Consider the following 57,671-nt stretch of genomic DNA (forward strand, 5'->3'; position numbering starts at 1 on the left):
TACTACCTTTAAAAAAGTTCAAACGGGCATTAAAAATGCGTTGAATTTGCCTTATTCCAACGGACCATTAGAATGCTTGAATAACCATATAAAAGTATTAAAGAGAAACGCCTATGGCTTCCGTAACTTCTATAATTTTAAATTGAGAATTACTTTATGCTTTGGCACTGTTCTTTTTCAATCAAATAGAAAAACCTAGAGGAATTTCCCTCTAGGCTTCATTAGTGATTTAATTCTTTGGATTTCTTCACCAACATTAGTTGACAAAGAGCCCTTTTAACAATCAATCACTATTACATTACACCAAGATTTTTGAAGTAGAAATCTTCGATTCTTCTAAATGCACCTGGCTCCACTCGTTCAAGTGCAGTACCAATCTCATCTAGCGCATCTTGATATCTGTATTCTTTTGAGAATAGTTCTAAACTATTTTCCATTGCTACACGAATTGCTTCATGTGTATGACGATAACGATTCGCATATTGCATCATTTGTTCCGTCAATGCAGCGGAGTTGATTAAATCATTAGTTTTCTTATCCAGTAATTCTAAATCTTCATTACACAAATCAGAAAGTTTTTTGATTTCTTCCATATTGATACGGATTCGATTCAAGGCTTTGCTCAATTCTTCGATGCGATCTGTAGCTACAAAGAAAAACTCTAAGTAATCAGCCGGTAATCCCGGTAAACGTTGTTTCTCAACATGGCGTTTGATATTGCGTAGTCGGAAATCATACTGATCAACTTTTTCTTGGGCAACTTTTTCGCCTTTGCGTAATTCTTTTAAGGAATCATCGATTTCAACTTGTTGATTTTCAATGTCATCTAATATCTTGTAGCAATCTTTAAAGAATGCTTGAACTTCAGAATAAGGAATCGTGTGTTCGTTCATTTTTGGTTCGAAATCTTCATAACGACGAATCAATTCTTCGATCTCTGTTTGGAAACCTCTTGAACGTCCTAACTCATTATGATTCAATGTGTAACTTTGAGAGGTGTGATCTAATTCAATCATCAACTGACGGTTATTTTTCAGTGCATGGGCAATATAGTCACCCACTACTTTATGGTTCGTCATCACATATTTCTTAGCATTGATCTCACGTTCCATGATTTCATATAATGCATCGATTGCATTCGCTGTATCACGATTGGCTACTTCTACTGCATCAACTTCCGTCTTCTCTAAATCAACGGTTGAATTTTTAACGCGTTTTTGAACACGTCTTAATTCGTCTTCGAAATTCTTTTCAGGGAATACATAGTGATCTGCAAGCAGACGTTTGTATCCTTCTTCGATCTCTTTTAGTTGATCTGGGAAGGTCCGATTCAATTCATCATAAAGTGGCGGAATGCGTTTCATTACGTCATCTAATTCATAAGTATGACGTTCAGCGTTTTCCAATACTTCACGCGCTTCAATTGGGTCACCAGAAGTATTTAATGTGACAAACTGAGTAAATTCGATTTCGATATTTTTGATTTGTTTTTGTAATTCAGGATAAGCAGAACCAAATTCTGCTTTTTCGTCATGAAGTAATTTGCTGATTTCTTCGTAGACGTCTAAAGCTTTTTGCACTTCAAGTGAATTACGTTCTTCACTCTCGCGTAGTTCTTTCAAACCATTACGGATGATCTCAACTTCTGATTCCATCTCTGTCATCGTCTGCTCTGCTTCAGCGACTGCTTTTTTCGCTTTCATAAAACGGAAGGTTTCATTTAAATTTTCGACTTCAAAAATCTGACTTTCTAGCTCTGCAAAAGAACGAGTAGAAATCTCAGTCCAACGTTGATTCCATTCTCTAAACGTGTTCTGACTTTGACCGACCATGTGCATCTTTTTGACATCATCGACCTCTTCAATCACTGGCAAGTCGAACAGCTCTTCTTTCCTCTTTTCCAGATCATCGAGTTTCATTTGATTTTTCTTTCTCATAAAATAACCAACTAAATACAAAACTGCTGCGATGATTATTATAGCTAAAACTACGATAATGATCAGATTATTCTTCATTCATGGTTCCTCCGTTTATTTATCCATATATGATTATACAACTGCTAATAAATAACAAAATCACTTCTATCTGCAATTGTATCAGTCTCTTATCTACATAAAATTCTTAAAAACACCTACAGAAAATTATACCACAATCCACTCTATCAAGCACTAGTTAATTGTAATTTCTTAATAATTGTTTTGAGTTTGTACTATTGTACCCTTTCTATCCTCATTATTAATAAGTTTAACCGATATCTTCCACATCTTGCAACTTTTTACACAACTCACTTAAGGTATCTAATTGTGCGTCAGCTAACTGCTGATTCATGCCAAAACGGTTATCTTGAATGGCCCAGACTGTCATTCCTGCATCGTGTGCCGACCGTATTCCTTTTTCAGAATCTTCAAGAGCAAGACAACTTTCAGGATCAATCCCTAATTCGGTAGCAGTATATAGATAAATTTCAGGGTCGGGCTTACTTTTTTTAAATTGGGTTCCACTGACGATCACGTCAAAGTAACTAGCCAATTGTCCAGCTTTCAAAACATCTTGAATCGCATCCATCATTGAGGACGAAGCCAAACCGATTTTGTAGCCTTTTCTTTTAAGAAATTGTAATACTCGTTTTGCATCTGGGTCGATCATATACCCGTAATCAATGGGGTGTTCGATTTTATAGTGTAAATATTTTTCATTCAGGAAATTTTTGTCATACGTTGTATCATTTACTTTTAGAATCGTATCCCATAGACTTCGCATATCTGCTCCAACAAATTCAGGAATTGGTATTTGCTCAATGGATAGATCGTATTCTTTGAGAAAGGCTTTTCTACGTTGGTAGTAGAATTCTTCACTATCGACCAATACGCCGTCCATATCGAAAATAATTCCTTCATATCTTTGTATCATTATTGGTGCTCCTTTTTTGCTATTCTTATTCAGCTCTATCAGTCTAACAAAAGTTTGAAAAAAAATGAAGAAATTTGTTGAAAAACAACGGAAAAGATTAATTAATTGTCTATTTTACGGTTGCTTTTCGAAGGATATTTCGGTATTCTTTTACTATTATAATGAAAAATCTATTAAAATTAGGAGTGAAAAAAGTGAAAGTCACAAAATTTGGGGGAAGCTCGCTTGCTTCTGCAACACAATTAGAGAAAGTTTTACACATCGTAAAAGAAGACGTTTCACGAAAGTTCATCGTTGTTTCAGCTCCTGGTAAGCGTTCTTCTGAAGACATCAAAGTAACAGATATGCTTATTTCTTATTATCAAGCGTACGTCAATAATGAAAATACTACTGAAATCGTCGCTAAAATCGTTGCCCGTTATGAGGCAATTTTAGATGAACTAACCCTTACTAAAGATGTTTTAACTGATATTCAACATGCAATCCAACATTTAGCGACTTTGGAAAAAGAACATAACCCTCATCTTTTAGATGCTTTTTTAGCCAGTGGAGAGGACAATAATGCTAAATTAGTGGCTGCATTTTTCCAACAACGAGGCTTGAATGCTCGTTACACAAATCCTTTAGATCTTGGAATCATCGTTTCAGATGAACCTGGAAATGCTCGGATTTTGCCATCTTCTCTAAACAAGATCTACCAGTTCGCTACGACTGAAGAAATTTTAGTGATTCCTGGCTTTTTTGGTTTTACAGAAACTGGTGACATTTGTACATTTTCTAGGGGAGGATCAGATATATCAGGATCGATTGTTGCAGCAGGTGTAAAAGCTGATATTTACGAAAACTTTACGGATGTCGACGGTATTTTTGTTGCACATCCGGGGATTATTCACGAGCCAAAAACAATCAAAGAACTGACTTATAGAGAAATGCGCGAATTAGCGTATGCTGGATTTGCCGTCTTACATGATGAAGCGTTGATGCCGGCTTATCGGGCCAATATTCCGGTAGTCATCAAAAATACGAATAATCCTGAACACCCTGGCACATTGATCACGACTTCTAGAACGGTCAAACACGATCCAGTTGTGGGAATTGCCAGCGACCAAGGTTTTGCTAGTATCTACATCAGCAAGTATTTAATGAATAGAGAATTAGGTTTCGGTCGCCGCTTGCTTCAGATTCTTGAAGAATTAGGGCTGAGCTATGAACATATGCCTTCTGGAATCGATGATATTTCCATCATTTTAAGAGAAGGTCAATTGACAATTGAAATAGAAAAAGAATTAATGACACGCTTAGAACAAGAACTTGAGCCTGATGAGTTGCGGATCACGCATGGTTTGTCGATGTTGATGGTTGTTGGAGAAGGAATGCGCCAACGAATCGGGGTCATGGCTGACAGCACAGCCGCTTTAGCTTTTAATAAAATCAACTTAGAAATGATCAACCAAGGTTCCTCCGAGGTCAGCATTATGTTTGGTATTCGTGAGGATCAAGAGCAAAAAGCGATTCAGGCTTTATATCAAACATTTTTTAAATCATAACTAATAATGAGATTGGGACAGAAGAATTTCATTCCGAGAACCAAGTAGGTACTGTGTACATCAACTCGTCCTCGTTGTGTTTTACCGCAACAAGAAGGAATTTACGAAAATTGCCTCTTTTTACAGTAATCCTGTAAAAAGAGGACAATTGGGAACTACTTGATGCGCTTTAAATTTTTGTGAATTGCCGCTTTGCTTTTGCTCCCACCATTCATCTGGCTTCCTTATAGGGTGGGGTGTGACTCGTAGAGTCATGCCCCACCTCTGTTTCATTTAGTCCTCCGAAGCTTTACATTGACGTTCCAATTCTGCTTTAATTTTAGGTTCTGGCGCAAAATCAGCTTCCCAATTGTCAGGCTTCAATACCTTATGGGTCACTGGATGATAACGCGGAGTGCCATCTGGAAACAGCTTCCCCATATTTGCTTCATGAACAATAGAAAATAGTTCAGTAGGATCTACCCCTAGCAAAGAGAATGATCCATAAGTAAAATACAACAAATCAATCAATGCATCTACTTGCTCAACTAAAGGATCGGTCACTTCTTTTTCCTTATTGAGTACCTTTTTTTCTGCCTGATCGACAGCTACTTTCAGCTGACTTACTAATTCTTTAAAGACTGCTGGATCATTATTCGCTGCCCCGTATAGAAATTCAACTAATTCTTCGGCTTTAAAGCCAGCTCTATCTGATGCTTGTTTGGCAGAAAAGTGTGTTGGAATTTTAGGTTTTCTATTATCAAATCTTTCGTGAAACAGTTCAGTTTTTTCAAATGGGTTATCGATTTTCATTGGGTTCCTCCTAAACTTAAAAGCGGAATGGATTCTTGTAGATCCGCCTGAAAAATAGAAAGCACTGACTGAAATGCTTTTTGCCTCGCTCAATTTTTTCCTTTTTTTCAGCCGGAGCTAGCGGATCCATTTCGGCTCAAATAGAAAACAAGAAAACTTACCTGTGTCGTTTCTTGTCTCTTTAAATTTTAGCTCATTCACGTAGCTAAACAATCACCCCATAATGTAATAAGGCTTGATAAATTCCGTCCTCTTCATTTGTACCGGTCACGTATTGTGCCACTCTTTTAACTTCCACTTCGGCATTGCCCATTGCAATACCAAGTCCCACACCTTCCAACATCTCTAAATCATTCCAACTATCACCAAATGCCATTACTTCCTCTAATTCAATATCAAACTGTTTAACACATTGTTGAATCCCAGCTAACTTTGAACCACCTGCTGGAATAATGTCTACCGTAAATGAGTTAGAGCGTGTGATATGACTATCCAACAGCTGTTCTTTTAACATTGTCTCCTCTGATTTCGGGCTTAAAAGCACACACTGATAAATTGGTTCTTTCAATAAATCAAGATCATGATAACGCTTTGTCTTCTTATGAATTGAAAAACGGCTGGTCAGATTTTTGAAAAGTGCCACTGGAAAACGCTTTGGCAAAAAGCGTACAACTTTTTTTGCCCATTTATTTTGACCAAAACGCATCAACGAACTTCCTTCTATACTACGTCTTGAAGCAAATATAATCTGCCGATGATGATAGTCAGAAAAAGAAATAATTCGACTCAAGGCTTCATCTGAAAAAGGATCAGCCCAAATGGTGGTCTCATTTGTATAAACCAATTGACCATTGTATGTTACAAAAACATCAAAATTTAGCCCAACTATTTGCTGGCTTAAATGAACAGGGCCGCGTCCCGTTGCTATACCGCAAAGGATTCCTTGCGACTGTGCTAATGCGATCCCTCGTTTAGTTGATTCTAAGATCTTATCATTCTTATTTACTAATGTACCGTCGATATCAAAGAAAATAGCTTTTATCATAAATTCCCTTTCTTTGTTTGACTCATCCGTTTTACAATCGACTAAAACAAGCCCATTTGTTTTGGATTTAAATCTGTATATTCCAACCCAAGTGCAGCCTTCATTTCTAATAGATTCCCGGCCGCATCTCCGCCGGAATTATTATTGAAAATCACACCCACTTCTTGCGTCTCACGCGCCACTTTTTCCACAGCTTCACTCAAGTCTGCAATTTCTTCTGCATTGTATCGATACAACGTTCGTTTTTTACGCCAATCTTTGTCATTTGCCATCCAACCTGCAGCATTACGCCCATGAAAACGGAATAACGTAAATTGATCATTGGTAACATAAGGGAAAAATGGAACGGGATTTGTCGGAATCTGCGGCTCATCAACAACTACTAATGAAAATGCATTGGTTTTCATAAACGATAGTGTTTGTTTAATATATTTAGCTGTATACCATGAACCATTTCGCAACTCTATCGCAATCGGAAATCCAGCAAACCATTGTCGAATCTTTTCTAAATATTGAACATTTTCCTTCGTACAGCTAAACGTTCCCGAAAATTGAATCAAAAAAGCAAACAACTTCCCTGTTTCGATTATGGGTGCCATACTTGTTAAAAAAGCTTCAATCATTTCTTCTTCACTTTGATAGTACTGTTGCCATTCACCTTGGCAACTGATGCCACTATAGACTTTCATTACAAAGCGGAAATTCTCTGGCACTGATTTAGCCCACTCTCTAACAGAGTCTTGTTTGGGAATACCATAGTATGCCGTATCCATCTCAACTAGCGGCAGATAACCTGCATACTCATATAAAGTAGAACGTTTTTTTCCGGTTAATCTGTCATGTTCATTAAAAGAAGTCAAACCTAAGCGAATCATCGTCATTTTATCCTTTCTCTTCACAAAACTACTATTATAGACATATCGTTAAAATGATTATTCTTCACTTATTTTATACTAAAAAAGACTAAGACAAAACAAAAAGTTGTCTCAGTCAAAAAAATTAATTGCGCGAATCTTTTTCTTCGCTTTTTTTCCATTTCATGTTGGCTTCACAATAAACTTGACCCTCGATGCGGATTTCATGACGCGTCGTTTGTCCTTCATCTGTATTGAGCATGTCATAATGACTTTCTACTACCTGACCATATTCAACTTCCTTATCAAATTTGACATTGATAAAGGTCGGCTCATGTGTACTTAAGAAATCATAGCCTAATACGTCTAGCAACCAATTAAAATAAATGGCATTATTAACATGCTGATTGCCATCAATATCGAAATATCGGACACGGTAGGGTAAAAATTCACCAGCTTCCACTTTTTCGATTTTTTCACCGCGGTAAATTTTCTTGATTTTTTCACTTTCATACGGCTCGATGATTTCAGGTAATACACTACTCATTTTACGATTTTCTTTATCCATCAATACAAACGTTGACTTGATTAAAACGCATTCGTTTCCTTGTTCATCATGAATCCAAAAGTTTCGATAACAAAAGTATTTATTATACGCTATAGCTTGTGTCGTTACAGCAAGTTTTTCTCCAACTTTGGGTAATCGTGTGATATGGATTTCGTAATTGGTAATGACCCAGCCAAGACCAAACGAAGCCACAAAGTCGCTTCCTCTATCTAAGGCATCACTTTGTTCTTCAGATGTTTTGATTACAACAGCCAGCATTGACGGGATCGTCATTTTCCTTGTAATATCGCCATCATAATAAGCTACTTCATACGGGGTCGTAAATTTTTTTGCCACTGGATCTCCTCCTTTTCTATACTGATATGACTCGTTAAATTATACCATAATCTACCCAACCAGTGATAAAATAAAAATCTGCAAACGATTACTCTTGCTTAATATATAGCTCAAACCCGCACAAAAAAGCTATCACATGCACTATTTAAATACATAAAAAAAACTTTTCAACACAGAAGTAAAATTCCTCCTATTTTAAAAAGTTTTTCAGTCCTACCTATTTGTAAAAGAACAACCTTTAATAACTAATTTTTCCACTCTATACGTGACCTGTATTACCATAGCCAAATACTTCTCCTAAGACTTCAGAAAGCACTTCCATCTTTATCCCTCCAAAAAAAATTAGTTGATTCCAAAAGAATAATACCATACTATTATATAAACTAGTATTATAATGCATAAACATAGAGGGGAAAAATATGAGAATCAAAGGAGATATCATTCGCACAGTCAGAAAACAGAAGAAATTATCGCAAGTAACTTTGGCCGCTGGAATTTGTACACAAGGAACGGTTAGTAACATTGAAAATAAAAATGTTTGCGATAGCTTGGAAATCCTTGATGCAATCTGCAAAAGATTAAACCTCAGTCTCGAAAGCGTATTAGATGATAATGATGAAAAAAAGCTCACTTCCTTATTGAATCGCGTAGAAGACTTGTGTAATACTTTTAAACATAAAGAAGCTCATTTACTTTTAAAATCTACCTCAATCGATGTTTCTGATTTTCAAAATAGAGAATTAGAAGTTCGTTGGTTTTACTTTATGGGTATCACAAACTTGTTGGGCTATAACAATACAACGGATAGCTTGTTTTATTTTTACAGAGCTGATGAACTTGGTGACTCAAATTCGATATATGCAATCCTATCTGTCAATAGTTTAGGAATTGTATATGAGATGGTCAATGAATTGGATAAAGCACAAGTTTATTATGAGAAATCAATCGATATGCTGAACAAAATGACGGTTAAAATGCCCATTGAAGCAACTAAAATTTTCTTCAATACAGCTAAATTCTATTCATTAATCAAGAATTATGAGACAGCTTTTACGTTGGCTACTGAAGGAATGGCCTTGAACAGATCCTATCAATCATTATATATGTTAGATCTTTTAACGTACGAAGCTGCTTTTAATGATTTCATGAAATCCCCTGATTTAAAAGAACCCGATTTTAGCCACGCTAAAGTTTTTGCTACTTTTAATGATAATCAAAATTTACTCGATGTGATAGAGAATGATGAAAAAATATTAACTCGTTAAATTGATCACAATTACAACCCGCAAGTTTAGAGTACAGGTTCTATCTGTACTCTAAACTTGCGGGTTTCAATTTTTTGTTTAAAAAAAGATAATTACGTTCTACTCATGCTATTTTTTGCAAAACATCATTATTTTATAACCGAAAAAATATAATCTTATTATTTGAATAATATAAAACGTCATGTTACATTATCTATTGTAAGCGCTATAAAAAATACTTTTAGGAGGAATCACAATGAAAAAAACAATGCTCAAAGCTGTTTTAACACTTGGATTATTGGCAGGAGGTTTATCTCTTTCAACCACTGTCACACATGCTCATGGATATGTTTCATCCCCAGGGAGTCGTGCATACTTCGGTAGTACTCAAGGTGGAAAAATCAATAAAAATGTTGGTCGTGCTGAATGGGAACCTCAAAGCATTGAAGCAACTAAAAATACGTTCACTCCTGGAAAATTGGCTAGTGCAGGCGTTAGCGGGTTTGAACCACTAGATGTTCAGACAATGGACCGCTGGTATAAATCTGATATTTCAACTGGTCCTCTTGCAATCAATTGGACTTTAACTGCTCGTCACAGAACGTCTACATGGGATTATTACATGACGAAACAAGGTTGGAACCCAAATCAACCATTAGATATCAAAAACTTTGATTTAATTGGCCAAGTCGATGACAAAGGGACTATTCCTGAAGCATCTGTGAAACATACGGTTACCGTGCCAAGTGACCGCAAAGGGTATCACGTCATTTATGCGGTTTGGAATGTTTTTGATACTACAAATGCTTTTTATCAAGCCATTGATGTTAACGTTAAATAATCAATCAAGGAAACCAAAGGAGCCATGCACATGAAAATCAAACAACTTATTCCAGCCTTTCTAATAGTTTCAGGTATTGGTATTGCTAGTTTGTCTACTGCAACACCTACTATGGCTGCAGATTCTGCTAGTGAAATGGTCAGTATAACAAATAAAAAAGTCCTTGTCGGCTATTGGCATAACTGGGCTTCTAAAGGTAGTGATGGCTACAAACAAGGAACCTCCGCAACGATTTCGTTAGCCGAAGTGAATAAAGCCTATAATGTAGTACCCGTCTCATTTATGAAGAGTGATGGCGTCAGCCGCATTCCAACCTTCGCTCCATACAATAAAACAGATGCTGCATTTAGACAAGAAATTGGAACACTCAACAGTCAAGGTCGTGCCGTTTTACTTGCCCTTGGCGGTGCAGATGCTCATATTCAATTAAAAACAGGAGATGAACAGGCCTTTGCTAATGAGATTATTCGTCAAGTTGAAACATATGGTTTTGATGGCCTAGATATCGATTTAGAACAATCAGCAATTACAGCTGGGGACAATCAAACTGTTATCCCGACAGCGCTAAAAAAAGTCAAAGATCACTATAGAGCGCAAGGAAAAAATTTCATCATCACAATGGCACCAGAATTTCCTTACCTAAAACCAGGTGCTGCTTATGAAAAATACATTACTTCTTTAGATGGTTATTATGACTATATTGCACCTCAGTTATACAATCAAGGCGGAGACGGTGTTTGGGTAGATGAAATCAATAAATGGATTCCACAAAGCAATGATGCTTTGAAATATGAGTTCCTTTATTATATGTCTGACTCTATGATCCATGGCACGCGAACCTTCTTGAAAATTCCAAATGACAAACTTGTTTTAGGACTTCCTGCAAATGTTGACGGTGCCGGCAGTGGCTATGTGATCGATCCAACAGCTGTCTATAAAGCACTCGATCAATTAGCGAAAGATGGCAATCCGATCAAGGGGTTAATGACCTGGTCTGCCAATTGGGATGTTGGCACAAACGTAAATGGTGGATCTTATAATAATGAATTTGCGACACGATATGCTCGAATTTTACAATAAGTAATAATAGAAGAGACTGGCTAAAACTCAACGAGTTATTTTCAGTCTCTTCTTTCTACTATTTATTTTTCTCCACTACTAACTAATACTTTATCACTTACTGATAGATCCGTTATCTTCTTCGTTCGATAAATCCCTTCTTTTCTTAGATGGTGGTAAATCGTCGAAGTAGAAATACCACAGCGTTTCGCTATTTCTTCTGTTGACAGGTCTGTATTATGATATAACTTGAGTGCTTCTTTAACTTGATTAACAAGTGGTGGTCGGCCTAAAATTACGCCATTTTTCTTAGCGGCACTTAAGCCCGCTAAGACACGTTCACGAATCAATTCAGCTTCCATTTCAGCGAATGCCCCCATGATCGTAAAAAAGAACCGTCCCATTGGGGTTGAGGTATCGATGTTATTTTCAATACTGACAAAATGAATGTTTCTTCGATCGAATTCTTCTAATAACCCTAAAAGTTGCTTGGTTCCTCTAGCTAAACGATCGAGTTTAAAAATCACAAACGTATCGCCTGGCTTCAAAATCGTCAATGCTTTATTCAACTCATTACGAAAACTTTTCCGTCCACTTTCATATTCTTTGAAAATTCTATCGACACCATACTCTTTCAGTGCCTGTTGTTGCGAATCAAATTTTTGATAATGTGTACTTACACGCATATAGCCAATAACTGCCATTTATTCTCCCCCTTATTCACTTTATCTTCCAACCGTTACTTTTTTAGATAGTACTTGTTGGTTCAAAATAGATCGAGTGATAATGACCTCCCAAAGCCAATAACTCTTGATGCGTTCCTTCTTCTACGATTCTCCCTTGATCCATTACCAAAATCCTGTCGAAATGTTTGATTGTATTCAAACGATGGGCCACGACAATACACGTAAAATCATAGGTCTTCAAACGGTTCATAATAAAGTTTTCTGAAATATTGTCTAATGAACTAGTTGGTTCATCCATCAGTAATAAACTAGTTTCTTTTACTAATGCACGCGCAATAGAAATGCGCTGCATTTGACCACCGGATAAATTCATCCCGCCTTCTGAAATTTGTGTTTCCAGTCCCAACGGTAAATTCATGATAATTTCATCAACTCTTGAATCAAAAATGGCTTGTTCTACTCGTTCTCTCTTTGCTTCTTCCTGATTCAACACAATATTCTCATATAGAGAAGCATTAAAAATCGTCGGTTTTTGATTCACAATACTAATACAATTTTTTAAGGACACATCGTCAACCTGTTTTAGATCGATATCATTGAATTTGATTTGTCCTGAAGAGGTATCATATAATCCAGCCAATAGTTTTAATAATGTGCTTTTCCCTGAACCACTTTTACCAACGATGGCAACTTTATCTCCTTGTTTAATTTGGAAGGAAACAGAATGTAGGATGTCTTCTTCAAAATAACTATATTTAAACGAAACATCTTCAACGACCACTGAATCGATGGCTGTTATTTTTTCTCCTTCAATCGCTATGCGAGGGTCGTCTTTTGCTTCTAAGATTTCATTTAACTTACCAAAGTAAGAACGCAAAAGTAAAAACTCTGTGTAAGAATCAAAAACTGTAACAATTGGTGCAATAAAAGCTCCTGATAATGCATTAAAACTAATCAGTTCTCCCAATGTCAATTGGCCTTTTGTCACTTGGAATAATCCAACGTAAATCAATACGATCGGTAAAATAAATTGAATTGAGGTTTGAATCGTTCTGACCCACGTAGAAAAGCGATTTTTCTCCGCCCGCAACATGATTTGGTTTTTGAATTCACTCCGCCATTTTGTATAAAATTGATTTTCGGAACCAGATGATTTAACAGTTTCCATACCTTCAAATAATTCTACTAAAATCCGCTGTACTTTAGATTGAGCAATCAATTCTTTATTGGTAATGCTTTGGACTCGTTTAGAGTTAACAACTGAAATTGCGCCCATCATAAAAGCACCAAAAATAGCGATCAACGTTAAATTTAAAGATAAATTAATCATTAAAATCAGATAGACGAAAACAAATAGAAAATCAACTGAAATCGTCAGCATCCGTTGACTCATGATTTGCTGAATAATTACACTAAGATTAGCACGAAAAATCAAATCTCCAGTTGATCGATTAACAAAAAATCTCAGTGGTAAATGAATGATTTTTTTCATAAAGGCTTTCATCAGAGTTAAATCAAACAGATTTTCTAGCACGATCAGAACTAGACCTCTAGCTACCTGCAGTAGATAATACGCAATAAAGAGAATTGCGATTGTTGTACCGATTTGAAAGATATTAGAGACTGCAATAGTAGAATTGTCGATGATTGTTTGTGTTAATCTTGGAATTGCAATTGTCACCATTTGTATCAGAAGTGTTAACGTGATAAACAGTGCGACTTTCGCTTTTTGATCATTTAAAATATCTTTTAAGATTGTCCAAGTTGCATTATTTTGCGTCTTCCGTTGTGTGCTTGTGACATCAACATCAGTTAGAATCAAGGCAATATTAGAGAAACTAGCTTGAAATTCAGAGCGCTTAATTTTTTTTCGTCCGCTTGCCGGATCCAAGATTGTTGCATCTTGCGCTGTCAATTTTTCTAATACAACATAATGGCGTTCTTCCCAGAAACAAATAGTCGGCGTTGTTTGCTCCTCTAAAATTTCTAAATCCAGTACTCGAATCGCTTTTGTTTCGATTCCGCGATCCAATAAAATCTGATTTAGATTCGTCAGCGTATTCCCACCTTTCGGCACACCGTAAAGATCACGGAGATGGCTCAGTGTGACGTTGTCATCATAGTAATTTAAAACCATCGCCGTACATGCTAGTCCGCATTCACTATGTTCACTTTGTTCAGTAAATGGTACTTTTTTTGTCACTATAATCTCTCCTTATTTCTTTGGCAATTCCAACGTTAATAGATCAGCCACCTGATTTGCATCATGAATTCGTAAAAGTTGATGCCCGATACCTGCTAATCCTGTGAATAAACCATATTTAGGGATTGTTGGTAGCCCTTCAAAAGTATACTGCTCTTCGATAATTTTATGATGCGCTTTTTTGATTTTTTCTTGTATCTGTTCTTTTTGCTTTTTTGTTGCCAGTTTTGTTTTACTGTATTCGATTAAAAATTCTATATCCCCAAAATTTCCGTGACATAAACAGTCATTTCTTTTATCCCGTTTGATTAATCGTTTCGCAGCAATTTGAATTTCTTCGGCTAAGCGAGAATCCTCGAACCCACTATTAAATAAGTCTAAGTAAGCTAAGCCTATTCCTGTAGAGCCATAACACCATAAATCATTGACCATTGGTGGGATTGATCGAATATCTAACCACCCTTTTTGAATAGGGTCAAATGTCGTTCTTTCTTTGACTAAACATTTTTTGATCAAGTATCTGATTTCAGGATCATTCTCGATTTTCAGCAAACTATTGGCCGCATGAATCACACCTGAGTAGCCATGAGCAAAACCACCTTGCGTGATTTTGTCAAGATCCAAGTCTAATAGTAACTGCTTCGCAAAGATAAAATAATTTTCATTGTCTGTTAATTGATACAGGTGAATAAACACTTTTATGATCGAAGCTGTGCCACCGTTCCAATCATACCCCTCTATTGCTTCTTTTTGGTATCTTTCTATATATTTTTTAGCAATTGCTTCGGCTGTTTTTAATAATGTCAAATTATCATTATAACAATACGAATAAAGCAACGGATAAACAGATGCAAAGGAACCGTAGAATGCTGATATACTATCCACATAATCGTCTTCAAGTTTTAAAACTAGTGCTTCAGCTAATTCATATGGCTGTCGGAATCTTGTATCTCGAGTAACATGGTATAGCTCGCTAAAATATAAGTACATTCCAGTAATACCATCATAAAAGTTTTCATTCATCACATTCACTACATAATTATCTGAAGACGTTTCTTCAATATCTTTCCATGCAATTGATTCTTTACCAAGAAAAGCTGCATCAAGTACAGCTTCTCCTACTGCAACTGCACCATCCAAAAAGTTTGCTTGCTGAATCTGTTGTTTTAACGGTACAGCTTTTTCTTGTAGATCTGTCGAATGATATCTTCCAAATGAAGTGTTTAAATAATCCAATTGCTTCTCTTCTTCTTCTTTTGAAAAGTTCTTCAAACACTGTACCTCAAGATCGATTGCTCGTTTTTGGTACATATCCTTGATGATCTCCCCTTGGCTTGCCATTAAATCTTTTGTACTTGTGGAATTGAAAAAAATTGGAACGTCATGCTGCAACATATCTCTTACTTCGTAAGGAACTGGGTTAGAATTAGAATAGCCGTGCATCCATAAGTTTTCAAATAATTTTTCACGCTCAATATAGTCGACCATACAACTAGGATGTGTCGAATAATCTAATAAGTCTCCGTAACTTTGTGTTGTTTTTATCACATTCCGAACAAGACAATCTGAAAAAATTTTATTTGCCATAAAAGCCAACGTCTCTCTATTGTTCATCGCAAATGTAGAAAATTCTTTAAATCCTTCGATGATTGTTTCGATATAGGGAACAAAATCGACTTTTTCTCCCTGAAATAAAGGAATATTTTCAGCAGCATCTGTTGTATGTTCCTGGTACTTAAATTGCATATTAACTGAATCGAAATTAATTAACTTCAATACTTTGTATGGTAATTTCTGTTCACCGCCACTAAGAGCACTTAGTTGGATTCCTTTAGTTGCACCTTCAACATCTGCTTCAGCTCGTTCCTCAAATAAATAGATTGGAACAAGACCGCTCATCACAACAGATTCGCCATTCTCTTGCATCACTTTAACAATTGCATTTTCACTATCTGGCATGGGAAAATGATTTTGAATAATTGTTTCAAGATCAATCAAAACAGGATGTTTTCCATACGCAAGAACATTTTCTAAGTGAAAATCATTTCCATTCAATAAGTAAACTAAAGCAACCGTCTGACCAAATTGACGGTAGTAGTGCCTCACTTCCTCTTCGGATAGACATTCAGAATAAACCAGACATTCTTCAAATGTGTACTCTTCTTTGACTATTTTTGTTGTTAAATAAAAATCAAAAGCGGGTTCCATCTTTTTAATTTCTTGAACAAAAGAATCGAAACGTTCGCCAATCATTAGATTTTTTGGTTTAAATACAACGTTAATATGATTACTAAAGGTCAAGATAGCTACTGATTTACCGCGATCATGCGAATCTCCTGCACCCATCTTTAATCCAGTCAAACAAATCGGGCTTTCTACTTGAAATACATCAGTCAGGTCTGTTTCACTATCAGTTAGTGCCTGTAATAATTCTCGGAAATTAACTAACTGAAACTCTATTGTCTCTGCATAAAGTCTAGTCAATACTGGATAATAATCAAAAAAAGCCACTAATTTTTTTTGATTATCAAACCGCTCTCTTAAATATTGTCTAAATCCTTCTTTTTCGTTTATCATCTCAGTAAAAGTCAATTTATCTTTTTCCACATGCAAATCGTATACAAAAGTTCGCAAGCCTATGTCCATAAATCGATTGATCACTTCACCTATATAATCATCTAATGCAGTTTTTTCAACTTGAATCGTAGGGAATTCTGCTATGATTTTATCTAATTTCGTTTCTAAATAATCAATATGCAGTCGTAATGCATACGTAAAGTTTGCCTTTTCATCATCAAAAATATCAGTTACTAATCGATCTTCTTGTGCTAAGATTTGCTTCGTTGTCTTTACCCATGAATCCTCTGATATACTCATCGTTATATATTCTTTTTCAACGGATGTTAATTCTTTTATTGCTAAATCAAACTCCTCTTCAGTCAAACGCATCGAGGCTAATATTTCTTTAAATCGTTCGTCAGTTACAGTTGTCGGACGACTACGCCACTTTTTATAATTTTCAAGTTCATTGTTAGAATAAGTCAGATGATTGTTTAAATAATAATTTTTTAAACTATCATATCGTTGTCGTATTGACGTCGCTTTTGCTAAATTTTTAAGACTCATGCCAAACTCCTTCTATCTGTTTATTTATGTATAATTACTTTAGTTAAAAACAAGTGCTAGATAAAACATCTACAAGATGTTTCACCTAGCAACTCGTCTATTTTAAATTACCATCCGCAGCATCTTGAAGAGCAGCAGCTATAGCTACATCTTGTAGAGTAACAGCTACTTGATGAAGATGATGAAGATGATGAAGACCAACTCCATCCAAAAAAGCTTCCTTGTACTTTATTCATTTCTTCTGGTGTTAACTCTTCGAAAGATTTTCCTACTTTTTTTTCTGCTTGTTTGTTCATAACATTTTCCTCCTGTGTCTTTTTTTAGATAATAAAACCTGCACTTTTTATTATCATATATTTAAAATAGATAATTAAATCTATCTTAAAACATTTTTTTGACTGATCCAACTTAAATCAGCAATTTGATCATTGTGAACTTATTTGCTTCGATTTTGAATCTTGTTGTTTCTGGTTTAGTTGAAAAGTTTTTGATAACGGGCATAATCTCATACTCACCAGGCGGTAAGTATATACTCATTTGACCAAATGCATTAGAAATAACAGATGTTTCAAATGCTGCTCCTTTTATACAAGTAATGCTATATTCCAATCCTTTTAGAGATTGTTTGGCATCATTACTTGAAAGATAGACCAAAGCTCGCCCTTGTTGTTGTTTCGGTTTATTATAAAAAGTTGCTTCTGCAATTTCTTGCACAACGATTTCTTTATTTTGAACGGCACCATCAATTTCGTAGCCGTCTGGTGCTTTTGTTTCAGTTATAGTAACCTTCCCGACCGGTAAATCTGGGAAAAACAGTTCGCCTTGTGTATCAGTTACACCTCTGTGAACGTTCCCAGCAGAATCAGTTACTTCAAATTCAGCATTTGGCAAAACTGTATCTGTTTCAAATCCATCTTCATCTTTGGCAAATTTAGTGATTTTCAGTCCGCCTAAGTTCTCTTTTTTACTATTGGCATGTCTAATTTCGACTACTGTTCCTGACTCCACTGTCACTTCGTAAAAAGTTGAATCTTCTTCATAGCCTGGCGGTGCTTCGACCTCGACAACATAATATTTGCCTGGTTCTAAATCATTTAAAAGAATCTCACCGTTGGTATCTGTCGTGTAAGTGCCGATCAATTGAGTATCATTGTCGTAGACTTCAAAAACAGCTCCTGATAAATAAATTGTTGGATTTGAATCTTTCACATACTTTGTGATCTTTAAAGCACCCAGTTTAGGCAATTCTATTTTTTTGTTGATTACGTCGATTGACGCTTTACCATTTGGATCTGTTTTCGCTAATGTAATGAATTTCTCTGTGGTATCTAGCTCGTATCCTTCTGGGGCTTTAGTTTCGATTAATTTGTAGGTCCCATATGGTAAATCAGTTAATTGACCAATCCCATTTGCATCAGTTGAGATTTTACCAACTAGCTCATTCGCTGAATTATAAACCTCAAATTCTGCTCCTTCTAATACAGTTCCAGCCTCATCTTTTTTAACAATCTCAAGTGAGCCTGTTGTTTTTTCTTGTTTATTTTTAACTGTAATACCAATAACTCCGTTTGGATCGTCTTTTGAGACTACAATCGTTTTTGGTGTCATATCTAATTCGTAGCCAGAAGGGGCTTTAGTTTCAACTAATTGATACGTACCGAATGGTAAATCACTTAAGATAGCTGTCCCGTTTGCATCAGTCGTAATCTTACCAACTACTTTATTTGTGGCATCACGCACTTCAAACTCTGCTCCTGCTAATCTCTTACCATTTTCATCTGTTTTGATAACTTCAAGAGCACCTGTTGTGATTTTTTTCTTATTCACAACAGTAATACTTGCTTTACCATTTGGACTTTTTTCAGATAAAATGACCGGTCTTAACGTTTGATCTAACTCATAGCCTGCTGGGGCTTCAAATTCAATTAACGTATAAGTGCCATAAGGTAGGTTTGTACTTGTTGCAATACCATTCGCATTTGTTGTGATCATCTCAACTACCTTATTATTGCTATTTACCACAAAGAATTTTGCACCGGCTAAGACTTTACCAGCTTCATTTTTTTTAATTACTTCTATCGTACCCGTTGTGATTTTTTTCTTATTCACAACAGTAATACTTGCTTTACCATTTGGACTTTTTTCAGATAAAGTGACCTGTCTTAACGTTTGATCTAACTCATAGCCTGCTGGAGCTTCATATTCACTCAACATATAAGTGCCATAAGGTAGGTTTGTAATTGTTGCAACACCATTAGCATTCGTTGTGATTTGTCCAACTACTTTGTTACTGCTATTTATTACAAAGAATTTTGCGCCTGCTAAGACTTTACCGGCTTCATCTTTTTTGATTACTTCTATCGCACCTGTTTTCACAACTTTTTTGTTTAAAATGCTAATGCTAGCAACTCCACCTGGCGATAAAGCCGATAGAGTAACGTATTTTGGTGTTGTATCTAATTCATAACCGACTGGTGCTTGGAGTTCAATCAATTTATAAGTACCATATGGAAGATTACCTAATGATGCAACGCCATTAGCATTTGTGGTTATTCTTCCTACAATTTGGTTGCTTGCATTGTAAACATTAAATATAGCGCCTGCTAAAACTTGATTGTTTTCATTAGTTTTAATAACTTTTATACTACCTTTTTGAATAGGTAATTGTTTATTGCTTTTCTTTAAGCAAATAATTTGACCTGCTCGTATTAGACTAAAGCGCATGCTACTTGTTTCTAATTGATAGCCTGCTGGTGCTTTAGACTCCCGAATAGAATAATTTCCTAATGGAAGTGAACGTGTTTCAGCGATACCATTGTAATTCGTTTGAATAACTTGAATAGCCCGATTCCAACGATCATAAATTGTAAATTGAGCTCCAGCTAATCTTGCATTTGTTCTTGCATCATACTTGATTACTTGAATACCACCACATGAAACTGGAGAAAAAAAACGCGGTGTTACACTTGTAGGAGCTAAAAGATTTCTTTGTATCTCAGAGATATTGTTATTTGATAAATTGTTTTCTGACTGTTCGTTTATAAAACTGGCTGTTGACCAAGTTGAGTTATTTTGAACGGCTTCAGCTTGCTTTGCTCCTAATACAACGATTGTTAACAAAATTAAAACGAATGAAAAAAATAAATAGCTAAATTTCTGTCTCATTTAATTAAAACTCCCCCGATAATTTTGGTTTTTGAATTCTTTAATAATAGATTTAATACGTGATAAACCAAATAAATAAATTGACCATCTTCTTCAACCCCTCTCATAATGAAATTATTTTTAAAAAAAGGATAATTAATTTAAAAATTATTTCATTACCTACTAGTTATTTAATGTTTTTGCTATAATAACATAATCAACACAAATTTTTCCGCTTGGTAAAGTATTTTATACCGCTGGAAAGGAGAATTATTTTGAAGAATTATGGAACAATGCTAAAAAAAATAAGACAAGAAAAAGGACTCAGCCAAAAAGACATTTATGATGGAATCATGACAAGGCAAACTTATTACTTGATTGAAACTAATGTCAGTATGCCTTCTTTTGATAAGTTTCTACTAATTTTAGAAAAACTTTTTGTTTCTGTTGATGAATTTCTCTATTTACTCAATCATGAAACATTCCCAACCGATCATCATTTGTATCATCAATTAAGCCAAGCTGTTTTTAAACACGACCAACAGATGTTTGATTCACTTATCGAAAACTCTCGACAAGTTTTTGAAACAACAAAGAATCAAAAATTTTTCCACCTAAACTTAGTCACTCAAGCAATGAGTCGTTTAACTAAAGCGCCCAACGATCCTGATACTATGAAATTTTTGAAGCAAATGATGTCTCCTATCAAAGATTATTTGACTGGTATTGACAAATGGTATCTTTATGAACTAAAGTTGCTGAATAATTCTCTCTATTGCTTTGAATTATCTGAGGCAATCGCATTAGGTACTTTGGTTGGAAGAAAAATCGACTCTCTCAGTCATTTAGAACAGTATCAAGACATAAAGTTAAGAATCTACTTAAACCTTTCTAGCTTATGTTTAACTTGCCGAGACTATGAAAATACTTTATTTTTTTCAGCTTTGGCCAAAGAAAATGCCAATACCGATTACCGATTATTTGAAATGATCATTGCAAATTTGAATTATGAAATTGCCCAAACAGTGATTAAAAAACATAAGGAAAATTCTAAAATCACTAATTATCTTGTCCTATTGGAAACGTTAGATTATCAAGTAACGGTAAAAGAATATAAGAATATATTGGCAACGCACCTCACCAGCATTTAGTACTCGCTTATTTTCTTAATAATATCGCTTTAATAACCAAATTGATTTACTTTATAATCCCAACTATAGGGCCTAGGTGAAATTGAATGCTCACCAGAACTATCGCTACCAAGTTCTGGTGTAATAAACATGGTTACCCAATACTCACTATTTGTTTGAACATCCAGATCAGCTTCATTATTTTTTATAAGAGTTGATGTATTACTTGATAAATGGGTCGTATTTAAGTTCAAATTCGTTGTCGTTGCAATGTAGCCAAAAAAATTATAATATTCAGGAACTAAATCTATTATCTTAAGTTGCTTTTGTTCTCTAGCTAGTACGATGTTATATTTAGTAAATAGTGCTTCAGACACTTCGGTCTTAGTATCTTTCGTACTACTTCCAGAAATTAAATTCATTTGTTGCTGGGTTTCGCCAATAATTAAAGAACGGTAAAACGCTTTTGAAGGAATCACTAATTCTGAATTTGGTTTGAGTACACTTTGACGTATATTCAAAATAATTGTTTTAGTCTCAGATATTTTTTTGTTCGTGACAACTATTTGTTGATGGGCATACGAACTGACGTCGGCAGCAAATTTAAAATTAGCTTTAGTATTTTCTGTTTTCAAGCCATTAATATCGACCGTAGTTTCATACTCTTGCTCATTTTTTAAAATTTCTTCAACAAAATAATCTTGATCGGCTTTCCAAGGATGAACTATTTTTTTCACATCATTTGGATAGAGTGAAAAGTAATCATTAGTCGTATATTGATCATCTCCATAATGAAAATCAAATGCCTTCGTGGGATCTTCTATTTCCTCGTTTTTTTCATTGCTTAATTTTTTTTGTAAACTGACAATGATTGGTCTAACTTCTGGTCTCGGAAATTCTTTTTGCTGTACTTTATCGTTATAATCTTTATAAACAATCGTTGCTTTTCCATTTGTTTTTGCTAATCCATTTGCATCAATAATCAAGGGCTCTAATACCCTATTATTTGCATTCACACGATAGGTGATTTCAGCGAACATCACATTTTCATCAGGCTCACTTGAAACTGGTGTCTTAAGTGGTCCTACAGTCCAATTGATTGTTTGTCGTCCGTTCACTTCTTTAATTTCAGTTGTTCCTTGGGTAGCATCGACATTCCCCTGTATTTCAAATCCTTGACCCATTGGATCGACAACAAATCCAGATTTGATAGCACCAACAATTTCCCCAGCGATACCACTTAAAATATCATCTAAATTATCTGCCGTTGCTGCAAAACTCTTATCGTCAGAAGAGGCAATCTCTTTCATTGTTTGATTTCCTGTGACAACTTCATCATCTTGAGAGGTGGAATCCATATCTACCCCAATCGTATAAAAATCAGTGAGTAAATCGTCGCCAACCGCTCTTTTTTCATTTTTTGCGATTGTAGCTTCTGCTATAGCACTATGTGCATGGTTTACCATCAAGCGATTTTTAGAACCGGACGGCATTGCCTCAAACTCAGGAGCAAAACCACCGATTCGATATTTCGCACCATTTCCAAAATAGTTATTCCCCTCTTTATTGCGATAATCATAATTAAAGTTATCTTTTGGAATAGTTTTAACTGTTTCATAATAATCATAACCATTTTGCAGATAATCAAATTTTTCCATACCTGCTAATTGATTGTAAGGAGCTGTGGGTGGATAGCTATAGGTTGGTACACCATCGGACACAAGTACCACATTCCTTTTTTCCCCAGTGGCTTGTCTCATTACTTCTGTTGCAGTTTTAATCGCAGATTGTGTAAAAGTTCCTCCATTTTCAACGGGTTTTAATTCTTTTATCTTATCGATTAACAATCCTTTATGTTCAGCATCTACAAAACGACCACTCCAACCACTCTCATTAAAAGTATAATTGGTTATATCTGTATTGTACGTAATCAAAGCAATACGATTAATATAGTCTTCCCGCAATACCATATTGACAAACTTTTCAGCTGCTAATTTTGCTTTGTTCATTCGATCGTTTTCATTCATACTCCATGAGGTATCAATGATCAACACAATATCTGTAGGTGCCGGTGGAAACTGATTACGTCCCTCAACACGCAAAGTGATATCCCATTGATTGACCATTCCAGCCACCGGTTCTGCTTTTTTACTTAAATTAATTTCTCCAGGTAGTAATTCAGTTTTTTTAGCAGCTTTAACTGGTCCATTCGTATCAAGCATAGCTGATTGAGTAGCGTAGATAGATCCGATCAAACAAAAAACAATCATGAGCCACCTTAAAAATTTAAATCGTCTCTTTTCTCTCACCAGGGTATTCACCTCATTTTATTTATGGATTTTTTTTAATCATTAATAGTTTGATTTTTTAATAGATTGTCTAATTCTATGAGAGGTTCAGTTGCTGGGATTTGTCCATTCCACCAAGCGTCTCTATAAGCAAATTTTGTTGTACTGATTCCTTCTGATTTTATTTCAAATGATAGCAAGACTTCTTCATATTCTTCCGTGATATTTGCTTTATTCATTCTTACTTTAGTAAATAAATTTGTTGTACGCTCGTCTTTTAGCAACTTCTTTTTATAATAAAAGTAACCATCTTTACCATCGATCCAATCAATCAAGTTATAATCAATGCTCAAAACGGGTGCTGATCCGTCAATTGTTACAGGTAATAATGTAAGTACATCATTCGATTGTTTTTTGATAAGCATAGGTAATGCCAAAACTCTTAGGAAGATTGATTGCTCTCCAGTATTCCTTATAGCTACTTTTTTTAGATAGTCTTTCTCTGGTTCGAATACCTCTGGTGGATAAAATTCTTCTTCTATTGATGATTCAAGGTTGCCTATTCTAAACTCATTACGCTTTTGGTCACTATCGGTCAAGGCTGCGTAAGTTTGATATAAACCGAAGGAAAGACAGAGAATCATTATCAAAAAGCCTGTAAATAAGTAAAATTGTTTTACACTTATATACTTTTTAGTATTCCGCTTTTTTTTCATTTTCCATACCCTCCTTTTACTCACTTATTATCCCTAATTCCTCATCCTTCACGAATGTCCGAGTCATATCGACACTTCAATTTAGAAACATTAAATCCAGATAGTAAAATGGCTTTGTAAAAGTTACTTATTACTTAATAGATTCTTCTGAGCGTTTCAAACGATAGCCTTTGAGCGAGTCTTTTTGACAATATTTACATTCTGGGATATCTGTTATTCCTTTTTTTAGACTTGGTTTTGTTTAACTATTTTAGCCTTTAATCTCTCAGATGACCGTAATACATGTCATATAAATCTCCTACATTGCCAATATTCCATGAACTTAAAAGCTCTTTTGTTCCGTCATGTGCATCCATCATCGGATTTAACTGATATAGTGCTCCTTTTAATTTGTTAGGTGCATCTGGAGCTAATTGAACACTTTTCAGTACTGGTGTACTTAGTTCGTTCGGTTGGAGTAACTCTGAATAATAAAAATAGCCTTCTTTATATAACCAGTATTCTTTTGTTTCTTTTGTAGGAGCAACAGTGTATATATTATCCGGGAACGCTAAACGAAACCACCTTAAATCTGTTTTTTCTCTGTTAGTATCATTAAATTTGTACATCTCTGAACCTGTCAATACATTTGGTACAATCGCTTTTTTAGCAATTAATTGTTGCCCTCCATAGAAATAAGTTCCTCCAGCATTTGCTGCGGCTTCCCAAGTTTCTGTTTTCTTTTCGTCCACTTTCGGTTGTATTTCTTGTGTTGCCTTTGCTAAATTTCCGTTACCACTTTGGTCTAAGATATCTATTTCGAATAACAACAGGTATTCATATAAACTCATCCGAACAAAAGCTGGAATTGTACCAGTATTTTTGACTTGAATCACTTTTTTCGTTGTTAAACCTGGTTGCCATTCAAGTTCGGGTTCAAATTCTTCTATAATTTTTGCAGATAATCTTGCACCAACGAAGTGGTTCACCTCGCTGTCTTCCGAGACAAACCAGGCATATGTACTTCCTAGAACCATCAAACCAGAAAAGAGAAATGTGCAAATAGCGATGAGTAGTTTTGTGTTTATTTTAGCTCGTTTTTTTTTTCTATTTTGATTTATTTGTCCTGAGTTTCGCTTTTGCTTTTTCACACCATACTTCCTCCTAATTATTTAATCGTTCTAAAAAATTCAAATTAAAAAATCTTATTTATCTATGTCTCTTTATCTTTTTAGGTTGAATTTCCTCTTGTTTTTTATGTTTAAGTATCAATAAGAAAACTAGAATTAGGAATAATCCAATGCACGAGAAAATCATTGCGTTGCGCCATTCTTCACCTGTTCTTGGAAATTTTATTTTACTCATCAACTTTTCTGCTAAAGGTTTGTCTTGTTCATCTGGATCTTTAGTATCTGGCAATTTATTTTTTACAGCTTTAAAATACCAAATATTCTCCACGATGTTCTTTTTAAAAAAATCACGATTTGTGTACATTTTTCCATCTAATTCAAAGTGAGCTTCTAACATTTTTGTATCTCCACCTTTGAACGTTCCTAAATTTAACGGAGTTGATTTATCTTGCAAATTTACTGTTTTAGTAACACCTGACAATGGTCCTTTATATCGTTCTTGGCCATCGTAAATCAAAGTCATTTTAATAGCTTGAGACAAATCTAATGAGCCTTCAATAAGTGTTGGCTTACTTATGCTCATTGTTAAATGGTAAGGTATATCTTCTTCTATGTTGATGATTGTGATTTTTGTGACCCATTTTTTTCCTGGCTCAACATCTCGAAAATCAATTAAATATTGACCATCATTTTTAATTTTTATTCCTTGATCGTCGCCAGCCACTATCCCAGAGGGAAGATTGGACTCTGAATTCGCTTCAACAGGTTTTAATATAAAGAGCAGACCGATTAATACAAACAGGACTGTCATTACCCAATTTTTATTCCTGTATCTTCGTTTCATCCTTTTTCCCCCTTAAAATAGATAGCTTCTTTTCTTTATTTAGCAGGTACTAAATTTTTCAATGCTGTTGCCAGTGAATCATTGACACCTGCTGGTAACCATTGATCTACTGCATCTTTGTATGCTGCAAGCCCTTGTCCTTTTACAGTTAAGTCGTAAATCAATTTACTATACTCATTACCGGCTGTCCCTAATAATTTAACAGCGTCCATCAATTGTGCTGTATTCGCACCTGGTGCTAAAACACTTGTATAATAGAAATAGCCATCTGCTGCATTAAAATACCATTTATCAGCAGTCTTAGGATCTTTTGTAATATTATTGAATGAAATTTGGATATTTCCTGAACCTGTTGCTGCTGGTGCATTCCAAATCAACGTGCCATCTTGTGTAAATGTTGGCGCATAAACTGGTGCTATCGTCCATTCTTTTTCGTCAGCCGCTTTGTATTCTAATGATACATAGCTTAGTGATGGTGTCCCTGATTTTACTTTGATTTGATTTGATGTATTACGAGTAAATCCATCAATCCCACTCGCGTAATATAGAACCCCATTTTTTTCAAATGTGTAGCGGTATGTGTAAGTCGTTTTAGTTCCAACCGTTTCTGCTTTTTCCTTAACTTTCAATGTATACGTTCCGGCAAATTCTCCAGCATCTACTTTTAAAGTCGGTGCACTGCCTTCAAAAGTAGAATCTGTAAATCCAGCTGAAGATTCTGTTCCTGGTAATACATAAACTTCCTTGCTTGTTTTACCTTCAAGTTCAGCACCCGTTGTTAATTTAACTTGATAATCTTTTAGCAGTTGCAATGATTCCTTTAACGAAACACGAACTAACGTTTTGTACTCACCGATATTCTGGATTGCTACATCTTTATTTACTTCTGATCCTGGATCCCAGTCGGTCGGCGGATCAAAGGTTTCCACTACTTCAATATCTTTTCCAGTTGCAATTTGTCCTTCAAAATGGTTGTTTTTTTGGTCTTCACTCGTAAACCAAGCGAATGTTCCCGCTGCAATTGCAGCAAGCGCAAAGACGCTTGCTAAAGCAAAGACTTTTTTCTTTCTGTTTTTATTCATTCTTAAGTTCCTCCCAATTTTTTTTATTATCAACCTTTTAACAATAATGCTTAAACTATTTTTCGCACTATATTAAAAAGTAAATACCTTCTTTTATTTGTTTAAAATGTAATAACGGATGATCGTGATAAAACCGAAAACTGAAAGTAAAAAAACAATCGAAATAAGTGTATTTTCACGAACAAATTTTAAAAATGCTCCCACTTTTGGCATCACTGCGATTTTTTTTCCGACTACTTGTTTTTCATTGACCGGAACATCTTCTGCTAAGTTGGCATCTCCTTGCGTAATATAATAAGTTCCTTTAGTTTCGCCTAAGTGATCTAACTTTTCTTTCACTCTGTGGGTCAAAAAAGTTTGGCTTTTGATACTAGGTCTAAATGTGATTATATCTCCTACCTCAGCTTCATTACCTGCGATGTTTTTCACTAAAATTATGTCTCCAGAATAAAAACCACCCTTTTGTGTTTTAGGATCTCTTGGCACCATAGAATCAGTTAATACACCAAAGAATCGATAACCTAAAATACTTTTATCCGAATTTTTAGTCGTTGCAAAAATAACGGAACCAAAAATCATAAATAAAATGAAACCATAAAAAATAATGTTAAATACTAACCTATAAATAGAATTTTTGGATTTAGATGTTTTAATTTTTTTCTTTGAACCTGAATGCTTTTCTTTTTTTCTATTTTTCGTCATTGCTTTTTTAGCAGTTTTTTTTGAACCAGATGATATCTTTTTCTTTTTCAAAGTTTGTTTTGTCGTTGCTCTTTTCGCTCTTTTTTTTTTATTCGACTGTGGTTTCTTGCTCCGTTCTTCCATCACATTCTTAAACCCTCACTTTGCCTTAGACTTACAAAAAAACAGTCATTCACTAAGTTGAAAATTAAGAAAAGCAACTAATTCGGTATGATTTCAGCTCATTTTATTTATCAGTTCTTATTAATAAAAGACTTATACTTTGAGCGTTGCAATCATTTTGATAGTCCAAAAAACTATTGATATTAAGAAAATCAACTAAAACGCAAAAAAAGAAATACGCATGAATGGATAAATCCCTTCACTACGTATTTCTAGACCGTTTCCTCTAAAAAAAAAAGTATGTGTTTTAGCTGTATAAAAAACAATAGTTTATTATAGAAGAAACTAAAAGTCAATAGTTTTTAAAAATATTTTTTACTCTTTGTAGAATCAAGATAAAGGCGGTGATTAAGGTGGATTGACAGACTTTATTCAATTGTTTAAGAATTGAATGATCAAATAAATTCTCATTATTTTTACTAACAACTATCAATAATTTAGAGGTGTATATCTATGGCAGTGATCGGTTACATGCGCGTTAGTACGCATCAGCAAAAATTTGATTCTCAACAAAAAGCACTTGAACGATATGGTGTAGATTTAATCTACAAAGAACGCGAAAGTGGCAGAAAAACATCTAGAAGTGAACTTAACAAAGTCTTAGCTTGTTTAAAATCTGGTGATACTCTTGTTATTTTTAAACTTGATAGATTATCCAGAGGAACAAAGCAATTGCTGAGTTTATTAGAAGAGTTTGAACAAAGGAATATTCATTTTGTCAGTATTCAAAATAATATAGACACTACAACTGCAATGGGACGATTTTTTTTCACAGTAATGGGTGCCTTCGCAGAAATGGAAGCTGAATTGATTCGAGAAAGGGTGATGGCAGGCCTTGATGCCGCTAGGGAAAGTGGTCAGCAGTTGGGACGGCCACCACGAACAAAAGAAGTGAATGAAGCATTAAAATTGTACGCAAATTCTGATTTAACTGTTCCAGAAATCGCTAAAAGATGTAATCTATCTGTCCCTACAGTCTATAATCACATTCGAAAACAAAAATTATTAAAAAGAAACAATTAATACACACACATGCTCTATCATAAAACACAAAGGGAAAACTAAGAACACTTTAATAATATAATAATTTTATATACGAAAGCTCTTATAATAATACATATTGGATATAAGGATCGTGGCATAGAGGGATATTAATTATTCTTGCCTCGATCCTATTTTAATCAGCCGATCAATTTCAAGCCAATAACAGATGCTAAAATGATCCCAATGAAGACAATTCTACGCCAATCTTTTGATTCCCCGTAAAAAAGCATTCCTAAAATAGCGCCTCCCGCTGCACCGATCCCCGTCCAAATAGCATATGAAACCCCCATTGGCAAACGCTTCATAGCTAAGTAAAGAAAGATAAAACTACAGCCAAAGGTAAAGAATAAAAGGAATAAAGATGTTTTATTTTTGTTTAGATTATAGCGGTTGATCGACCCAACGCCAAGCATTTCAAAAATTCCTGCCATCATTAAAAACACCCAACTCATTTTTGATCCACTCCTTTCTCTCCTGTTACAACTTTCAAGCCCATTACACCAATGAGCAGTACTACAATCAGCAAAATTTTAGATAGCTTAAATTCTTCACCAAAAAAGAGGATTCCTGTGAGTACTGTACCTGCTGTGCCTAACCCCACAAATACCGCATATGCCGTTCCAACAGGCAACGTTTCTCCTGCTTTTATCAACGCGTAAAAACTAATAAAAATAAAGACCACCGTCAATACTATTTCCCACCATGTATGACTATGTTTCATTCCAATGACCCATAATACTTCAAAAAAAGCACCAATCATTAATTTTAACCAATCTTTGTTCATATAAAAACCTCCTTATTTTATCTGGAACAACGTCCCGCTTTAGTTCACCTTGTGTCATGCAATACTGGCTATTTCTTAAATAGTTCAAAAGAGAAAATAAAAAAGGTGTCAATCAACAATTCCATCTACGGCCTAAGAATTGTTGATCCACACTTTGACTGATAATCAGCCGGCGCTAATTATCAAAAGTTAGTTGATTTAGTTGTATTCATTCTCTTAAAACTGTTTCTCATTTTACGCCATAATAAACGAATTGGCAATAGCCCCGTTCTTTGTTATTTGTTAAATAAAATTTAATAAGTTAGAAAAACTGTATAACACGCTATTTTACTTTATTAAGCATATAAATTGTCTAACAAAGCTATCATTTTTACCGATATATATTCTAATTGATGTCCTCATACCTTTACCTTCTTAGATAGGAAGTCTCATTCGATCAGATAATTCAGAAAATTTTTATCTGATGATTTTGTAAATCTAATCAACATATGATACACTTATCTTATCAAAAAAAGATTCCTAGTGAATCAGTCAACGTTGATATTACTTACTTTAGGCGGTAGTAATGTCAGCGTTTTTCTTCGCCTATACAAATTATAACACACTAAAATCTTTTTGAAAATATCAGCGTACTTAGCGTAATAAAAAAAATCTCACCCTATTTAAGGTGAGATTTTTCATTAAAAGTAGGCTCTATCACTCTCTTTTTATGCTAAAGCTCCCATTGGATCCCATGGGGCTAAGACAGTTGGCTCTTGTTTCCATATTTCCTGTAACTCCGGTGATAAGAATTCTTTACGAACAACGATTTGATAGGTGTATTCGTCCATCCAAGCGTCACTCATTACAAAGAACCCTTTGTCTCCGACTTTTTCACCCCAGCTATTCTCTACTTTCCATTTAGTAGAAGTGCCTTCGATCAAATCTACACCTGTTAAAACCATCGCATGAGTCATCAAACTTTCACCAAAGTCTAAACGTTCAGCTTTCGTCATCGTGAAATCAATATCGAATAAATCATTCATATCATAAGCATCTAACGACATAATTCCACTATCTCTTGTGGAAGACTGACCCACATCACAACCAAACCAAACAGATTCGCCTTGTTCTAACTGCGCAACTGCTAATTTCTTGAATGTCGTCATATCCACATTGATGTATTTCACTTCTTTGCCACCTACAACATTTCCTAACATTTCGACAGTATATGTTTGGTTGTATGGTTTATCAGCTGTTGGGGCATTGATCACACTTACATAGTCATCAAGATTCACACCCACATATTTTTCATAGAACGATTGCGGTGTTAACTGTTGATCCAAATGATATTTTTTCTCTTCGTCACGGTACTCAAAATCAAATTTATCTGGCGGTGTACCTAATGAAATCGCTAAAAAGTTATACACTTCTGCCAGCATTTCCTCTTTGGCTGTTTGAACGTCTTCCACTGTTTTCCCACTAGCGATTAACGCACGCAAAATCGTTGCATCTTTTCTTAATTTTTTATTTAAGTAATTGTTTAAGTCACGTGAATTTGAGCTATTACTACTTTCAGGCATGGCTGTTTTTGGCACAACCCCATATTTTTGGAAAAGAGAAACGATCATATCCCATTGTCCACCATCTTGTTGAGGTGTTGCTAATAGGAAAGCAACTTTACGGCTATCTAATGCTTGATCTGCTGTTGCAATAATATTTTCATAGAAGTAATTGGACTTTTCATATTTATCCCAGAAAAATGTATAGTTTTGAGAAAGTTCAAAATCTTTTAAATTAAAGCTGTTGATCATTTTATGTCTAAATGTATTCAACGCTGCAAACATCCAACAACGTCCGCTTTGTTTTTGATTGGCTACTTTTCCAGTTGCAAGATCTACTGAAAAGACGGGCACATTATTGACTTCAGCGATCTGATTTTGTGCGGAAGCCGAAATACCATTTTTAACTACTCCACGCTGTAGGGCATTTTGCTTATTATTTTCCACAAATGTATCGTGAAATTTTTGTGTTACTGTAGGGTCGATTACTGACATTTTGATTCATCCTTTCACTCATCGTATTTCTTTTTCATTATATGCCTCAATTTTCAAACTCACAAGTTTTTAATAAAATAAAATTGCTTTTTTGCATCACTTGTATTATCATATGCAATACAAAGAAGTAAAAGAGGTGACTATATGTTATTAGAAATAGATACTCAAAGCCAAACGCCGATTTATCAACAGATTTGTAATCAACTTATCCTTGGGATTGCAACGCATAAACTGCAGCCAGGCGAGCTCCTTCCCTCCGTTCGGCAAATGGCGGATGAAATCGGCGTAAATATGATGACTGTTTCAAAAGCCTACTCTCTATTGAAACATGATGGCTACATTTTAACAGATCGTAGAAATGGTACCAAGGTTGCTGAAAAGCAAGTACTCGATTCTTCCTTTCAGGAACGATTTATAAAAGATTTGGAATTATTACTAGCTGTAGCTTCTATTCATAAACTTTCAGAAAGTACCGTACAAGAAGAAGTCAAACGGATGTATCAAAAATTTGAACAGTAAAAGGTGTGTTGAAAATGAATTTCTTTCTCTATTTATTGCTTGTTGGGGTCAACTTTTTAATGGCATTTACCGGTAGAATCCCTGCAAATCCGCATAAAAATGTTATTTTAGAAACAACGTTACCAAAAGATAAACTTCAAGATGAACAGGTTTTACTCGTTAGTAAAACGTATAAGAAAAGATTAGTGCAATTGGCATTTATTTTCAGTATTATCGCTCTACCAATTCTATTGATTCCTTATGATTCTTTGACTTTGTTCTATTTTATGCTGATGACTATCGGATTGATTGGGGCTTCTTTTTACTTGGAGGTTGTTTATATTCGTAAAATGACGGCTGTTAAAGTCAAAAATAATTGGATTTTACCCACGAAACCGATATTAGTCGATACACGACTAGTGGTGAATAAAAATCGCAAATTGATTTCTATTTGGTGGTTTTTACCAAGTGTTTTGATGACTCTAACTGGTTGTATTTATTCTGTTCAAACACTTGGTTTGTCTAATGGTACCTGGCTCATTTGTCTGATTTCCATTCTTATGACAGGAATGTTTTTGCTTTTCTATTACTTTATTGCTCGCTTTCCAGTCAAACCTGTCACGAGTGATGAAATGATCAATCAAAAGGTCAACGATCAAATGCGCCATCATTGGTCTGTTCTAATGGCTGTTTCAGCATTTGTTTTGAGTCCTTTCGCTTTTTTGCCAACAAGTTCAGTTACGATTCCTTATGAACGAATGATGGTATTTTCAATTGGCTATGCTGTGCTTATACTCGGATTTGTCATTTTCACTTTTTATTATTTATTTTCTTCTAGAAAAAAACAAGATTACTTGATTGCGCAAGCTACGGAATACCGCTACAGCGATGAAGATCAATATTGGAAGTATGGCATTTATATGAATCCAAATGACAAAAGAATCATGGTACCTGATCGTATTGGCATGAATATCTCCGTCAATTTAGGTAGACCTGCTGGAAAATTAGCGTTAGGCATCACAGGTATTTTGGTTTTGATTGCGTTAATTGCATCAAGTGTACCAATGCTGATCAGCGATTTTTCAAGTAATCCATTTGACTTAACGACAACCCACACTGGTATCTCCTTATCAGCGCCATTAAATCAGCGTAAACAGATTGCTTGGAGTGACATTGAATCAGTGAAACTAGTCGATAGCCTTCCTAACGACAAACTCCGTATTTACGGAACGGCAACCGAAAATTATTTAACGGGAGAATTTAAAGTGAATGGTCAACCTGCTTATTTGCTTGTTTTAACAAATAAAAAACCGATTCTAGAAATCAAAACCAAAGAAAAGTTCTATTATTATACAAACAAAGACAGTATATTAACTAAAAAATACTATCAGAATATCCAAGCGATTCGAGAAAAAAAGCAATAGATTGGGACTGAAACTTCGCTCTTTTGATTGCTTGAAGCCCTAATACAGAGTGGCGTTAGTCAAAACAGTCATTATTTTGCCAAAAAATCCAGTATTCTTTCATTTTTACTTTGACATATTTCTCTTATGTGATTAAACTAGTCATAATGAATAGGAGTGAAGAAATAATGACTGTATTCAGTTTAAGAAAATACCAAAAATCTGATTTAGAAAACATACTTGCTATATTTAACGGAACTGTTCAAGCAATTAATAAAAAAGATTATACACAACAACAAATCGAACAATGGGTTCAGCTGGATCCTGATTATGAAAAATGGGATGCCAGACTCTCATCGACCTATAGTATTGTTGCGCTGAATCGCATGGAAGTGATTGGCTTTGGCAATATTACCGACACAGGTGAACTTGATTTATTGTATGTCGACAAAAAATGGATTGGGTACGGAATCGGTAAGATGCTAGCCCAAGATTTGATGGCTCATGCATTGAAAAGTGGCGTAAAAGAACTGACTGTCTACTCATCCATCACAGCGAAACCTTTTTTTGAATCACTTGGATTTGAATTAGTGGAGCAAAAAGTAAACTATCGCAATGGCGTAATGCTGATGAATTATTTGATGGTTTATCGTAAAGATAAATAGTAAGTGATTGTTTTATCGATTTGAAACTAGAGTTTTTTCTAGATTAAGTGCAGTGAGACCTCAATTTCAGTAATGTATGTTATTAAAAAAACATCTACCAAGAGTAAACTCTCAGTAGATGTTTTTTTGCTACGCTCCTACGCAACAGTAAATTTTGTTTCGGATAATGACTCTTGTAAAGTATCCTTTGAAACTTCTCTATCACTTGTTATTACGGCTGATTTTTTCGCCAAATCAACACTGACAGATTGAACACCTTCAATTTTTTCAACGTTTTCTTTGACGATAGTAGCACACCCCTCACATTTCATGCCGTTGATCGTTACAGTTTTTTCCATTGAGAAACACTCCTTCTAATTTTGATCTTATCTACTTTACTAAGTGACACTGACATTGACCTTGTATACAGTTGCAGGGCACTTCTTTTACGGCGGATTTTCGTTTTTCTTTCAATAGTCTTTCCAATTGATCGATATCATCGAAACTTAAAATAGTCTCATCGATTATTGAGGCAAGAACACTTCCGACCTTTTTACTACACACCTTGGTCAATAATTCTTCAGAAAGCGCCTCAATACTTTTGCGTTCTTCTACCAAAGGAAAATAGGTAAACTTATTGCCGTTACGAGTAGTTCCCAGCATCCCTTTCTCCACTAAACGACTCAGTAAAGTCTTGACCGTAGTACTTTTCCACTCCGTTTTTTTATTGAGAATATCTGTTACTTCTTTACTTGTTGTTTCTTGTGTCGCCCAAGCAACACGCATGACTTCCCATTCTGCGTCAGTGATAGTCAATGATTTTCTCTTATCTGACATAAAAAGTCTCCTTATTACCGAATTCTTCACGAAGGAACTACATATGTAGTCACCTCATACATTAATAATAATTCTTTTTTCTTCCATTGTCAAAAGGAAGATTTTTTCAGTCCTTTTCGAATACCATTCAGTAACGTAAAACAATATAAAAAAACGTAAAACAGCGGTCGGTGTTTTACGCTTCTTACTCCTTTCATTGGAAATTAATGATTCTGATTTGAGTACGTTGTATAGACCATATCGTTTTTCACATACACTTGCTCTACTTTTAACTCTACAGATCCATTGAATTCATTAAATAACGGAATTCCTTTCCCTAAGATCTTTGGAATAGTTGTAAGATTATACGTGTCGATCAATTTTGCTTCTACTAATGGTGCAATGATACTAGCACCGCCCACGATCCAAACCGCCTTCCTCTCTTGTTTTTTTAACTCTTGGACCAAGGCTACAGGATCTTGGTTCGTAAAAATTAGTTTTTCAGCATTTTCCTCTGGATGACTTGTAATGATATAGGATATTTGCTCTTCATAAGGATATTGCTCCGGAGATAAGTCATTGACGACTTGATCGTAGGTTGTTCGACCCATCACGACTGTATCGATTTTTCCCATCAATTCTTGGTAACTAGTGTCTTCTTCAACTAATTCAATTCCACCGCCTAAAAAGTCAATACTACCATCTGCTTCTGCAATATAGCCATCAACGCTCGCTGCAATATATAGAATAATTTCTCTACTCATAAAAGAACCTCCATCTAGCTCAAAATAGGTTTAGCCTTTGAACTATTCATTGTACCTGATTTAGAACATTCGTCAACTCGTTTGGCTGACAAAAAATAGAGCTGAAAGGCAACTCCATCATCCTTTCAACTATATGTCACTTCTTAAAGTTGCTTCATAACCGTCCTCTATAATAGCTTGCCTTGTTGTCTCACCTAAACAATAGAGTTTAGGCATTTCTTTTAATTCAGTCGTTCTAAAAACAGATAAAAATCGCTGCCACAACGACGGACTTGCTAGATAAGCTGCCTTTAGTTTTGTCGTCAGTAAACACTCCTGTAGCAATCGTTGATTTTCTTTTGGAAAATAATTATCGTAAAGAATTGGTGTAAACAATTGATGCCCACTAACTATTAATTTTTTCTCTCCACTGTTATCTGCTAAATTGCTTTTGGGATAAAAAATTCTAGTTGGAACTACATAATTGGCTGTCCAAGCTTCAACTAAATTCTTTTTTGTCGGAGAGGTGGCCTGAAATGCTGGCTTTATATCACTGGCTAAAAGAACTTGTGCAGTCTTTTCACCAATTACAGCGAATTTTTTCATTTGAAGAGTACTTTTGCTTATTTGTTGCAAAAAAAAGACAGCTGCATGTTGGCTTGTTAAAAAAATCCATTCGCTTTGTTTTACCATTGATTCGAATGACGGTCCTACTTCTCGTTTTTCCAATCGAATCAATGGGATTTCAACTGTCTCAAATCCTTTTTGCTGAAAATAGAAACGATCTTCTTTATTATCTTCTATCAAACGGGTTAAAAGGATATTATTCATATTGATTCCCGATCCATTTCATTTAATAATTCTTCGGCTATTTGCTTTCCAACACCTGCTAAATCTTGCACAACGGTACTTTTAGTAAACGATTGTTCTAACTCTTTATCTCCTAAAAATCCCGAAAAACGATAGCCATTTTGTTCTTGGACCGCAAAAGCTCCGATAGGAATATCGCAGTTTCCGTTTAACATCGCCAAAAAATCACGCTCTTCCATGACCAAGCTTCTAGTTAACGAATCATCGATTAGGCTTAAAAAGTCCTTCATCGCGTGGTCTTGACCGCGACATTCCACAGCTAAAGCTCCTTGTCCGACGGCTGGAATACATTGTTCACAGGTTAAAAAAAGATAGGGATGTGTTGGTTCCGCAAACCAATCCAATCGTTTTAAACCAGCTACAGCCAACACAATACCATCTAAACCTTGCTCTTCCATCCGTTTTAAACGAGTTCCCACATTTCCTCGAATCGATTCTACTTGAAGGTCTTCCCGTAGATTTTTCATTTGAAATTCTCGTCGTAGACTACTCGTTCCAATTCTAGCGCCCTTTGGCAACTCGTCTAAAGAGGTTTTTTCTCTAAAAATCAGACAGTCAGCTGGATCACTTCTTTCTGGAATTGCGGCTAATGTCAATCCATCTGCGACTTTTGCTGGCATATCTTTTAAACTATGGACCGCAAAATCGATTGACCCTTTCAATAAAGCCTGCTCAACTTCATTGATAAATAATCCTTTTCCACCAATCTTAGATAAGCTGACTGAAAGCATTTGATCTCCTTTAGTGGTCATCGGTACAATCTCAACCGGAAAATCTCCATGTACTTTTTTTAATAAATTTAGAACAATCGTTGTTTGTTTCATCGCTAAAGGACTATTTCTGGTGCCGACACGGACGGTTTTCATTTCATTTACTTCCTTTTTCTTTTCTCATCTTTTCGTCATACTAAATTTTATTTTTTTGACAACTGGCCTGTGCCAACCTTATATGCTAAAAAATACAGACCTGCTACAAAAAAGCCGCCACCAAGGATATTTCCCAGATAGACACTAACCATATTTTGTCCAAAAGCTGCCCACGTATTGCCACCTAATAAAATCCCCATTGGAATCAAAAACATATTCGCTACAACGTGCTGAAATCCACAGATAACAAACCCCATAATTGGTAAGAAAATCCCCACGATTTTGCCAATAAAATCTTTGGCTGCAAAATTTAAATACACCGCTGTACTCACTAAAAAGTTACAAGCGATCCCTGAAAGAAAACCTTGTAAAAACGTATCTTTGGTTCTGCCTAGCGAAACTTGAATCGCACGTTCAGCAAAATCCCCTTGTAAAGCACCGCTTAAATAACCAAAAAAGTAGGCTACAAATAAAGAACCAATCAGATTGAAAATCGTCACGATCACAATATTTCTCAACCATTCTTTCCCACTGATTTTTCTAGCAAACAGCGCCATTGATACGACCATCATATTGCCAGTAACCAACTCTCCTCCGGCTAATAATAAACAAATCAATCCAAATGGAAAAACAGCTGCACCAATCACATTTACTAACGACCCCCATTCTTTGGGCATCGTTCCCATTGCCCGGATCATCGCAATTCCTGCAACAGCGATAAAAACACCTGCTAAAAAACCTAACACTGCTAAAGTCAAAAAACTAGCCCGCGCTTTTTGAACACCTTTTTCAATTGTAACATCAACTATTTCTGGTGGTTGAAGTGAACCCATAATATTTATCTCCTTTACTTTAAAAGCGTAGCGGGCCCGTTTAGATTCGACTAGAAAATAGGAAAAATTGACTGTGGCGCTTTTTGTCACATTCCATTTTTATCTTTTTCTCGAGAATCTAGCCCGCGAAGCTAGATAGATTTAAAAGCGTAGCAGGCTCGTTTAGATTCGACTAGAAAATAGGAAAAATTGACTGTGACGCTTTTTGTCACATTCCATTTTTATCTTTTTCTCGAGAATCTAGCCCATGAAGCTTACTTAATTTGTTCATTTAAAACAGACCATTGATCTTTGTACATTGTCATTAAATCTTGATCCAAATACACCATTTCATCAAAATAATGATCATTCAAATACTGTTTATGCACCTCATCAAACCGTAGGTCACGATTGTCACCCACTTGAATCCCATACACATCTGCTCCTTTTTGCGTATAAGTAAGAATCGTTTCAAAAGTGATTTTCTCAGTATCAAGCAACAAAATCTTATGCCCAAACAACGGCAATTGCTCATACCAATCCGCGCCATTCCGACAAGAAACGACATCACCCAAAATAATTAGGGAAGGGTTTTGGATTTTATTTGCTTCGATTACTTTAGTCATCGTTTGAACGGTTGCTGTGACTGTACGTTGACGACCTAAAGTTCCCCACTCAACGATTGCCACTGGTAATTGTGGCGCAACATGTTGCTCTAAAAGCTTTTGTTGTGTGCTCTTCACTTTTTCGACACCCATATATAAGCACATCGTCCCGTTTTCCGTCAGTCCTTTAAAATCAATTGTTTCACCTACTTGACGATGAGCCGTTGCAAGCGTTACTTTACTACTGTGCTCACGATGCGTTAAAGGGATGCCACTGTAACTACTAGCAGCAGAAGCAGCGGTAACCCCTGGAACGATTTCGTAGCTGATTCTTGCATTTTGAAGTGTGTTGATTTCTTCTCCTACACGACCAAAAACACCTGGATCACCGCCTTTTAACCTCACCACGATCTGATCTCGTTGTCCTTCTTCTAGCAATAATTGATTGATATTTCTTTGCTTTAATACATGATGTTTGGGATATTTTCCACTATAAATAAAACGCGCCGAATCTTTGGCAAGGTATAATAAAACTGGATGAACCAGCCGATCGTAAATGATTATATCTGCTGATTCCAGTACTCTTTTCCCTTTTAGTGTTAGTAATTCAGGATCGCCAGAACCTGCTCCAACAAAATAAACTTTTCCCATCGCTACACCATGACATAAACAAGGGTATCTTCGACAATCGTTTCATAGGCGCGAACACACCCTTCATCTGGCTCTTGGACTTGCCCATCATCCAAATTGATTTTATAGTCATGTAATGGACAAAATACATAGTCACCAGAAACGGTTCCTTCAGCTAACGGTCCTTGTTTATGGGGACAAACATTTTCAATTGCTTTAACACGATCATCGCTTAAACGAAATACAGCAATTTTCTGCTGTCCAACGATCACTTCTTTGCCCATTCTAGGTGCTAACTCTTCTAATTGCCCAACATAAATTTTTTCCATTTTTATACTCTCCCCACTGTGTATAGCTCTTGCTGTGTTTTATGATCTTCAACCACTTCGTCCCAAGGATTTCCACGACGTCCTGCAACTGCTTCCTCAAGTGCTTCTAGCAATTCTTGACGTTTTTCAGCATCTAACAATACTTCTTTTACAACCTCAAAGCCCATACGTTCTAGCCACGGAGCAGTTCGTTCTGCATAGATACCCGTTTCTCGGTAATATTGCAGCATAGCTCCACAAATATCGATCACTTCTTGCTCTGTCTCCACAGTCGTTAGTAATACCGCTTCTTTGACTTCTGTTCCGCCATTTCCGCCAACATAAATTTGGAAGCCATTTTCCACGCCGATGATGCCAAAATCTTTCACGCCGCTTTCCACACAACTTCTCGGACAAGCAGAAACACCCATTTTGAATTTATGTGGTGTATCAATAAACTCATACCGTTGTTCTAGCTTGATTCCAAGTCCCATTGAATCTTGCGTACCAAAACGACAGAAATTCGCACCCACACAGGTTTTCACTGAACGAACCGCTTTTGCATAAGCACCTGCTGCTTTCATATCTAATTCTTCCCAGATTTTTGGCAAGTCTTCTTTTTTCACACCGTATAAGCCAATTCGTTGGCTACCGGTTACTTTGACCATCGGTACATCGTATTTTTCTGCCACTTTGGCAATCAACAGTAATTGCTGAGGGTTGGTTTTTCCACCACGCATTCTTGGAATCACCGAAAAAGTACCATCATTTTGGATGTTAGCATATAGCCGTTCGTTGACATAACGAGATTCTTTTTCATCCTCGTGTTCTTTAGGCCATGCAACATTTAAATAAAAATTGATTGCAGGTCGGCACTTTGGACAACCTTCTGGATTAATAAAATTCAGTTCACGATAAACTTCTTCAGAAGAAGTTAGTTCTTTTGCGTAGATTTGTGTCACGATTTGATCTCTCGTTAAATCTGTACATCCGCAAATTCCAGTTGGCGCTGAAATGACTTCGCCACCTAATGCATACCCTAAAACATCGCCAATCACTGATTTACATTTTCCACAAGAACCGCCTGCTTTGGTGTGTTTGGTCACATCTGCCACAGAGGTCAAGTCTTTTTCATTGATTGCGGTCATGATTGTCTGTTTATCGATGCCGTTACAGCCACAGATCACTTCATCATCTGGCCATTCACTCACATCCGCACTCGCTTCTTCACCTACCATATGCAAGAGAGAAACCGGTGTATAGTCTTCAATGCTTTCGTTTTTCTTTAGAATATTATAATAGCGATTGCCTTCACTTGTATCTCCATAAAGAACAACACCGACAATTTGATTGTCTCTCACAAAAATCTTTTTATACGTGTAATTGATTCCGTCAAATGCTTCAATACTGTTGATGCCTTCTGCTTCTCGAATAGTTCCGGCAGAATATAAATCACAACCAGAAACTTTTAGCGAAGTAAATGTAGTACTGCCTTGGTATGGTTTGGTTTCTTTGTCTGTCAACACATCAGCCAGCACTTTTCCTTGTTCGAATAACGGTGCAACCAAGCCGTAAACATTGCCATTATGTTCCGCACATTCACCTACTGCAAACACATCTGGACTATTGGTTTTCATAAAATCATCCACAACGATTCCACGATTTACTTCGATCGTTGTTGTTCTTGCTAGCGTTGTTTCTGAACGAATTCCGATCGACATTACGACGATGTCGGTTTCGATCGTTGTTCCGTCACTAAATGCTAATCCTGTAACACGAGTGTCCCCAAGAATTTTTTGAGTTGCTTTTTCCATTAAGAATTTTAATCCTTGTTTTTCTAAATCAGCTTGTAGCATTTTCCCTGCTTTTTCATCTAATTGCGTTTCCATCAGCCATTTTTCTAAATGAACGACTGTGACTTCCATTCCTTGATCTAGCAATCCTTTTGCCGCTTCCAAGCCCAGTAACCCACCGCCGATAACAACTGCTTTTTGGTATTTTTGAGCCGCTTCAAGCATATTTTCTGTGTCATCGATTGTTCTAAACCCAACAACTCCTGGCAATTTAGCCCCTTCAATAGGTAAAATAAAGGCTCTAGAACCTGTTGCCAAGATACATTTATCATAGGGTATTTCTTTACCAGATTGTGTGGTGATTTTTTTATTGTTTGTATCCATTTGAACAGCAGGATCATGATTGATTAATTCAATCTGATTTTCTTCATACCATTCGAGTGGATTGGTGATAATTTCTGAAACCGTCATTTTCTTTTGTAAGACATTGCTTAGCATGATTCGGTTGTAATTCGGGTATTGTTCTTCCCCGACGATCGTGATTTCATAGCGATCAGGATCACGGTCTAAGATTTCTTCAATCGTACGGACACCAGCCATTCCATTTCCAATTAAGACAAGCTTTTCTTTCATTTTATGTAAACTCTCCTTTTGTGATTTTTTGAGCAATATAATCGATGCGTTGTCTTTTTTAGAATAGCAAGAATGACAGACCTTGACTATTAGGGAATTACCTAATAACTCACGAGCATGTACTAAAAAAATACTTCGCCAAAAGAAGCGAAGTAGCTTGGTATCAAATAGATACTTATTTTTTTTCAAGAATATGCATCAACGCTTTTCTCAAATTCTTTGTGGACTCAGGATCTTTTCCATAAGAAGATAAGGCAATCATATGCTCTTCTTGTTCAATCGTACTCATATTATAAAAATCACTATTTTCTTTTTGGCTACAGTCATTGACCCATTGATGTTCAGAGGCATCGTTGACGATTTGATGATTGACTGCTTTAGAATCTGTGCACGCAAAAATTAGATGGGCTTCTTTGATCTGTTCAGCAGTGTATGTTGCTGTGATTAGCATGACATTTTCTAATTCATAAAATGCATCCAGAAATTCAGGTGCAACCAGGGTTACTTTTCCATTAGCGTTTAAAATCCTTTTTGTTTTTCGTAAAGCGATTTGCCCACCACCAATAATAACGATTTTCTTCCCTGTTAGTTCGAGCATTATTGGATACATGAGACTGCCTCTGTAACGATTTGTTCCAAGTCACTTAAAATTCGTGGATCGAACTCTAGCGTTCGCGTGATCGTAAATTCAGTTGTTGGGAACGCTTCGCTTAATTTATTTTTCATATTTGTTATCAAATGCCCATCGAATAAAAAGAAGGGCACAATCACTATTTTTAGTTGCTTCGATAATTGTTTTTTGATATCTGCTAGAAAATCTTCTTGCCCTTTTAGACTTGTTGGGATAATCGAAAATCCAACTTGTTGCTGAATGTCTTTTGCGATTTCAGTTAAAACGTTTTGTGGTTCAGTAGTTTGTTTGGTGCCATGGGCCACTACTATTCCCACTAACTCTTCATCTGGATAAGAAGCCGCTACTTCTTGGAATCGTTCCAGTAAAACTTGACGACTGCCTACCTTACTACCAAATGTTTCTGTTTGACTAAATTGAATAGTTGGATACTTGTTTTTTACTGGTTCAAGTTCAGCTGGAATATCCACTAAAGCATGTTTAGCAGCAAATAATAGTACTGGCACAACGATCACTTTGGTTACGCCGTTTTTGATCATGTTTTCAGCAATACTGGCAATCGTATCCGGGTGGTTTTCTAAAAATGCCGTTGCTTGATACAAACGTGGATCAAGTCTATTTTCCAGTTGTTGAATAAATGTCCTTGCAGCCTGATTTTTTTCGTTTTTTTGACTGCCATGAAATACATAAAGAATACCAATCATTTTTCTCACCTCATAAGTCGATTAATTGATGTTTCATACTATATTGCAATAATTCACTGAATGTTTCAACTTCTAATTTTTTCATCACATGGGATTTGTGAACTTCGACTGTTTTCACGGAAATAAATAATCGTTCCGCAATTTCTTTGTTGCTGTAGCCTAAAGAAACGAGCGGTAAAACTTCCCGTTCTCTTTTGGATAGACGTTGGTATTTTTCATCCTGTTCCTCATTATCCGCTTTTTTTAGCCAATGGTCTTTAGTATAAGAACCAAATAGTGGGTCGATTGAAATGTTTCCTTCCGCCACTTGTTTGATTGCCTCTAATAAAACAATATCTTGCGAACTTTTGAGAATATACCCTTTTGCACCGTATTCTAAAGCTGTGCGAACGTATTCTTCTTCATCATGCATACTCAAAATAATCGTCTTCACCTTTGGAAAATGTTCTTTGATCCGGCGTGTTGTTTGTAAGCCATTTTCACCTGGAGGCATCCTCATGTCCATTAAAACCACATCCACTGGATATTTTTCAAGAAGTAAAAATGCTTCGGTGCCATCCGCTGCATCTCCTACGACGGTGATCTCTTTTTGACTTTCTAGCAACAAACGCAGACCACTTCTAACGACTGCATGATCATCTGCTATTATAATGTTCATTGTACGACCTCCCCTTGGATAGGCAACCATAATGTCACTGTAGTTCCTTCTGCTTTTTCGGAATGAACGCTTAGGCGTCCGCCGATTGATTCTGCTCTTTCCTGCATATTTAAAAGACCCAAACCTTGGCTGTTCTCTTTTACTTTTTGAAAATCAAAGCCTTTGCCATGATCCCGAACGGTGAGTACCACATGACCGTTTTGCTCACTCAAGGTTATCCATAACTCCTCAACTGCAGCGTGCTTTACACTATTCATCACACTTTCTTGTACTACACGATAAGTGATTGTTTCTACACTGTCAGGAAATCGTTTATTTTCAATCATCGGAATAAAATGAAGCGCCATTCCAGTTGTTTCTGTCAAACGATGTAATAACGTTTCAACTGCTGGAATCAAGCCTAAATCATCTAAAGCTGTCGGTCTTAAATCAATAGCGAGTTGTTTTACTTCCCCGAGTAACGCAACAAAATCTTCATCGATTTTTTGTAATTTTGTGGACAAGACTTCTGATTGATCCTGCCATTTTAATTGTCTCGTTTCTAGCATCAGGCTATAAATACTTTGAGCTAAGCCATCATGTAGTTCTTGAGAAAGGGCGCGGCGCTCATTTTCGTGGGCTTGATTGACGTATTCGATCAATCGTTTGTTTTGGATCACTTGCTGCAGACGATCTTGGACTGCCAGACGACGAATACTTAACAATGAAGTATGCAGATCAATGACCGTATAACTGCCACTGAATTGTTCCTGTCGCCCTTTTAAATCCTCCAAAATCAAAGGAAATGCAGCTTGATCCCAATCAGCTTTTACTTCACAGTCTAAACATTTTTCCATCGTTGAATGCAGCATACAGCCTTCCCCTTTGGCTATATCCAAAACTTTTTCTAACGTAAACGGGTAGGTTTCGGCTAATTCAGATGCCGCTTTATTTTTTTTGATACATTTCGTGACTTCAATCAAAAACAATGCATCTTTTGCTTCTTCAAATACTTTTTTCATTATGCTCATTTTCATTTTTTCACCTATAAATAAACAGCGATTTCATCTGTTTTGCCTTGTGCAACTGCCAAAAAATCATCATTAATAATTGTTGTTTTTCGATACCCTATTAACAAAACACCTTTTACCTCACCACGTTTTAGCGCTGGAAAAGCTGCAATGGTCTCTAATTTTTCCATCCGAGTAATGGGTAGTTCAACTAATTTCCCTGGTTGTTTTTGTAGATTTGTCGCTTGGTATGCTCTGCCCGTTCGCCAAACGATGCCACCAATTCCCTTCCCAACTTGTAGCCGAATTCGTTGATACTGTTGATTGGTGTTGCCAGATACATACTTCCAGCGGATCATACGTACTTTTGTCATTTCATTGAGTGTAGATAGCGCTAAAGCGATAAAATCAACTTGGAGTTCCTCTTTTAGTTGATCGATTCTTTGTTGAATTTGATCCGTCATTTGACTACTCCTATTCCCTAATTTTTGATAAAAAGCTTGTTTTTTACGAATGATTCTCTTATTCTTAAGCCAACATCATCTTATTTTTAGAAGGATTTTTTATGAAAACGACAACTACTTTTAGTCCCAAACGTTTGGTCATGATCATTACTATGACTGTTTTTTCATTTTCAAGTATGACGACTGCCTTTTTCTTAATGGGTATCAAAGCTTTTCCTTATTTTATTGGCGCGGCTTTATTCTACTTTATTCCCTACGCTATTATTATAGCAGAATTTACAGGGGTTTATAAAAATCATATTGGCGGATTATACCAATGGCTCGCGGGTCATCTCTCTGAAAAAATTGCTTTTATCGCTGCTTTTTTATGGTATTGCAGTTATTTTATTTGGATGATCAGTCTGTTTATGAAAGTTTGGATTCCCTTATCCATTTTACTTTTTGGTGAAGATTTAACAAAAAAAAGCACCTCTATACCAAATATATCGACGTCTATTCTCATTGGTCTTTTCGCTATCTTTGCTGTTGCTGTGATGTTGTTTTTTGTCAGCAGAGGATTTAAAGGCATTGCTTCTACGTTATATTTCAGCGGGATCTTGATGACTATTTTGATTGTTACTAGCCTTGGCGGTAATTTGTTGTTATGGCTCACCAATCGGTCGGATATTTTACCAAATCTTACTGCTAGTTTTAAAGGAATTGAAATAGATTCTTCCTCTGAACAAACATTGGTCAGACAGTTATCTTTTCTGATTTTTGCCATTACCGCTTTTGGCGGTTTAGATACGATTGCAAGTTTAGTTGATAAAACAGGAAAACAAAAGAAACAGTTTCCTAAATTATTGATCTATAGTAGTTTGTTCGTTGTTGCTTGTTATTTTTTAGGTATCCTTTTATGGAGCGGTGGAACGGATCTAACTAGTTTAAAAGCCAATCATACGATTCATTTAGGAAATTTAATGTATGAATTAATGGAGAATTTGGGGTATGCTTGTGGTCAAGCTCTTTCATTGTCTTCTGCTCAGTCTCAACTTCTAGCTCAACTATTTACTCGATTTACAGCTTTAACCTTATTACTCTCTTATATCAGTTTACTATCGACTATTTTTTATTTGCCGATTCGAACTCTTGTAGAGGGAACGCCAAACCATTACTGGCATCCTCGTTTAAGACAAACGAATAAATACGATATGCCGATTTATGCTTTACTAATTCAAGGTATTCTAATCAGTTTATTTATCTTAGGCATTAGCTTGGGTAGTCAATATGTTGTCTTTTTGTATAATCAATTGACTTTGATGACCAACATTTCACGAGCCATTCCTTATTTATTAGTAGCACTCGCCTATCCAGCATTTAAGAAAAAACAATTAATAGATGATCCAACATCCATTTTGGTTCAATCCCCTCTCGTAGCAACGCTTATTAGCAGTAGTGTTATTTTTAGCATTGCCTTAGCGATCGGCTTTCAACTTTACCACCCTCTTTCCGAAGGGAATCTACTGCAAAGTTTCACGTTATTGATTGGGCCTTTACTATTTGCATTGATTGCTTATTTATTGTATCAACGCTTTCATAAGCGAAAAGAATTGACTCGAAACAGTTGGGAGAATTAGTTTCCCCTCACTGTTTTATTTTTTTGATTTAAAAATAGTCATCACAAGCGAAATAAAAAGGTTTCCTGTACAATATAACTTGAATACATGTTTATTTCTTCTTTATACACTGAAGAGACAATAATCTTTGCGCAGGAGGGATCTTTTTGTTTGATTTAGAAAAAGTGCAGTCGTTAAATGAGCTTGAAATGCTTGTTTATCAATATATATTAGAACATATGGACAATGTTCCGATGTTAACGATTCGTCAACTTTCTACAAATTGTCACGTGTCTACCTCAACGATTTTACGGTTTTGTTCGAAAATGGGATTTGATGGGTTTTCAGAATTAAAATATGCTATCAAAAAAGAAAAACAACAGGAACATTCCTTTGAACAATACTATGATGCTACGGTTCATGTTGATTCTTTTTTAAAACGCCTGAATCAACAAACCTTTTACGAAACATTAAAACCCGCAATCACGATGATCGCCTCTGCTCGCCATACCGTTTTTTCTGGTATCGGGACAAGCGGTATTTTAGGAAATTATGGTAGCCGCTATTTTGCTAACATGGGTATTAATGCTTATAGTATTGATGATCCTTTTACACCGATTCCACAAAGAGGCTTTGAAAATACAGTAGCAATCATTCTCTCTGTTTCAGGAGAAACCACCGAAATCATCAAACAATCAACTGATTTTAAACGTTCTGGGGCTAAAATTCTAAGCATTACTAATGATGAGCATTCAACGATTGCTCGTTTAGCTGATTACAACATTTCTTATTACATGCCTGATGAACGATCCATTTATACTGATCCATATATCAACATCACGACGCAAATTCCTGTTATTGCCTTGATTGAACTCCTGGCCCATCAAGCAGGTAAAGAATTTGCAGAAAAAGCGAGTCAAAAGTAGAACCGACCAGACTATCCTATTTAATGCTGATCGTGATACCAAAATTTTGAAAAAATGCTGAAGTGTTGCTATGGTTTTTGAGATGAGATTTCACCTATCAAACACCAAACAAAGTCAAGCAATGCTAGGATATCTGGCCTATTAAAAAAGAGGAGTGTGACTATTCATGTCATTTACCATCGACTATTTGAATACAGAAGTGATCACTGGAAAACAGTATAAATTTGCTATTCCTAAAACACCAGAAGACTTTATTGAAGTGAATAACCAGAAATTAGAGATTCTCCCAACTGATAAAAAAAATGTCAGAGCAATCATTATCAATGACCCTGATGAACGCAATGGCACATACAACTATTTTATCGAAGCGAATGAAGGAAATCGTACCTTTACGCTTGAATCTGGCGATTATGCTGTCTTCACAGGAACTTGGGACACTTTAGCAGATATCGATAACTTTATTGGTGCTAGTTATGGCGAACTGTATCAATCCCCCGAATATGGAATCGGTGGCACACATGCTATTCAATTACTTGATTTTGACCCTAAAAAAATCATCTTAAAATTACCAGCGATTCGTAAATAAATGTCCAGGATCTCAATCTGAATAAACGCGTAAAAAAGTTAGGTTCCTCAATAATTCCCTAAAAACCCCACAATGCATAAACCGCATTGTGGGGTTTTTTAGGCCAATTATTTGAACCTAAATGCCTTCGGTCACCACTGCATCTTTTTGATGATTTTGTTTTTTTACATGGTACATGTTTCTGAACATGCTTTACCTATTTTAAATAGGAAGGATTTCTTTTATAGTAGGAATGTAAACGTATTCAGTAGATTCAAATTAGAGCGGCCGTTCAATTGAACTACTACTACACGCACTTATTTTTCGTTACGTTAGATAACCAAAGGAGAGGTTTAGAATGAATGAATGGATCAATGAAAAAGTTCTACCACCCGTTTTAAAATTCGTCAATACTAAAGCGATTACAGCATTAAGAAATGGTATGTTGTATACCATGCCTTTTACGATCGTCGGTTCGATTTTTCTATTATTAGCTAATTTACCGATCGAATCTGTGGCAAAATGGATCACTGATAGTGGTTTAGTTGTTTATTTTAATCAGGCGTATGGTGCCTCTTTTGCTATCATGTCCGTTTTTGCAGTGATCGGGATCGCCTACTCGTATGTAAAAACTGAAGGTTTCGAAGGCTTACCTGCTGGAATGATTTCACTTGTTGTCTTTATTTTATTTATGTCTTCTGAAATGACAGATGCAGATAGCGGTGTGACGATCGGAAACATTATTAACAAAGATTGGACTGCTGGTAAGGGTATGATCACAGCAATTATTGTTGGATTGATTGTTGGTTGGGTTTACAGTTGGTTCTTGCGTCATAATATTCGTATCAAATTACCAGAAGCTGTTCCTGAAAACGTAGCAAACTCATTTACAGCGTTGATTCCTGCTGGTGCTTTGATTACCGGTGCGATGTTTGTGTATATTTTCTTTGACAAAGTCTTTAAAACAACGTTCTTTGATTTCATTTATGATGTTTTACAATCGCCACTTCAAGGGGTGACCGACTCCTTGGGTGGGGCTTTAGTTCTAGGATTCCTAGTTCCTTTATTTTGGTTTTTCGGAGTACACGGTTCAACAATTGTCGGCGGAATCATGGGACCCATCTTACAAGCAAACTCTTTGGAAAATACAGATATCCTAAATTCAGGAAAAGAATTAACAGTGGCAAATGGTGGACATATCGTGACACAACAATTCTTAGATCAATTTTTAACTGTTACAGGAGCTGGTATGACAATGGGATTAGTCGTATTTATGGTTTTTTTTGCAAAATCAGCTCAATTCAAACAACTAGGTCGTCTATCAATTGGGCCTGCTATTTTTAATATCAATGAACCAATCGTTTTCGCTACGCCAATTGTAATGAATCCAATCATGGCATTGCCGTTTATTATTACGCCAGTCGTGTCTTCAGTCATTACTTACTTTGCCTTGTATACCGGTTTAGTGCCATTGTTTACAGCGGTTCAAGTACCTTGGACAACACCTCCAATCATCTCTGGTTTATTAGTTGGTGGTTGGCAAGCAGCTTTACTTCAATTATTTGTCTTAACATTAGGATTCTTTATTTATCTTCCTTTTGCTAGAAAAATGGATGCCATCAACTATGCACAAGAAACAAACCAACCGATTACAGAAGAAGTCTTGGAAGGGATAGAAGCTTAGCTATTTTGTTCTAACATGATTCAAAAAACACTGCATAGCTGACTCCGTTCAACTAATTCCTCCCAACTATGCAGTGTTTTTATACTCAAATGTTTCGATCTTTACGCATTTCATGTGCTAAGGCACTAGTTGTTGAAGGTCGGACATACAATTTTAAAGGAGAAGAGAATATGTCAATTTTAAGAGAGAATTTCCTTTGGGGCGGCGCGGTTGCTGCTCATCAATTAGAAGGTGGTTGGGATCAAGGTGGTAAAGGTGTAAGCGTTGCTGACGTGATGACAGTCGGTGCCCATGGTGTGCCTAGAAGAATCACAGATGGCGTTTTACAAGGAGAAAATTACCCGAATCATGAAGCCATCGATTTTTACCACCATTACAAAGAAGATGTAAAATTATTTGCCGACCTTGGGTTAAATTGTTTCCGGACATCCATTGCCTGGACACGGATTTTTCCGAATGGAGATGAAGCGGAACCAAATGAAGAAGGATTGCAGTTTTACGATGATTTGTTTGATGAATGTTTAACATATGGGATCGAGCCTGTAATCACTTTATCTCATTTTGAAATGCCTTATCATTTAGTTACCGAATATGGCGGCTGGCGTAATCGTAAAATGATCGATTTCTTTGCGAAGTTTGCACGTGTTTGTTTTGAACGTTATAAAGATAAAGTTAGGTATTGGATGACCTTCAATGAAATCAATAATCAAGCGAATTACGCTGAAGACTTTGCGCCTTTTACCAACTCTGGTATTAAGTACCAAGAAGGTGAAGATCGTGAAAAAATCATGTATCAAGCGGCTCACTATGAATTAGTAGCGAGTGCTCAGGCAGTCAAGATCGGTCATGAGATCAATCCTGATTTTCAAATTGGTTGTATGATTGCCATGTGTCCCATTTATCCGTATTCTTGTGATCCAAAAGATATGATGATGTCAGTCAGTGCGATGCAAAAACGATACTGGTTTACAGACGTTCATGTTCGTGGTCATTATCCTAGCTTTATGGAAAACTATTTGGCGCGTAAAGGCTTTGATCTGGATATTACAGAACAAGATTTGACTGATTTAACCCAGGGGTGTGTGGATTATATCGGCTTTAGTTACTATATGTCATTTGCAATTAAAGATCATGAAAAAGGACCTGCTTTTGATTATGATGAGTCGAAAGATTTAGTGAAGAACCCTTATGTAGAAGCCTCTGACTGGGGTTGGCAAATTGATCCGTTAGGCTTGCGTTATGCCATGAACTGGTTTAATGAGCGCTATGAATTGCCGTTGTTTATTGTGGAAAATGGCTTTGGTGCCATTGATGAAATTGAACCAGATGGCACGATCAATGATCAATATCGCATCGATTATTTGAAAGCGCATATTGAGATGATGAAAGAAGCGGTTGAATTTGATGGGATTCCATTGATTGGTTATACACCTTGGGGCTTTATTGATTTGGTTTCTGCAGGAACTGGTGAGATGAAGAAACGATATGGTTTTATCTATGTGGATAAGGATAATGAAGGACAAGGGACGTTGAAGCGTTCTAAGAAAAAATCATTTGACTGGTATCAGCAAGTGATCAAGAGTAATGGTGAAGCGTTGTAAGATTTTTTGATAAAAAAAGTGAGTGGATAAAACAAACAATTTTCGTTTGTTTTATCCACTCACTTTTAGCTAGTTACGCCTTTTTATTATCCATTTAAATACAAGATAAAGACTTACTAAGATAAAACAAACTTCACTGATTTTAATTAGAAGTATCCCCAGATCATAATGAATAGAATACTCTTTTTGAGCTTCTACTTGTTGAGCATAAGTTAGCGTTCCAAAATCTTGTATAGGCATTAAATTCAAGGTTAATATAATACCTATAAGCCATAGAATAAAAATAGTGATATATACATATTTGAATACTTTTTTATTAAACAAAGCTTTTCCCCTCTAAATGTTTTTTAACAACTTTGATTTGTAATACAATTGTTAATCTCCCAAGTTGTTCCTCTGCCTCTTTTATTCGTCTATAGAATCTATAGCCTTATTAAATTTAGAATAAATGAGATTTCCACCAATTTTTACCAAACCCACGTGCTTGCATCATAGGATTGAAGCCTTCCATTGCTAAATAATAATCAACTGCTTGATCAATTTCCACTTCATCTTCTGGTGTGAGTGTGTCTATTGAAAACGATGAGGTGCCGGTCTGATTGTTTTTTGTTTGCCTATCTAGTTGGATTTTTGTGGTTTATCAAAATTTTGGCGCATTATTGGTTGAGACTGGGGAACGATTGAATAAGATAATTTAGGAACTATAACTGAATAGTTCCTGAAAAATGAAAAACAACTTGTGTAGGTTAAATGTTTTACACAAGTTGTTTTTATTCTTAAAAAACCTAAGTTTCGATTTTATAGACTTAAAACGTTCTGCCTTGCTATTTTAATTCCCGATTCAACACTTCATCTTGAATCATCCCACTGGCTTTCATAAACATATACGTCACAACCGGTCCGACAAAGGTGAACCCATGTTTTTTCATATCCTTAGCGACATGTTTAGATAACGGTGTGACATTTAAGACTTCATATGCTTCTTCATACACATTCAACCGAGGAACACCCCCAACAAAATCCCACATATACTCTGCGAAACTACCATATTCGTGTTGCACTGCTAAAATCGCTTGAGCATTCTGAATTGTCGCGTTTATTTTTCTTGGGTTGCGAATCATTTCAGGGTCTTGCATGATTTTTTCCACATCATCCGGCATCATCCCAGCAACTTTTTGAATCTCCATATTATGGAAGTTTCGTAAAAATACGTCTAATTTACCAGCGGCTGCCTTCCAACTTAATCCTGCTTGAAAGGTTCCTACAGTAAGCAAAATAAAAAGTAAACGGTCATCTTGTGTGGGGGTGCCCCATTGATTATGGTACCAATCAAATTTTGACGATTGATTCTTTTTCATCTTTATCTCCTACACTCAATTATTTCTTTTATCATAGCACAAAAGAAACTATCGATACGAATTCGTCAAATTCCACCTAAAAAAGAACGCAAAACAAAACCAAAAGTCAGTTTTGTTTTGCGTTCTACATCCGAATAAATGGCGAGAAAAAAGCAGCTCCCTCTTATTTCTCGGAGCTAAACGCTTTTGTTTCTGCCTGATTTTATTTGTCCTCTTCAAATCTCTGCTCTTACATGCTCAACTAGTAGGCTTTTCATCTTTCTTGTAAGCAATAACTTTAGACTCTTTATTTCCAGTAATTTCTTTTGCTCTTTTCATTGCTTGTTCTTTCGTATAAAACGAGTCGGCTGCTTTTTCAGCTTGTTTTGTCTGAACATGCCATCGATTTTCCTGATAATAAACCAACACATCATTATCCAACAAATCTGTGTTGATTTTTTTACCGCTATGTTTGTCCGTTTTTTCAGGATCAGCCTCTTTCTTAAAAGCAGCTTTTTCAGTATCCGTTGCTTCACCTAACCACCTCTTAGCTTGAGAGATGGCAATCGGAATCGCCTTGTCCTCTGGATAATCTTCACTGACTAATGCATTGGCAATCTCAATGGCTTTCTTTTTTAACACAGGGTCCATATTTTTAAACGAACTCGGATAATCCTTTAAATCCCAAGGCATGGTGACTCATCTCCTTAAATAACGGAATCAATTAAGCAAAGAAACTTCCGCCTGTAATTGAATAGACTTGTCCTGTGACATAACTTGCTTCATTAGAAGCTAAAAATACATAAACAGATGCCAATTCAACAGGTTGCCCAGCTCGTCCAATCGATTCTTGCTGTCCAAATTCAGGGATATTTTCTGGTGGTTGTCCACCACAAATTTGTAACGCTGTCCAAATTGGACCTGGTGCAACAGTATTGACACGAATTCCTGAAGAAGCTAATTGTGCCGATAAGCCTTTACTAAATGAAGTGATGGCACCTTTTGTCGCAGCATAATCTAATAAATTTGCACTTGGTTCAGCACTTTGAATCGAAGTTGTTGTGATAATGCTCCCGCCTTTTGGCAAGTAATCCAAAGCTTCTTGCACTGCCCAATACATTGAGATAATATTTGTCGTATACGTATCCATGATTTGTTGTGTTGATAGGTCTTTGATATGCTCTACAGCCTGCTGCATTCCTGCATTCAAGACTAAAATATCCAACCCACCTAGCTCTTTTGCTGCATCATGAACAAGTTTCCGTGTAAATGTTTCTTCTTTTAAATCACCTGGTAATAAAACCGCTTTGCGTCCTTCTGCTTCAATCAAGGCTTTGACTTCCTTCGCATCTGCTTCTTCAAAAGGTAAGTAATTGATTGCTACATCCGCGCCTTCTCTTGCATACGCAATGGCTGCAGCACGCCCGATTCCAGAGTCTCCCCCTGTGATCAACGCTTTACGTCCTTCTAATTTGCCTGATCCTTTATAAGATGTTTCTCCGCAATCAGGTACAGGAGTCATTTTTTGTTGTAATGCAGGTGCCTCTTGTGATTGTTTTTCAAATTTCCCATCGTAGAATCTTGTTAACGGATTTTCAATTTTTTTTGTCATCTTGATTCCTCCTCTAAATTTGTTGCCAATAAAAGTAACTACCAGCTTACTCTTTAACACTAATACAAAATATAAGTGCTGACAAATCATATGTTTTTATACTTTAAGAAACGTTCCTAAAAGTGGATTTCTTTGGCTGATACGTTAAAACCTCCTATAATTAACTGTATACAACAATTTATTTATAAAAAATAGGTCTTAAGTTGGATGCCAAAAGATTGCAAAAACATTACAATAACATTACATTGAATTAAAAATGCTCGTTACTTTAAGTATTTATCACTATCTAGCGACACGAGCTATCCTGTTACAATTTAAATTTTAGGAGGAAAAGACATGAAAAACAACAAAACAAGATTTGGCTTGATTGCTGTAATCGTCATTGTTTTATTAGGCGTTTTCGGGGTCAGTCAATACAACGGATTAGCGAAGAAAGAACAGTCAGTAGAGTCTCAATGGAGTCAAGTTGAAAACGTGATGCAGCGTAGAGCCGATCTCGTTCCAAACTTAGTCAACAGTGTAAAAGGCAGTATGCAACAAGAACAACAAGTCTTTGGTGATATTGCTAAAGCACGTGAAGCATACGGTTCTGCGAACAATGATTCAGATAAAATAAAAGCTAGCCAAGAGTTAGACCAATCTGTAGGAACGTTGATCAATGTCATCAATGAGAATTATCCTGAACTAAAATCAAATAATAATGTACAAACGTTAATGACCCAATTAGAAGGGACTGAAAATCGTATCTCTGTTGAGCGAAAACGATATAATGACGTTGTAAAAGAATACAACGAGCAAGTGGTTTCTTTCCCTAAAAATATCTTTGCAAATATGATGGGTCTAGGTAAGAAGGATTACTTTAAAGCTGATCCAACAGCAAGTACTGTACCTTCTGTAAATTTTGATAATTCGACTAGCACTTCCCAAAAATAAGTTTCATAAGATATTGCCAAAAATTAGAGGGCACTATCTATTCGTTGATATAAAAATGTTTAGCCAAATGCGGACAATAAAGGAGGTGTTTTTACATGATAGAATTATTTGCTTGGTGGTGGCCATTTAAACCAGGTGGTGGATCTTCTGGTGGAGGTGGCGCAAGTATTTAGAGCTGAAACCATTCATCTGGTAAGCCCAGCCTTATACTCCTCTCAGACAGATTTAATTTCTGCTGAACACAAGGACAGAATAAAAAATGTTACGCATATAAAAAGTTGCACAAAAAACGCTATACACATCTTGATGAAATCTATCAAGATGCGTATAGCGTTTTCTATTATTCAAAATATGCCCACGTGGCTTCAGTTTCTTTCGAAAACGAAATAGTGGTTTGTTCTGATTCTAAGAAGACCCTAAAACTAAAAACACGTTCGCCTTCATTCAAATACAGTTCTATAAAACTATTATCAACAAACACATCAACTGTGATATTATCTGCTAATTCAGCTATTTCACATGTTCGTCTCATGCCATATTCGGTATCAATTTTTTTAGCTAAATGGCCACGATCAATCGTTATTGTCTCTTTTTTTTCATCTAAATTCAATTGCCAAAAGTCATCTTTTGTACCAAAGCAAATAGTCGAATCTTGTTTTTTGTTCAATTCAAATTGAAGATGATAATAGGGGTATTCTAAAAGAAGTTGGTCAGTTCTTATTGTTTGTTTATCGGCAAACTGTTTTTGTACTTCTTCTGTTGGAAAACGTCTTAATTTTCCATCCACTAGTCTCATTTCTTGTGCAGTCGTTAATCCATGTTTCCAGCCTTCAGTGTCAATTGGATACACTTGCTCACCACAGCCAAACCAACCAAACGTTAATGGCAACTGATTCTTTCCATAAAATGACTGAGGGGCATAATAATCAAAGCCAGCATCCAACTCATCCACATGCTCTAATTCAAACGTTCTTTTTTCAACATCCAATTGTCCTACTAAATAAATGGAAGAAAAACGATTTTGGTAACGATACGTTTCTTTCTCATAGCCCATCGGTGATAGAAATAAAACATCTTTTCCATCAATCGTTACAAGGCT

General features: G+C 35.9%; 54 protein-coding genes (1 of these 54 running past the window's edge). 16 read left to right on the forward strand and 38 right to left on the reverse strand.

All coding sequences use genetic code 11. From position 1 onward, the window contains the following. On the forward strand, positions 1-199 hold a 199-nt coding region (locus BCR22_RS14890; protein ID WP_141706533.1), incomplete at its 5' end, for a transposase. A 94-nt stretch (positions 200-293) separates the two neighbouring features. On the opposite strand, the gene ezrA is transcribed toward BCR22_RS14890, so the two are convergent. After that, a complete protein-coding gene (gene ezrA, locus BCR22_RS05220) occupies positions 294-2,015 on the reverse strand; it encodes a septation ring formation regulator EzrA (protein ID WP_069653929.1) in 1,722 nt (573 codons plus the stop codon). A gap of 229 nt (positions 2,016-2,244) precedes the next feature. Next, positions 2,245-2,910 (reverse strand): HAD family hydrolase, encoded by a 666-nt coding sequence (locus BCR22_RS05225; protein WP_069653930.1) that lies wholly within the window; start codon positions 2,908-2,910, stop codon positions 2,245-2,247. 194 nt (positions 2,911-3,104) lie between these two features. Here BCR22_RS05225 and BCR22_RS05230 point away from each other — a divergent pair, with 194 nt between their 5' ends. After that, on the forward strand, positions 3,105-4,457 hold the full coding sequence (locus BCR22_RS05230; protein WP_069653931.1) for an aspartate kinase: 1,353 nt from the start codon (positions 3,105-3,107) through the stop codon (positions 4,455-4,457). A gap of 273 nt (positions 4,458-4,730) precedes the next feature. Here BCR22_RS05230 and BCR22_RS05235 read toward each other — a convergent pair whose 3' ends face one another. From BCR22_RS05235 to BCR22_RS05250, 4 genes are all read right to left on the reverse strand, one after another. Beyond that, the gene (locus tag BCR22_RS05235; protein ID WP_069653932.1) at positions 4,731-5,249 is read right to left on the reverse strand and encodes a pyrophosphohydrolase domain-containing protein; all 519 of its coding nucleotides are present in this window, start codon (positions 5,247-5,249) and stop codon (positions 4,731-4,733) included. A 205-nt stretch (positions 5,250-5,454) separates the two neighbouring features. Then, positions 5,455-6,294, reverse strand: a complete 840-nt coding sequence (locus BCR22_RS05240) for a Cof-type HAD-IIB family hydrolase (protein WP_069653933.1) — start codon at positions 6,292-6,294, stop codon at positions 5,455-5,457. A 41-nt stretch (positions 6,295-6,335) separates the two neighbouring features. Then, positions 6,336-7,169: a DUF72 domain-containing protein gene (locus BCR22_RS05245; RefSeq protein ID WP_069653987.1), complete on the reverse strand. Its 834-nt coding sequence runs from the start codon at positions 7,167-7,169 to the stop codon at positions 6,336-6,338. A 124-nt stretch (positions 7,170-7,293) separates the two neighbouring features. Beyond that, entirely contained in the window at positions 7,294-8,052 is a 759-nt protein-coding gene (locus BCR22_RS05250; RefSeq protein ID WP_069653934.1) for an acyl-ACP thioesterase domain-containing protein, read from the reverse strand. Positions 8,053-8,471: 419 nt separating this feature from the next. Here BCR22_RS05250 and BCR22_RS05255 point away from each other — a divergent pair, with 419 nt between their 5' ends. From BCR22_RS05255 to BCR22_RS05265, 3 genes are all read left to right on the forward strand, one after another. Beyond that, the gene (locus BCR22_RS05255; protein WP_069653935.1) at positions 8,472-9,317 is read left to right on the forward strand and encodes a helix-turn-helix domain-containing protein; all 846 of its coding nucleotides are present in this window, start codon (positions 8,472-8,474) and stop codon (positions 9,315-9,317) included. Between the two features lie 235 nt (positions 9,318-9,552). Continuing rightward, positions 9,553-10,137: a lytic polysaccharide monooxygenase gene (locus tag BCR22_RS05260; RefSeq protein WP_069653936.1), complete on the forward strand. Its 585-nt coding sequence runs from the start codon at positions 9,553-9,555 to the stop codon at positions 10,135-10,137. Between the two features lie 30 nt (positions 10,138-10,167). After that, positions 10,168-11,217 (forward strand): chitinase, encoded by a 1,050-nt coding sequence (locus tag BCR22_RS05265; protein WP_069653937.1) that lies wholly within the window; start codon positions 10,168-10,170, stop codon positions 11,215-11,217. Between the two features lie 62 nt (positions 11,218-11,279). On the opposite strand, the gene BCR22_RS05270 is transcribed toward BCR22_RS05265, so the two are convergent. The 5 genes from BCR22_RS05270 to BCR22_RS05285 all read right to left on the reverse strand — a co-directional run bounded on the left by BCR22_RS05270 (position 11,280) and on the right by BCR22_RS05285 (position 20,376). Further along, positions 11,280-11,900, reverse strand: coding sequence for a DUF7317 family protein (locus tag BCR22_RS05270; protein ID WP_069653938.1), 621 nt, complete (start codon positions 11,898-11,900; stop codon positions 11,280-11,282). A gap of 43 nt (positions 11,901-11,943) precedes the next feature. Then, positions 11,944-14,085 (reverse strand): peptidase domain-containing ABC transporter, encoded by a 2,142-nt coding sequence (locus tag BCR22_RS05275; protein ID WP_069653939.1) that lies wholly within the window; start codon positions 14,083-14,085, stop codon positions 11,944-11,946. Positions 14,086-14,097: 12 nt separating this feature from the next. Then, on the reverse strand, positions 14,098-17,211 hold the full coding sequence (lanM, locus tag BCR22_RS05280; RefSeq protein WP_069653940.1) for a type 2 lanthipeptide synthetase LanM: 3,114 nt from the start codon (positions 17,209-17,211) through the stop codon (positions 14,098-14,100). Between the two features lie 107 nt (positions 17,212-17,318). Then, a complete protein-coding gene (locus tag BCR22_RS15215) occupies positions 17,319-17,507 on the reverse strand; it encodes a serine-rich class II lanthipeptide (RefSeq protein ID WP_139844071.1) in 189 nt (62 codons plus the stop codon). Positions 17,508-17,619: 112 nt separating this feature from the next. Beyond that, positions 17,620-20,376 carry a SpaA isopeptide-forming pilin-related protein gene (locus tag BCR22_RS05285; protein WP_069653941.1) on the reverse strand — a complete coding sequence of 919 codons (2,757 nt, stop codon included), beginning with the start codon at positions 20,374-20,376 and terminating at the stop codon, positions 17,620-17,622. 254 nt (positions 20,377-20,630) lie between these two features. On the opposite strand from BCR22_RS05285, the gene BCR22_RS05290 reads away from it, so the two are divergent. Beyond that, positions 20,631-21,506: an Rgg/GadR/MutR family transcriptional regulator gene (locus BCR22_RS05290; RefSeq protein WP_069653942.1), complete on the forward strand. Its 876-nt coding sequence runs from the start codon at positions 20,631-20,633 to the stop codon at positions 21,504-21,506. A 29-nt stretch (positions 21,507-21,535) separates the two neighbouring features. On the opposite strand, the gene BCR22_RS05295 is transcribed toward BCR22_RS05290, so the two are convergent. The 6 genes from BCR22_RS05295 to BCR22_RS05320 all read right to left on the reverse strand — a co-directional run bounded on the left by BCR22_RS05295 (position 21,536) and on the right by BCR22_RS05320 (position 28,349). After that, a complete protein-coding gene (locus BCR22_RS05295; RefSeq protein ID WP_240485856.1) occupies positions 21,536-23,755 on the reverse strand; it encodes a vWA domain-containing protein in 2,220 nt (739 codons plus the stop codon). Between the two features lie 74 nt (positions 23,756-23,829). Beyond that, complete coding sequence (locus BCR22_RS05300) at positions 23,830-24,489, reverse strand: hypothetical protein (protein WP_069653944.1); 660 nt, start codon at positions 24,487-24,489, stop codon at positions 23,830-23,832. Between the two features lie 257 nt (positions 24,490-24,746). Continuing rightward, entirely contained in the window at positions 24,747-25,619 is an 873-nt protein-coding gene (locus tag BCR22_RS05305; protein WP_069653945.1) for a BsaA family SipW-dependent biofilm matrix protein, read from the reverse strand. Between the two features lie 58 nt (positions 25,620-25,677). Next, on the reverse strand, positions 25,678-26,442 hold the full coding sequence (locus BCR22_RS05310) for a hypothetical protein (RefSeq protein WP_083241757.1): 765 nt from the start codon (positions 26,440-26,442) through the stop codon (positions 25,678-25,680). Between the two features lie 35 nt (positions 26,443-26,477). After that, the gene (locus tag BCR22_RS05315) at positions 26,478-27,524 is read right to left on the reverse strand and encodes a BsaA family SipW-dependent biofilm matrix protein (protein ID WP_069653946.1); all 1,047 of its coding nucleotides are present in this window, start codon (positions 27,522-27,524) and stop codon (positions 26,478-26,480) included. 93 nt (positions 27,525-27,617) lie between these two features. Then, complete coding sequence (locus tag BCR22_RS05320) at positions 27,618-28,349, reverse strand: signal peptidase I (RefSeq protein WP_240485858.1); 732 nt, start codon at positions 28,347-28,349, stop codon at positions 27,618-27,620. 492 nt (positions 28,350-28,841) lie between these two features. On the opposite strand from BCR22_RS05320, the gene BCR22_RS05325 reads away from it, so the two are divergent. Continuing rightward, positions 28,842-29,411 carry a recombinase family protein gene (locus BCR22_RS05325; protein ID WP_069653948.1) on the forward strand — a complete coding sequence of 190 codons (570 nt, stop codon included), beginning with the start codon at positions 28,842-28,844 and terminating at the stop codon, positions 29,409-29,411. Between the two features lie 158 nt (positions 29,412-29,569). Here the strand turns inward: BCR22_RS05325 and BCR22_RS05330 are convergent, their stop codons facing one another. The 3 genes from BCR22_RS05330 to BCR22_RS05340 form a co-directional block, all read right to left on the reverse strand. After that, positions 29,570-29,884, reverse strand: a complete 315-nt coding sequence (locus BCR22_RS05330; RefSeq protein WP_069653949.1) for a DMT family transporter — start codon at positions 29,882-29,884, stop codon at positions 29,570-29,572. After that, positions 29,881-30,216 (reverse strand): DMT family transporter, encoded by a 336-nt coding sequence (locus BCR22_RS05335; protein WP_069653950.1) that lies wholly within the window; start codon positions 30,214-30,216, stop codon positions 29,881-29,883. Before BCR22_RS05335 ends, BCR22_RS05330 begins: the two co-directional genes overlap by 4 nt. A 707-nt stretch (positions 30,217-30,923) precedes the next feature. After that, positions 30,924-32,252 carry a C1 family peptidase gene (locus BCR22_RS05340; RefSeq protein ID WP_069653951.1) on the reverse strand — a complete coding sequence of 443 codons (1,329 nt, stop codon included), beginning with the start codon at positions 32,250-32,252 and terminating at the stop codon, positions 30,924-30,926. Between the two features lie 144 nt (positions 32,253-32,396). Here BCR22_RS05340 and BCR22_RS05345 point away from each other — a divergent pair, with 144 nt between their 5' ends. The 3 genes from BCR22_RS05345 (at position 32,397) to BCR22_RS05355 (ending at position 34,818) form a co-directional block, all read left to right on the forward strand. Further along, on the forward strand, positions 32,397-32,771 hold the full coding sequence (locus BCR22_RS05345) for a GntR family transcriptional regulator (protein WP_069653952.1): 375 nt from the start codon (positions 32,397-32,399) through the stop codon (positions 32,769-32,771). Positions 32,772-32,785: 14 nt separating this feature from the next. After that, positions 32,786-34,174 carry a DUF5808 domain-containing protein gene (locus BCR22_RS05350; RefSeq protein WP_069653953.1) on the forward strand — a complete coding sequence of 463 codons (1,389 nt, stop codon included), beginning with the start codon at positions 32,786-32,788 and terminating at the stop codon, positions 34,172-34,174. 167 nt (positions 34,175-34,341) lie between these two features. After that, positions 34,342-34,818 carry a GNAT family N-acetyltransferase gene (locus BCR22_RS05355; protein ID WP_069653954.1) on the forward strand — a complete coding sequence of 159 codons (477 nt, stop codon included), beginning with the start codon at positions 34,342-34,344 and terminating at the stop codon, positions 34,816-34,818. Between the two features lie 137 nt (positions 34,819-34,955). On the opposite strand, the gene BCR22_RS05360 is transcribed toward BCR22_RS05355, so the two are convergent. From BCR22_RS05360 to BCR22_RS05425, 14 genes are all read right to left on the reverse strand, one after another. After that, the gene (locus BCR22_RS05360; protein WP_069653955.1) at positions 34,956-35,156 is read right to left on the reverse strand and encodes a cation transporter; all 201 of its coding nucleotides are present in this window, start codon (positions 35,154-35,156) and stop codon (positions 34,956-34,958) included. Between the two features lie 31 nt (positions 35,157-35,187). Then, positions 35,188-35,634 carry a CopY/TcrY family copper transport repressor gene (locus tag BCR22_RS05365; RefSeq protein ID WP_069653956.1) on the reverse strand — a complete coding sequence of 149 codons (447 nt, stop codon included), beginning with the start codon at positions 35,632-35,634 and terminating at the stop codon, positions 35,188-35,190. A gap of 203 nt (positions 35,635-35,837) precedes the next feature. After that, the gene (locus tag BCR22_RS05370) at positions 35,838-36,377 is read right to left on the reverse strand and encodes a dihydrofolate reductase family protein (protein ID WP_069653957.1); all 540 of its coding nucleotides are present in this window, start codon (positions 36,375-36,377) and stop codon (positions 35,838-35,840) included. Positions 36,378-36,506: 129 nt separating this feature from the next. Then, positions 36,507-37,187 carry a uroporphyrinogen-III synthase gene (locus BCR22_RS05375; protein ID WP_069653958.1) on the reverse strand — a complete coding sequence of 227 codons (681 nt, stop codon included), beginning with the start codon at positions 37,185-37,187 and terminating at the stop codon, positions 36,507-36,509. Beyond that, positions 37,184-38,092: a hydroxymethylbilane synthase gene (gene hemC, locus BCR22_RS05380; RefSeq protein ID WP_069653959.1), complete on the reverse strand. Its 909-nt coding sequence runs from the start codon at positions 38,090-38,092 to the stop codon at positions 37,184-37,186. The genes BCR22_RS05375 and hemC overlap by 4 nt, the downstream gene beginning before the upstream one ends. Before the next feature lie 47 nt (positions 38,093-38,139). Next, positions 38,140-38,925, reverse strand: coding sequence for a formate/nitrite transporter family protein (locus BCR22_RS05385; RefSeq protein WP_069653960.1), 786 nt, complete (start codon positions 38,923-38,925; stop codon positions 38,140-38,142). Positions 38,926-39,179: 254 nt separating this feature from the next. Further along, entirely contained in the window at positions 39,180-40,160 is a 981-nt protein-coding gene (cobA, locus tag BCR22_RS05390; protein WP_069653961.1) for a uroporphyrinogen-III C-methyltransferase, read from the reverse strand. Between the two features lie 2 nt (positions 40,161-40,162). Then, complete coding sequence (gene nirD, locus BCR22_RS05395; protein WP_069653962.1) at positions 40,163-40,468, reverse strand: nitrite reductase small subunit NirD; 306 nt, start codon at positions 40,466-40,468, stop codon at positions 40,163-40,165. A 2-nt stretch (positions 40,469-40,470) separates the two neighbouring features. After that, positions 40,471-42,873, reverse strand: a complete 2,403-nt coding sequence (gene nirB / locus BCR22_RS05400; RefSeq protein WP_069653963.1) for a nitrite reductase large subunit NirB — start codon at positions 42,871-42,873, stop codon at positions 40,471-40,473. Between the two features lie 175 nt (positions 42,874-43,048). Beyond that, the gene (locus BCR22_RS05405) at positions 43,049-43,483 is read right to left on the reverse strand and encodes a precorrin-2 dehydrogenase/sirohydrochlorin ferrochelatase family protein (protein ID WP_069653964.1); all 435 of its coding nucleotides are present in this window, start codon (positions 43,481-43,483) and stop codon (positions 43,049-43,051) included. After that, positions 43,471-44,208, reverse strand: a complete 738-nt coding sequence (locus BCR22_RS05410) for a sirohydrochlorin chelatase (RefSeq protein ID WP_069653965.1) — start codon at positions 44,206-44,208, stop codon at positions 43,471-43,473. The genes BCR22_RS05405 and BCR22_RS05410 overlap by 13 nt, the downstream gene beginning before the upstream one ends. Before the next feature lie 10 nt (positions 44,209-44,218). Next, entirely contained in the window at positions 44,219-44,866 is a 648-nt protein-coding gene (locus BCR22_RS05415) for a response regulator transcription factor (protein WP_069653966.1), read from the reverse strand. Continuing rightward, positions 44,863-45,876: a sensor histidine kinase gene (locus tag BCR22_RS05420; protein WP_240485857.1), complete on the reverse strand. Its 1,014-nt coding sequence runs from the start codon at positions 45,874-45,876 to the stop codon at positions 44,863-44,865. The genes BCR22_RS05415 and BCR22_RS05420 overlap by 4 nt, the downstream gene beginning before the upstream one ends. Positions 45,877-45,890: 14 nt before the next feature. Then, positions 45,891-46,319, reverse strand: coding sequence for a GAF domain-containing protein (locus BCR22_RS05425; RefSeq protein WP_069653968.1), 429 nt, complete (start codon positions 46,317-46,319; stop codon positions 45,891-45,893). A gap of 101 nt (positions 46,320-46,420) precedes the next feature. On the opposite strand from BCR22_RS05425, the gene BCR22_RS05430 reads away from it, so the two are divergent. From BCR22_RS05430 to BCR22_RS05450, 5 genes are all read left to right on the forward strand, one after another. Next, on the forward strand, positions 46,421-47,935 hold the full coding sequence (locus BCR22_RS05430) for an amino acid permease (RefSeq protein WP_069653969.1): 1,515 nt from the start codon (positions 46,421-46,423) through the stop codon (positions 47,933-47,935). Between the two features lie 146 nt (positions 47,936-48,081). After that, the gene (locus tag BCR22_RS05435) at positions 48,082-48,840 is read left to right on the forward strand and encodes a MurR/RpiR family transcriptional regulator (RefSeq protein WP_069653970.1); all 759 of its coding nucleotides are present in this window, start codon (positions 48,082-48,084) and stop codon (positions 48,838-48,840) included. 166 nt (positions 48,841-49,006) lie between these two features. After that, positions 49,007-49,426 carry an effector binding domain-containing protein gene (locus tag BCR22_RS05440; RefSeq protein ID WP_069653971.1) on the forward strand — a complete coding sequence of 140 codons (420 nt, stop codon included), beginning with the start codon at positions 49,007-49,009 and terminating at the stop codon, positions 49,424-49,426. Between the two features lie 337 nt (positions 49,427-49,763). Then, positions 49,764-51,089, forward strand: coding sequence for a PTS sugar transporter subunit IIC (locus BCR22_RS05445; RefSeq protein ID WP_069653972.1), 1,326 nt, complete (start codon positions 49,764-49,766; stop codon positions 51,087-51,089). Positions 51,090-51,259: 170 nt separating this feature from the next. After that, on the forward strand, positions 51,260-52,690 hold the full coding sequence (locus BCR22_RS05450; RefSeq protein WP_069653973.1) for a 6-phospho-beta-glucosidase: 1,431 nt from the start codon (positions 51,260-51,262) through the stop codon (positions 52,688-52,690). Positions 52,691-53,514: 824 nt separating this feature from the next. Here BCR22_RS05450 and BCR22_RS05460 read toward each other — a convergent pair. From BCR22_RS05460 to BCR22_RS05470, 3 genes are all read right to left on the reverse strand, one after another. Next, complete coding sequence (locus BCR22_RS05460; RefSeq protein ID WP_069653975.1) at positions 53,515-54,048, reverse strand: DNA-3-methyladenine glycosylase I; 534 nt, start codon at positions 54,046-54,048, stop codon at positions 53,515-53,517. Positions 54,049-54,285: 237 nt separating this feature from the next. Next, positions 54,286-54,720 carry a DUF2188 domain-containing protein gene (locus BCR22_RS05465; RefSeq protein WP_069653976.1) on the reverse strand — a complete coding sequence of 145 codons (435 nt, stop codon included), beginning with the start codon at positions 54,718-54,720 and terminating at the stop codon, positions 54,286-54,288. A gap of 31 nt (positions 54,721-54,751) precedes the next feature. Further along, on the reverse strand, positions 54,752-55,639 hold the full coding sequence (locus tag BCR22_RS05470) for an SDR family oxidoreductase (RefSeq protein ID WP_069653977.1): 888 nt from the start codon (positions 55,637-55,639) through the stop codon (positions 54,752-54,754). Positions 55,640-55,975: 336 nt separating this feature from the next. Between BCR22_RS05470 and BCR22_RS05475 the strand changes: the two genes are divergently transcribed. Next, on the forward strand, positions 55,976-56,572 hold the full coding sequence (locus BCR22_RS05475; RefSeq protein WP_069653978.1) for a LemA family protein: 597 nt from the start codon (positions 55,976-55,978) through the stop codon (positions 56,570-56,572). A gap of 340 nt (positions 56,573-56,912) precedes the next feature. Here the strand turns inward: BCR22_RS05475 and BCR22_RS05485 are convergent, their stop codons facing one another. Then, positions 56,913-57,671: the 3' portion of a glycoside hydrolase family 32 protein gene (locus BCR22_RS05485; protein WP_069653980.1), read on the reverse strand. It continues 690 nt past the right edge of the window; 759 of the gene's 1,449 nt are visible here — the last part of the coding sequence; its start codon lies off the right edge, out of view — the gene reads right to left on this strand; it ends in the stop codon at positions 56,913-56,915.

The sequence above is a fragment of the Enterococcus plantarum genome, assembly GCF_001730295.1.
Classification (GTDB): domain Bacteria; phylum Bacillota; class Bacilli; order Lactobacillales; family Enterococcaceae; genus Enterococcus_L; species Enterococcus_L plantarum.

Excerpts from the sequence above, each read along its gene's own strand:
- BCR22_RS05235 (WP_069653932.1), bottom strand. The coding sequence starts at position 5,249 with ATGAAAATCGATAACCCATTTGAAAAAACTGAACTGTTTCACGAAAGA.
- BCR22_RS05445 (WP_069653972.1), top strand. The coding sequence starts at position 49,764 with ATGAATGAATGGATCAATGAAAAAGTTCTACCACCCGTTTTAAAATTC.
- BCR22_RS05265 (WP_069653937.1), top strand. The coding sequence starts at position 10,168 with ATGAAAATCAAACAACTTATTCCAGCCTTTCTAATAGTTTCAGGTATT.
- lanM (WP_069653940.1), bottom strand. The coding sequence starts at position 17,211 with ATGAGTCTTAAAAATTTAGCAAAAGCGACGTCAATACGACAACGATAT.
- BCR22_RS05405 (WP_069653964.1), bottom strand. The coding sequence starts at position 43,483 with ATGTATCCAATAATGCTCGAACTAACAGGGAAGAAAATCGTTATTATT.
- BCR22_RS05450 (WP_069653973.1), top strand. The coding sequence starts at position 51,260 with ATGTCAATTTTAAGAGAGAATTTCCTTTGGGGCGGCGCGGTTGCTGCT.
- BCR22_RS05260 (WP_069653936.1), top strand. The coding sequence starts at position 9,553 with ATGAAAAAAACAATGCTCAAAGCTGTTTTAACACTTGGATTATTGGCA.
- BCR22_RS05240 (WP_069653933.1), bottom strand. The coding sequence starts at position 6,294 with ATGATAAAAGCTATTTTCTTTGATATCGACGGTACATTAGTAAATAAG.
- BCR22_RS05425 (WP_069653968.1), bottom strand. The coding sequence starts at position 46,319 with ATGACGGATCAAATTCAACAAAGAATCGATCAACTAAAAGAGGAACTC.
- BCR22_RS05285 (WP_069653941.1), bottom strand. The coding sequence starts at position 20,376 with ATGAGACAGAAATTTAGCTATTTATTTTTTTCATTCGTTTTAATTTTG.
- BCR22_RS05355 (WP_069653954.1), top strand. The coding sequence starts at position 34,342 with ATGACTGTATTCAGTTTAAGAAAATACCAAAAATCTGATTTAGAAAAC.
- BCR22_RS05310 (WP_083241757.1), bottom strand. The coding sequence starts at position 26,442 with ATGAAACGAAGATACAGGAATAAAAATTGGGTAATGACAGTCCTGTTT.
- cobA (WP_069653961.1), bottom strand. The coding sequence starts at position 40,160 with ATGGGAAAAGTTTATTTTGTTGGAGCAGGTTCTGGCGATCCTGAATTA.
- hemC (WP_069653959.1), bottom strand. The coding sequence starts at position 38,092 with ATGAAAACCGTCCGTGTCGGCACCAGAAATAGTCCTTTAGCGATGAAA.
- BCR22_RS05420 (WP_240485857.1), bottom strand. The coding sequence starts at position 45,876 with ATGAGCATAATGAAAAAAGTATTTGAAGAAGCAAAAGATGCATTGTTT.
- BCR22_RS05440 (WP_069653971.1), top strand. The coding sequence starts at position 49,007 with ATGTCATTTACCATCGACTATTTGAATACAGAAGTGATCACTGGAAAA.
- BCR22_RS05335 (WP_069653950.1), bottom strand. The coding sequence starts at position 30,216 with ATGAACAAAGATTGGTTAAAATTAATGATTGGTGCTTTTTTTGAAGTA.
- BCR22_RS05415 (WP_069653966.1), bottom strand. The coding sequence starts at position 44,866 with ATGAACATTATAATAGCAGATGATCATGCAGTCGTTAGAAGTGGTCTG.
- BCR22_RS05270 (WP_069653938.1), bottom strand. The coding sequence starts at position 11,900 with ATGGCAGTTATTGGCTATATGCGTGTAAGTACACATTATCAAAAATTT.
- BCR22_RS05475 (WP_069653978.1), top strand. The coding sequence starts at position 55,976 with ATGAAAAACAACAAAACAAGATTTGGCTTGATTGCTGTAATCGTCATT.
- BCR22_RS05345 (WP_069653952.1), top strand. The coding sequence starts at position 32,397 with ATGTTATTAGAAATAGATACTCAAAGCCAAACGCCGATTTATCAACAG.
- BCR22_RS05340 (WP_069653951.1), bottom strand. The coding sequence starts at position 32,252 with ATGTCAGTAATCGACCCTACAGTAACACAAAAATTTCACGATACATTT.
- BCR22_RS05365 (WP_069653956.1), bottom strand. The coding sequence starts at position 35,634 with ATGTCAGATAAGAGAAAATCATTGACTATCACTGACGCAGAATGGGAA.
- BCR22_RS05300 (WP_069653944.1), bottom strand. The coding sequence starts at position 24,489 with ATGAAAAAAAAGCGGAATACTAAAAAGTATATAAGTGTAAAACAATTT.
- BCR22_RS05350 (WP_069653953.1), top strand. The coding sequence starts at position 32,786 with ATGAATTTCTTTCTCTATTTATTGCTTGTTGGGGTCAACTTTTTAATG.
- ezrA (WP_069653929.1), bottom strand. The coding sequence starts at position 2,015 with ATGAAGAATAATCTGATCATTATCGTAGTTTTAGCTATAATAATCATC.
- BCR22_RS15215 (WP_139844071.1), bottom strand. The coding sequence starts at position 17,507 with ATGAACAAACAAGCAGAAAAAAAAGTAGGAAAATCTTTCGAAGAGTTA.
- BCR22_RS05460 (WP_069653975.1), bottom strand. The coding sequence starts at position 54,048 with ATGAAAAAGAATCAATCGTCAAAATTTGATTGGTACCATAATCAATGG.
- BCR22_RS05225 (WP_069653930.1), bottom strand. The coding sequence starts at position 2,910 with ATGATACAAAGATATGAAGGAATTATTTTCGATATGGACGGCGTATTG.
- BCR22_RS05430 (WP_069653969.1), top strand. The coding sequence starts at position 46,421 with ATGAAAACGACAACTACTTTTAGTCCCAAACGTTTGGTCATGATCATT.
- BCR22_RS05325 (WP_069653948.1), top strand. The coding sequence starts at position 28,842 with ATGGCAGTGATCGGTTACATGCGCGTTAGTACGCATCAGCAAAAATTT.
- BCR22_RS05320 (WP_240485858.1), bottom strand. The coding sequence starts at position 28,349 with ATGGAAGAACGGAGCAAGAAACCACAGTCGAATAAAAAAAAAAGAGCG.
- BCR22_RS05470 (WP_069653977.1), bottom strand. The coding sequence starts at position 55,639 with ATGACAAAAAAAATTGAAAATCCGTTAACAAGATTCTACGATGGGAAA.
- BCR22_RS05330 (WP_069653949.1), bottom strand. The coding sequence starts at position 29,884 with ATGAGTTGGGTGTTTTTAATGATGGCAGGAATTTTTGAAATGCTTGGC.
- nirD (WP_069653962.1), bottom strand. The coding sequence starts at position 40,468 with ATGGAAAAAATTTATGTTGGGCAATTAGAAGAGTTAGCACCTAGAATG.
- BCR22_RS05295 (WP_240485856.1), bottom strand. The coding sequence starts at position 23,755 with ATGATTGTTTTTTGTTTGATCGGATCTATCTACGCTACTCAATCAGCT.
- BCR22_RS05360 (WP_069653955.1), bottom strand. The coding sequence starts at position 35,156 with ATGGAAAAAACTGTAACGATCAACGGCATGAAATGTGAGGGGTGTGCT.
- BCR22_RS05370 (WP_069653957.1), bottom strand. The coding sequence starts at position 36,377 with ATGAGTAGAGAAATTATTCTATATATTGCAGCGAGCGTTGATGGCTAT.
- BCR22_RS05410 (WP_069653965.1), bottom strand. The coding sequence starts at position 44,208 with ATGATTGGTATTCTTTATGTATTTCATGGCAGTCAAAAAAACGAAAAA.
- BCR22_RS05465 (WP_069653976.1), bottom strand. The coding sequence starts at position 54,720 with ATGCCTTGGGATTTAAAGGATTATCCGAGTTCGTTTAAAAATATGGAC.
- nirB (WP_069653963.1), bottom strand. The coding sequence starts at position 42,873 with ATGAAAGAAAAGCTTGTCTTAATTGGAAATGGAATGGCTGGTGTCCGT.
- BCR22_RS05375 (WP_069653958.1), bottom strand. The coding sequence starts at position 37,187 with ATGAATAATATCCTTTTAACCCGTTTGATAGAAGATAATAAAGAAGAT.
- BCR22_RS05245 (WP_069653987.1), bottom strand. The coding sequence starts at position 7,169 with ATGATTCGCTTAGGTTTGACTTCTTTTAATGAACATGACAGATTAACC.
- BCR22_RS05315 (WP_069653946.1), bottom strand. The coding sequence starts at position 27,524 with ATGAATAAAAACAGAAAGAAAAAAGTCTTTGCTTTAGCAAGCGTCTTT.
- BCR22_RS05385 (WP_069653960.1), bottom strand. The coding sequence starts at position 38,925 with ATGGGTTCACTTCAACCACCAGAAATAGTTGATGTTACAATTGAAAAA.
- BCR22_RS05255 (WP_069653935.1), top strand. The coding sequence starts at position 8,472 with ATGAGAATCAAAGGAGATATCATTCGCACAGTCAGAAAACAGAAGAAA.